35 protein-coding genes (2 of these 35 only partly in view) are annotated in these 57,671 nt (G+C 56.8%); 22 read left to right on the top strand and 13 right to left on the bottom strand.

Annotation, left to right across the window (positions count from 1 at the left end):
• The 3 genes from KQI65_04765 to KQI65_04755 all read left to right on the top strand — a co-directional run.
• Positions 1 to 360 carry the 3' portion of an NAD(P)-binding domain-containing protein gene (locus KQI65_04765; GenBank protein ID MCB2204039.1) on the top strand. The gene continues 984 nt to the left of window position 1, outside the view, so 360 of the gene's 1,344 nt are visible here — the last part of the coding sequence; the start codon falls outside the window, past its left edge; it ends in the stop codon at positions 358 to 360.
• A gap of 111 nt (positions 361 to 471) precedes the next feature.
• Entirely contained in the window at positions 472 to 2,316 is a 1,845-nt protein-coding gene (locus KQI65_04760) for a mechanosensitive ion channel family protein (protein MCB2204038.1), read from the top strand.
• A gap of 39 nt (positions 2,317 to 2,355) precedes the next feature.
• Positions 2,356 to 3,588 (top strand): hypothetical protein, encoded by a 1,233-nt coding sequence (locus tag KQI65_04755; protein MCB2204037.1) that lies wholly within the window; start codon positions 2,356 to 2,358, stop codon positions 3,586 to 3,588.
• 101 nt (positions 3,589 to 3,689) lie between these two features.
• Here KQI65_04755 and KQI65_04750 read toward each other — a convergent pair whose 3' ends face one another.
• Together KQI65_04750 and KQI65_04745 are read right to left on the bottom strand one after the other, a co-directional pair.
• Positions 3,690 to 6,785, bottom strand: coding sequence for a T9SS type A sorting domain-containing protein (locus KQI65_04750; GenBank protein MCB2204036.1), 3,096 nt, complete (start codon positions 6,783 to 6,785; stop codon positions 3,690 to 3,692).
• Positions 6,786 to 6,978: 193 nt separating this feature from the next.
• A complete protein-coding gene (locus tag KQI65_04745; protein ID MCB2204035.1) occupies positions 6,979 to 7,188 on the bottom strand; it encodes a DUF3800 domain-containing protein in 210 nt (69 codons plus the stop codon).
• Between the two features lie 191 nt (positions 7,189 to 7,379).
• Between KQI65_04745 and KQI65_04740 the strand changes: the two genes are divergently transcribed.
• The gene (locus tag KQI65_04740) at positions 7,380 to 8,264 is read left to right on the top strand and encodes a DUF72 domain-containing protein (protein MCB2204034.1); all 885 of its coding nucleotides are present in this window, start codon (positions 7,380 to 7,382) and stop codon (positions 8,262 to 8,264) included.
• A 208-nt stretch (positions 8,265 to 8,472) separates the two neighbouring features.
• On the opposite strand, the gene KQI65_04735 is transcribed toward KQI65_04740, so the two are convergent.
• Positions 8,473 to 9,165 (bottom strand): hypothetical protein, encoded by a 693-nt coding sequence (locus tag KQI65_04735; GenBank protein ID MCB2204033.1) that lies wholly within the window; start codon positions 9,163 to 9,165, stop codon positions 8,473 to 8,475.
• 256 nt (positions 9,166 to 9,421) lie between these two features.
• Between KQI65_04735 and KQI65_04730 the strand changes: the two genes are divergently transcribed.
• Positions 9,422 to 10,843, top strand: coding sequence for an IgA Peptidase M64 (locus tag KQI65_04730; GenBank protein MCB2204032.1), 1,422 nt, complete (start codon positions 9,422 to 9,424; stop codon positions 10,841 to 10,843).
• 295 nt (positions 10,844 to 11,138) lie between these two features.
• On the opposite strand, the gene KQI65_04725 is transcribed toward KQI65_04730, so the two are convergent.
• Entirely contained in the window at positions 11,139 to 12,818 is a 1,680-nt protein-coding gene (locus KQI65_04725; protein MCB2204031.1) for a peptidase, read from the bottom strand.
• Positions 12,819 to 13,093: 275 nt separating this feature from the next.
• Here KQI65_04725 and KQI65_04720 point away from each other — a divergent pair, with 275 nt between their 5' ends.
• The 5 genes from KQI65_04720 to KQI65_04700 all read left to right on the top strand — a co-directional run bounded on the left by KQI65_04720 (position 13,094) and on the right by KQI65_04700 (position 23,233).
• Positions 13,094 to 16,687, top strand: a complete 3,594-nt coding sequence (locus KQI65_04720; GenBank protein MCB2204030.1) for a multifunctional oxoglutarate decarboxylase/oxoglutarate dehydrogenase thiamine pyrophosphate-binding subunit/dihydrolipoyllysine-residue succinyltransferase subunit — start codon at positions 13,094 to 13,096, stop codon at positions 16,685 to 16,687.
• Between the two features lie 148 nt (positions 16,688 to 16,835).
• On the top strand, positions 16,836 to 18,665 hold the full coding sequence (gene typA, locus KQI65_04715) for a translational GTPase TypA (protein ID MCB2204029.1): 1,830 nt from the start codon (positions 16,836 to 16,838) through the stop codon (positions 18,663 to 18,665).
• Between the two features lie 109 nt (positions 18,666 to 18,774).
• Positions 18,775 to 21,090, top strand: coding sequence for an extracellular solute-binding protein (locus tag KQI65_04710; GenBank protein MCB2204028.1), 2,316 nt, complete (start codon positions 18,775 to 18,777; stop codon positions 21,088 to 21,090).
• 1 nt (position 21,091) lies between these two features.
• A complete protein-coding gene (locus KQI65_04705) occupies positions 21,092 to 21,928 on the top strand; it encodes a sugar ABC transporter permease (GenBank protein MCB2204027.1) in 837 nt (278 codons plus the stop codon).
• Positions 21,929 to 21,946: 18 nt separating this feature from the next.
• Complete coding sequence (locus KQI65_04700; protein ID MCB2204026.1) at positions 21,947 to 23,233, top strand: MFS transporter; 1,287 nt, start codon at positions 21,947 to 21,949, stop codon at positions 23,231 to 23,233.
• Positions 23,234 to 23,578: 345 nt separating this feature from the next.
• Here KQI65_04700 and KQI65_04695 read toward each other — a convergent pair whose 3' ends face one another.
• A complete protein-coding gene (locus KQI65_04695) occupies positions 23,579 to 24,844 on the bottom strand; it encodes an MFS transporter (GenBank protein ID MCB2204025.1) in 1,266 nt (421 codons plus the stop codon).
• A gap of 117 nt (positions 24,845 to 24,961) precedes the next feature.
• On the opposite strand from KQI65_04695, the gene KQI65_04690 reads away from it, so the two are divergent.
• The 5 genes from KQI65_04690 (at position 24,962) to KQI65_04670 (ending at position 33,454) form a co-directional block, all read left to right on the top strand.
• Positions 24,962 to 25,186 carry a hypothetical protein gene (locus KQI65_04690; GenBank protein MCB2204024.1) on the top strand — a complete coding sequence of 75 codons (225 nt, stop codon included), beginning with the start codon at positions 24,962 to 24,964 and terminating at the stop codon, positions 25,184 to 25,186.
• A complete protein-coding gene (ugpC, locus tag KQI65_04685; GenBank protein ID MCB2204023.1) occupies positions 25,179 to 26,303 on the top strand; it encodes a sn-glycerol-3-phosphate ABC transporter ATP-binding protein UgpC in 1,125 nt (374 codons plus the stop codon). The genes KQI65_04690 and ugpC overlap by 8 nt, the downstream gene beginning before the upstream one ends.
• 146 nt (positions 26,304 to 26,449) lie before the next feature.
• Positions 26,450 to 29,704 carry a C10 family peptidase gene (locus KQI65_04680; protein MCB2204022.1) on the top strand — a complete coding sequence of 1,085 codons (3,255 nt, stop codon included), beginning with the start codon at positions 26,450 to 26,452 and terminating at the stop codon, positions 29,702 to 29,704.
• A gap of 126 nt (positions 29,705 to 29,830) precedes the next feature.
• Positions 29,831 to 32,827, top strand: a complete 2,997-nt coding sequence (locus KQI65_04675) for a hypothetical protein (protein MCB2204021.1) — start codon at positions 29,831 to 29,833, stop codon at positions 32,825 to 32,827.
• Positions 32,828 to 32,989: 162 nt separating this feature from the next.
• Positions 32,990 to 33,454 carry a universal stress protein gene (locus KQI65_04670; GenBank protein ID MCB2204020.1) on the top strand — a complete coding sequence of 155 codons (465 nt, stop codon included), beginning with the start codon at positions 32,990 to 32,992 and terminating at the stop codon, positions 33,452 to 33,454.
• A gap of 18 nt (positions 33,455 to 33,472) precedes the next feature.
• Here the strand turns inward: KQI65_04670 and KQI65_04665 are convergent, their stop codons facing one another.
• A complete protein-coding gene (locus tag KQI65_04665; protein MCB2204019.1) occupies positions 33,473 to 33,838 on the bottom strand; it encodes a hypothetical protein in 366 nt (121 codons plus the stop codon).
• A gap of 133 nt (positions 33,839 to 33,971) precedes the next feature.
• Between KQI65_04665 and KQI65_04660 the strand changes: the two genes are divergently transcribed.
• From KQI65_04660 to KQI65_04650, 3 genes are all read left to right on the top strand, one after another.
• The gene (locus KQI65_04660; protein ID MCB2204018.1) at positions 33,972 to 34,535 is read left to right on the top strand and encodes a sigma-70 family RNA polymerase sigma factor; all 564 of its coding nucleotides are present in this window, start codon (positions 33,972 to 33,974) and stop codon (positions 34,533 to 34,535) included.
• Between the two features lie 5 nt (positions 34,536 to 34,540).
• Entirely contained in the window at positions 34,541 to 35,110 is a 570-nt protein-coding gene (locus tag KQI65_04655; GenBank protein ID MCB2204017.1) for a zf-HC2 domain-containing protein, read from the top strand.
• A 134-nt stretch (positions 35,111 to 35,244) separates the two neighbouring features.
• Positions 35,245 to 37,233 carry a tetratricopeptide repeat protein gene (locus KQI65_04650; protein MCB2204016.1) on the top strand — a complete coding sequence of 663 codons (1,989 nt, stop codon included), beginning with the start codon at positions 35,245 to 35,247 and terminating at the stop codon, positions 37,231 to 37,233.
• 10 nt (positions 37,234 to 37,243) lie between these two features.
• Here the strand turns inward: KQI65_04650 and pbpC are convergent, their stop codons facing one another.
• The 5 genes from pbpC to KQI65_04625 all read right to left on the bottom strand — a co-directional run bounded on the left by pbpC (position 37,244) and on the right by KQI65_04625 (position 50,785).
• Positions 37,244 to 39,565, bottom strand: coding sequence for a penicillin-binding protein 1C (gene pbpC / locus KQI65_04645; protein MCB2204015.1), 2,322 nt, complete (start codon positions 39,563 to 39,565; stop codon positions 37,244 to 37,246).
• Positions 39,562 to 44,994, bottom strand: a complete 5,433-nt coding sequence (locus KQI65_04640) for a hypothetical protein (GenBank protein ID MCB2204014.1) — start codon at positions 44,992 to 44,994, stop codon at positions 39,562 to 39,564. Before KQI65_04640 ends, pbpC begins: the two co-directional genes overlap by 4 nt.
• 92 nt (positions 44,995 to 45,086) lie before the next feature.
• Positions 45,087 to 46,964 (bottom strand): transglutaminase family protein, encoded by a 1,878-nt coding sequence (locus KQI65_04635; protein ID MCB2204013.1) that lies wholly within the window; start codon positions 46,962 to 46,964, stop codon positions 45,087 to 45,089.
• A gap of 198 nt (positions 46,965 to 47,162) precedes the next feature.
• Entirely contained in the window at positions 47,163 to 47,399 is a 237-nt protein-coding gene (locus tag KQI65_04630) for a hypothetical protein (GenBank protein ID MCB2204012.1), read from the bottom strand.
• Between the two features lie 122 nt (positions 47,400 to 47,521).
• On the bottom strand, positions 47,522 to 50,785 hold the full coding sequence (locus KQI65_04625) for a glycosyl hydrolase (GenBank protein MCB2204011.1): 3,264 nt from the start codon (positions 50,783 to 50,785) through the stop codon (positions 47,522 to 47,524).
• A 179-nt stretch (positions 50,786 to 50,964) separates the two neighbouring features.
• Here KQI65_04625 and KQI65_04620 point away from each other — a divergent pair, with 179 nt between their 5' ends.
• A complete protein-coding gene (locus KQI65_04620) occupies positions 50,965 to 51,669 on the top strand; it encodes a methyltransferase domain-containing protein (protein ID MCB2204010.1) in 705 nt (234 codons plus the stop codon).
• Here the strand turns inward: KQI65_04620 and KQI65_04615 are convergent.
• Together KQI65_04615 and KQI65_04610 are read right to left on the bottom strand one after the other, a co-directional pair.
• Positions 51,653 to 53,047, bottom strand: coding sequence for an AbgT family transporter (locus tag KQI65_04615; protein ID MCB2204009.1), 1,395 nt, complete (start codon positions 53,045 to 53,047; stop codon positions 51,653 to 51,655). The genes KQI65_04620 and KQI65_04615 overlap by 17 nt on opposite strands.
• 16 nt (positions 53,048 to 53,063) lie before the next feature.
• The gene (locus KQI65_04610; GenBank protein ID MCB2204008.1) at positions 53,064 to 54,494 is read right to left on the bottom strand and encodes a sigma-54 dependent transcriptional regulator; all 1,431 of its coding nucleotides are present in this window, start codon (positions 54,492 to 54,494) and stop codon (positions 53,064 to 53,066) included.
• Positions 54,495 to 54,910: 416 nt separating this feature from the next.
• Here KQI65_04610 and KQI65_04605 point away from each other — a divergent pair, with 416 nt between their 5' ends.
• The 3 genes in view from KQI65_04605 to hybB are tightly spaced (at most 50 nt apart) and all read left to right on the top strand, a layout consistent with a single transcriptional unit that may run on beyond the window.
• On the top strand, positions 54,911 to 55,585 hold the full coding sequence (locus KQI65_04605; protein MCB2204007.1) for a glycine cleavage system protein H: 675 nt from the start codon (positions 54,911 to 54,913) through the stop codon (positions 55,583 to 55,585).
• Positions 55,586 to 55,635: 50 nt separating this feature from the next.
• Positions 55,636 to 56,541: a 4Fe-4S dicluster domain-containing protein gene (locus KQI65_04600; GenBank protein MCB2204006.1), complete on the top strand. Its 906-nt coding sequence runs from the start codon at positions 55,636 to 55,638 to the stop codon at positions 56,539 to 56,541.
• A gap of 10 nt (positions 56,542 to 56,551) precedes the next feature.
• Positions 56,552 to 57,671 carry the 5' portion of a Ni/Fe-hydrogenase cytochrome b subunit gene (gene hybB / locus KQI65_04595; GenBank protein ID MCB2204005.1) on the top strand. It continues 98 nt past the right edge of the window, so the window shows 1,120 of its 1,218 coding nt (coding positions 1-1,120); the start codon lies at positions 56,552 to 56,554; its stop codon lies beyond the right edge, outside the window.

Here is a 57,671-nt window from a genome sequence, read left to right as displayed (position 1 = left end):
GGTGGCGATTCGGCCGTGGAGGCAGCGATGGGACTCGCACATCAGAAGGGAAATCACGTCACAATTTCCTACCGCAAGCCGGAGTTCTCGCGTATAAAGGAGCGCAACGCGCAGCGCGTGCAGGAATGCATCGACGCACGCATGCTCGATGTGCTCTACAGTTCCAATCCCATCGAAATCCGTGAAGACAGCGTGCTCATCGAAATAGACGGCGAGCAGCGCGAACTGAAGAATGATTTCGTGTGGGTATTCGCGGGTGGCATTCCTCCCAACGCCTTCCTCGAAAAAGCCGGCGTCGTACTCGGTCCCCGTGACCTCACGCGTGAAGCCTCCGACGAAGCCAGGTCAGCAGCGGCATAAGCGAAATTCGCAGCTCCGAAAACGCCCGCATCTGTCATTGCTGGACGTAATCCCGTATATTCCCCAGACCGTGAGCCGCGGTCCAAGATGTCGTACAAATGTGATTTTTCCATGCTACGTTTCGCCGGAAGCGTCCTTTCCCGTATCCACATCCCCCGTATCCGCCATTTCCATCCCGGACGTTCCGTCCCCGTGATTGCCATACTGCTCTTCCTTCTCCTCCTGCCGCAGGCGGGACGCGCGCAGGAACCCGATCTCACTTCCCCACGTGAGTCGTTCCGCACCTTTCTCGTCAACATGGTCGTCTACAGCAGTGACACCACCGAGTCGGTGAAGGAACACGCATTGCGCAACGCCGTGCGCACGCTGGATCTGTCGGACGTTCCTGTTTCACTGCGTGAAGAACAGGGTGTCAGGATTGCACGGGATTTGAAGAACTTCCTCGACCGCTTCGAGCTGGTGGACGTTGACGAGCTGCCGGAGCATTTCGATGGACCTGTGTATGTCTGGCGCAAACCGGCGGCAAACACGGAAATCGCGCTGGCGCGGGATGAGGACAGCCTCTGGCTGTTTTCGCGGAAGACCGTGGCGTCGCTTCCCGCCCTGCTGGATCTCGTCCGTGACCACGATGTTGTGGAAGGCGTCGAACAGACGGTGCGGCCGGATAACCTGGCGGACTGGCTGCGGCTGCGTATGCCGGAGTCGCTGCTGCAGAAAGCCGTGTACTTCGAGAACTGGCAGTGGATCGCACTGGTCATCATCATCCTGCTTGGCATCCTGGTCGAGCGCATCGTGATTTCATTCCTCAGCAAATGGATCATCCGCTTCGTGCAGCAGAGCAAGGCGCGGACCGAGTTCAAACTCAACACGCAGCTGATCAAACCCCTGGGCATTTTCTGCATGGCGCTGCTGTGGTCCCTCCTCCTGCCGAGTCTGGACCTGGCGCTGCAGGCGGAGACCGTGCTGTACTTCGCCACGCAGTTCGTCATCGCCGCGAGCGGTGTGTGGGCCGCATACCGCATGGTTGACCTGGCCGCAAGCTACTTCGAGGTACTGGCAGCGAGGACGGAATCGAAATTCGATGACCTGCTGGTGCCGATGATACGCCGCGCGCTGAAAATCATCGTCATCGCCTTCGGTCTGCTGTTCATTGCCGACAACCTGAACATCGACATTACCAGTCTGCTTGCGGGACTCGGTATTGGTGGTGTTGCCTTCGCTCTGGCAGCGAAGGACACGGTGGAGAATCTCTTCGGTTCACTCACCGTGATGTTCGACAAACCTTTTGAAATTGGAGACTGGATAAGGATCGGTGATGTGGACGGCACGGTCGAAGAGGTCGGTTTCCGGTCCTCACGCATCCGCACCTTTTACAATTCCCAGATCACCATGCCCAACTCGCGGCTCGTCAGTGCAGCCGTCGACAACATGGGCAGGCGCCGCTATCGCAGGCTCTCCGCCACGCTCGGTGTGCAGTACGACACGCCACCAGAGAAAATCGAAGCTTTCTGCGAAGGCATCCGCGAGATCATCCGTCAGCATCCCTACACGCGGAAAGATTTCTACATGGCATACTTCAACGAGTTCGCCGATTTCTCGCTGAACATCCTGCTGTATGTGTTCCATGAGACGCCCGACTGGGCGACGGAATTGCGTGAGCGGCATCGCCTGCTGCTGGACATTGTGCGCCTTGCGAAGCGACTGGGCGTGGAGTTTGCCTTCCCGACACAGACACTGCACATGTCGAGCATGCCGCAGCCCGTGCATTACACCACGGATCCCGTGCCCGAAAAGCCAGAGGTGAAGGCGATCAACGACGCCATCACGTTCGGACGCAGCGAGGCCGAAGCACTGTTGCGCGAGCAATGGCAGGGCGGCATCCAGCCCCCGGTCAGCTTCGACGATCCCACGAGTATGAAACCCGGAAACGGTCCTCCACAGGACGTGACAACGTAACCATCTGCCGTCCCCACAAAGGGACGAGGAGTGAAGCCCATGCGTTACACCAGTTCGATCAAACAGCTGCAGCAGGACAGGCGCTATGCAGCCGCAACCCGGCTGCTCGAAACACTTCTGCACAAGCAGGAGCCCGAGTATAACCTTCTCACCGAGCTCTACGGCATTCACCAGGCACCGGTGCTGCATGGCATTTTCTCACGTTTCCTTGAAGAGCACGGTGATGACCTCGGCGTGCCCCGCGCACATCAGCCGCATGCCTCGTATGAAATCTCTGACGCGCGCAGTCACGTTGAACAGTCGGCGGACTTCCAGGCCATACAGTCGAAAATCCTATTCAGTGAGCTTCCGGGCATCGAAGACTTCGAGCCGCAATACGGGAAATACGCCGGCGAAGTCCGGGAAGTCCTTCGCATGTTCCTCGACCATCATCTCGTGCGGAAATGCGGCCTCACCTCGGCAGCACACCTGAACCGCGTGGGCGCCGTGGTCGAGAAAATCGGTATGGATGAGCCGGGCGAAAAAATGTACGCCGCCATCGGCTTCATGCATGATGCGCTCGAGGATCTGCTCGATGTCGTGCGTGACGACCATGAGAACCTGTACACCGTCAACGACTATCAATCTTTTCTCTCCCGCTTCACCTCTCCCGAACTGCACACGCATATCAAACTCGTCACCAACTTCTACGACCTCATCCTCTCGGAAATCCGCGACGTCCTTCGCCAGAAAGACCGCTATCCGGGCAAGGAAAACCTGCTGCGCGCCATGGAAGACATGTACACCCATGACAGGCTGGAAATCCACCCCTACCTCGAGAAAATGCATTATGCTATTGAAGACGCCGACCTGGGAGAGGATGCCTACGGCGCGGCGAAATGGATATGCTACAGCGAACTGTACATCCGGGAGATGGCCATTTACACGCATTCACGCGGCGACTACCGCACCTTTGAAATCAAGGCCATCGATCTGTCGGATAACGGACACGGCAGGGACGCCCTCGCGCTCAATTCCCGCATCAAGAACCTTATCAAGCAGCAGATTTATGCCACCTACGGATCGCAGCTGAACTCGACCTGGCATGGCGTCAACAATCGTGTTGCTGAACTGCAGGAAGATGCGCTCGTGCACGCCAAGCACATCATCATCCGTGATTTCCTTCAGCAGCAGTCCTATCTCGACTTCGCGGTGTCCACGCTGCTGAAACTGCTTTCCCTGAAATCCATTCTCTTCGTCAAACCTCCGCGGCACGACGCATATCACGTCTGACCCTGCCGCAACGCAGGTTCCCAACCTCCATCAACGCTGATTTGTGCATCAGCGCGGGATGAGACCTTAGCGCCGGATCAGACCTTGCACGGGATGAGACCTTAGCGCCGGATAATCCGTCGCGTCATCATGTGCGTTCCTGCCTGCACGCGCAGGAGGTACATCCCGGCCGGTACGGAAGACAAATCCACATGCTGCACGCTTCCGGGCTGTGCGCGGTCGCTTGCGAAATGCGCGACCTGCTGTCCCAGCAGGTTCACAACCGTGATGCGCAGTGCCGAGGGAGCAGGCATGTCGACGCGCACCTGCAGCAATCCCTTATTCGGATCGGGCCAGGCAGCAACGGCAAAGCCATCGGGCAGCGACTCGACACCGGTGCTGAGCTGCACATCGATTGGATCCGATTCCCTGCTGCAGCCATTGGCATTGGTGACAACCACGGTATACACGCCCGACGTCGCGACGCCGAGATTGCGTTCCGTGCCGTCCTTCACCGCGATTCCATTGTAGTACCACTGATACGATTCCGCCAGCGAGCAGCTGAGCAGATTATTCAAGCGCGTGATCACGGGCTTGTCCGGAAGCGGAAGCACGGTGACGACGACGTCCTCGGAGAATCCCTGGCAGCCATCCTGCGTGAACACCTCAACATTGTACGTCCCTGCATCCCGCACGACGAGAATGCGATGCGTCTCGCCCGTATTCCAGCGATAGCTGGTGAAACCGGCGGGCACTTCGAGACGCACACTGTCTCCCTCGCAGAAACGCAAATCGCCGTGAACGATCACATCCGGCTGCACTTCGGGACGGAAATAGAGTTCGGTGCTGTCGCTGCGCAGCAGGCAGCCTCCGGCATCCAGCACATCCACCCAGAACACGCCGCTGGTATCGACGGTGATGTTCTGTGTCGTTTCCCCGGTACTCCACATGTACTGCACATATCCCGCCGGTGCCTCGATTGTCAGATCCTCGCCGTAGCAGAAGGCATAGGTGCCCGAGGGATTGATGGAAGGGCGCCGGGTGTAGCCGATATTGATGACGTCGGGCAGGGAAAGGCAGCCATTGTCGCCGGTGACGCGCAGCCAGTAGCTGCCGGTATCCGTCACCGCGATGCGGCGCGTATCGGCTCCGGTCGACCATTCATACGCGGCAAAATCCGCCCCGCCATCCAACCAGAGCGTGTCCCCTGGACAGATGGTCAGGGGTCCTACCGCGGTAATGTCGGCCACGGGACTCTGTGCCGTGACAACGATCACAGTGTCGGATTGCGCGGTACAGCCCGCGGCATTGGTGACCATGACCGAATACATGCCGGGCTGCGTGACTTCGAGCTGCTGTCCGGTTCTGCCGTTGGACCAGCGGTACTGTGCGAATCCCGCAGCCGCGGTGAGTGTCGTACTTCCGCCCGAGCACAGCAGCGCTGTATCGGCAGGTTGAATCGTCACGACCGGGTCATCGAGGACGACATACAGCGTATCCGAAATGCCCGTGCAGCCGTTCGCATCCACCACCTCGACAGTGTACATCCCCGCATCCGTCACGGTAATCGAGGATGTGGTGTCGCCGGTGGACCAGTTGTAACTGACATACGGCTGCTTGGTTGTCACATTCAGTGAGCGGCCCGCACAGAGCGAGAACAATCCTTCATTGCTCAACTCCGGATCCGCACCGGGATACACCTCCACGTGGAAGAGCGATGAGAGTGCCGTCCTTCCCGCATGATCCATGACCGTGACGGCATAATTCCCGCTGTCGCTGGCCACGATACTGCGCGTGGTGTCGCCTGTTGTCCACACATAGGAGTCATATTCCTCGACTGTGCGAAGGATGACCGAGTCGCCCGGACAGAAGGACGTGGCGCCGAGGGCTTCGATTTCCGGGTCCGGCGGCACGGCGATATTGACCGTACCCTGATGGAAGACCGGGCGTACGCAGCCCTTGCGCATGACAGACCTGATCGGATCGATGGTGATGCTGATCGAATCCGCCCGCTCCTTCACATAAAACTCGAGATTGAAAAACGGTCCGCCCAGCCCCGTCTGCACCGCCTGCCGCGTCCCGATGAGGTAGTTGCCGGCATAGGGAATGATATCGACACCCGTGCCATTGAGGGGCGAGAGCGACGGAATGGAAACCGACATCAGCTGCAGCACATGTTCCGGGAAGGAAATAATGATATCCGATGGATGCAGCACCCCGGGCTGCAGCATCAGATAGGTAACATGCACGGTCAACTGTTGTCCCTCGAATCCTTCCGACACCCCCGGGAAGAGATCAATAATCTGTGTCTGCGTGGGCAGCTGCGGCTTGTTGAATTTCAGCGTTTTCGAATCCGTTCCGCTGCACACCCCACTAACATCCACCCGCAGCTCGTGTTCGGCTCCGTCGGGACAGTCGGACGTGTACGTCATGCGGCATTCGCGGAATTCATCGGAGATGAACTCGAACACCTCGCGGAACGCCTTCGAAATATTGAGCGTGTCGAGTACGGGGAAATACGCCCCGCCGGTGGAATCCGCAATACGCTGCAGCGACGCGGCGTCCACCGCCGAACTCATTCCCACCGTAATCACGTGCACATCGCTGGCGCGCGCATGTGCAATCACATCCGCTTCCGTGTATGAGCTTTGCATATCCTGACCCACCGCCGCCAGCACGACAGCGCGGCAGCCATTGACACCGGCGCTGGCCGTATGCGTGATACCCGAATACGCGCCGTCGAAAAGCAGGCGGTCGCCGACCGGGAAGAGCGCGAGCAGCGCAGAGCGCAGCGGCGCCTTCTGCGTGGTCATTCCCTGCTGCAGCGATACCGCGGAATTGAAATACATGATCGCCGCTTCATCCACCGCTCCATCCATTTTATCCACGAAGGCATTTCCCGCCTTCACCACACCCGCATGCCATTTCCCCACCATGTCCGCACTCGCATCGAGGACCAAGGTCACCGACGGCGGGCAGTGCACGGTGGTATCGGGACAGTACATCGAGGAAAGCGCCACCGGAATGCCGTCCTCAAACAGCGCGAGATTCCCGCTGCCGTGCGAGAAATCCAGCAATCCCCCGCAGCGGATGTCATAATGCACCGTGAGATCCGGCCACTGCATTTCAGCACGTTTGAGATTGAGCACCGGCTGCGCGGCGGCAGTGGCGGTGAATATCAGCAGGAGGAGAACGGAATGCAGCGGTGACATGCGCATGACAAAACCTGTATCGGCATGAATGGAAGTGGTAGTAGTTGCCGCAGGCGATACGGCAAAAGCGATATGGATTCAACACGTACCCCAAATCTGCCACAAAATGCCATCGGAAGCAACCACGGGCCTCAGTCCTCTCCCTCGAATATCTCTGGGCTCAATTCCCCTATCTCGCCCTGCCGACCTGCAATGCGATTCATTTCATTATTCTCCGGGATTGACAGGCGATACATGGGCACGGGAAGTTGTCTCGATGTTGCTGCTGGTCAATCTCTGCAGCTAGCGCATTCAGTTGTTCTGTGACCCAATGAATCTGGCTTTCATGCAGACAAACTCCACCGAGGACGAAATAGTCTTCATTCCGGTTCGGAATTGAACCGGAATCATCGAGATACAACACATACATTGGCGCCTCCCATTCTCCCTATAAGTAAAATGCGGCCGTGTGGCAAGCGCCATCGGACCGACTGGGCCCTCACAACCGCATGACAAATATATCATGAGGAATCTCAGCTGTCAAGGGGAAATCACTGCTCAAGCGTCTTTCCATTTTTCTCTTGACAATGGAATCTGTGGAATGTATAATTGGTTAGACATTTGACTAACTATCGTGTTCCGATGTACCAGGAAAGCCTTTTCGCCGAAAAAGAAACCCGCATTCTGCCCCCTCGCAGCCTCTGGAAGCTGCGTCAGAAGGGCATATTTCTCGGAACCAGCGGGTATTCGTACGAGGACTGGGTGGGGCCGTTTTACCACTGGGGCACGAAAAAACCGCGCATGCTCGAGTATTACCAGCATTTCTTCCCCGCAACCGAGCTGAATTACACGTATTACAGCATGCCGCGTCCCAGCACCCTCTTCCAGATCCGCAACAAGGCGCCGCACATGATGTTCAGCGTCAAGGCGCATCAGAGCATCACGCATCAGCGCCGCGTGCTGCAGCAGAACTGGCAGGATTTCGCCGACGCCATGATGGTGCTCGCCGACGCCGGACAGCTCGCCTGCCTGCTCTTCCAGTTCCCCTACAGCTTCAAGTGCACGAACGACAACTTCGCCTACCTCGACGAGTTGACTGAATACTTCAACACCTTTCGCATAGTACTTGAACTGCGGCACGCAAGCTGGCACCACGAAACAACTTACGAATACTCCCGAAAGCGCGGCATCACCCTCTGTTCCGTCGATGCCCCCCGTCTTCCCGGACTGACCAGCAACGTGATTTACCCGGGAAAAGACCTGGCATACTACCGCCTGCACGGCCGCAACGCGCCGAACTGGTTCGACGGCGACAACATCACCCGCTACGACTACAGCTACGCCCAGCGCGAGCTGGAAGAAATCGTCAGAAACATCATATCACTGATAAAGGCCTCCCAGCATGTTTTTCTCTTTGCCAACAATCATCCACGCGCTCAGGCAGTGGAAACCGTCACCAAAATCGCCACGGCATTGGATGCAAGTCCTGCGCTGGCGGCACTTTAACCGCACCCGCATGCTCCGCCTCAAGGGCGCATTGTAGGGAATACGAGTTCGATGGCGAGAGCGCCTGTCGCGGCGTAGTTGAGCGAAGCGAAACGAAGCCGGAAGTGCCCTCTCGATTTCGCTCTCGATTTCGCTCTCGATTTCGCTCTCGATTTCGCTCTCGATTTCGCCCTCCCTCTCGATTTCGCCCTCGCTCTCCCTCTCGTACTTACCTGTGTGCGTGTCGGCGGGGACGTGCGTCGTGGACGATCATGTCACCCAGGAGATATCCACTTTCCTGTGCGGTGTAGATGACAGCGTCCTGCACTTCCTCGTCTTCCATAGCCAGAAGCTGGACACCGCTGACGACGCTTTCGACGGACATCACAGTGGGATGCCAGATGCCGGAGCCGTGGAAGCGGAGCGGGACGGACTGCGTGAGATCCTCTTCCCAGACCAGCGCGCTGTCGTAGGCGCTGTACATTTCCTCGGTCACTTTGACGTTGAGGAAGACGCCGTCGGCGTTTGAGTGGAGGCTGAGACGGCGAAGCCGCGTGGTGAGTACGAAATCGGCGAGTCCTGATGCGGGATCAACGGGTTCGACGCCAAGACGGTCGATGAGGCTGCGTTCTATTCCCTCCGACAGTGTGGATGCCACTCCGTGCGGATCCACGGTTGCATCGAAACTTTCGTCCGCTGCAATCGTGCCGAAAATGGAGAGAAGCGCGGCGACGATGCCGGTCCACGGTGTATCGGGATCGGGGTCATCAATCCACATCGAACTCGAAAGCTCATCAACCTCCGAACGATAGAGGAAGGCGATGCGCTTGCCGTCGATGGGATACTCACGCAGTTTCGATGTCGATGAGCAGGCGGTGAGGACGATGACAATGAGGATGGAAAAAGTAACGCTGGTTTTCATGGTTTCTCCTGATCGATAGGCTGCAAGCTCACATGGCACATGAATGCAAATGCAATGCCAGATTGCAATCCCGCAATAGCTCCTGAATAATACCGATTTCTCCCGGATACTGCCTCCTCCTGCCCCCTGCAGTGTGCAGTGCTGTCTCAAAAAGGCGACAGATGGCCGGGACCGTGACCGCAGAGTGAAGGACAACTTCCCCGGTATTTTGTATATTTTTCGTCTCGAACATGTCTGTCATCAACAGGTACTTTTCATGCGCTTCCGTTATATCCTCCTCCTTCTCGTCCTTCCCCTGCTCACGGCGCAGGCGCAGGTCGATTTCAACCGCTTTTTCTATGACAAGACCATGCGTGTCGACTACCATCACGTCGGCACCAAGGGCGAAGAACGCATTACGCTCGACCGTGTGCGGCAGGAAGGTCCCTGGCCGGGCAGCATGGTGAATCTTGTGGACACGCTGAACCTCGGACAGTACCTCGTGCGGGTCTACGATGTCAAAAGCGGAATGTTGCTGTACTCCCGTGGCTACTCCACGGTGTTCAACGAGTGGCAGACCACGGGCGAGGCGGGACGCGGTGTGTGGAAGACCTTTCATGAATCCGTGCGCTTCCCCTTCCCCCGCCGCACCGTGCAGGTGACCATCAGCAGAAGGGACAAGTACCTGGTCTTCCAGGAGAAATTCTCGACGGTCATCGATCCGGCCGATCCCACCGTCGTCGCGGCCGAATCGCAGTATCCCCCGTATGAGGTCATCGATCTGATGGACAATGGGGACATCCACAAGAAAGTCGATATCCTCATACTCGGCGACGGCTATGCGAAGGCGGATATGGAGAAATTCAGGAAGGATGCAAAGCATTTCAACGATGTGATGTTCGGGACGAGTCCTTTCAAGGAAAGAAAATCGGATTTCAACGTCCGTGCCGTCGCTGCCATCTCGCCGGAAAGCGGTATTGACATTCCCGATCGCAACGTATGGAAGAACACAGCACTTGGCACCATGTACAACACTTTCGGCTCAGCCCGCTACGTGCTGACCGAGGCCAACCGCGAATTGCGCGACATCGCCGCTGCTGCGCCGTACGACTTCATCTGCATCCTCATCAACGACAACCGCTACGGTGGCGGCGGTATCTATCAGCTGTACACCACCACTTATGCCAACGAAACGCATGAGGGAATGGAATGGCAGCACGATTACGTGTATGTGCATGAGTTCGGTCACTCGTTCGGCGGACTCGGTGACGAATACTACAGCTCCTCCACCGGCTATGACGAGTTCTACCCCGAGGGCGTCGAACCCTGGGAGCCCAATGTCACCCGCCTCATGCATGCGCCGGACGTAAAATGGCGCGCGTATGTAACGCCCGGCATCGACATTCCAACGGAATGGGGAAAGCAGGAATACGATAACTTGCGCGCCAAACTCGGAACGCTCGACCGCCTGGCCGACGATTACTACGAGAAGCGCAAGCCCATCTTCGATCGCATGAGCGAAATCACCGCCAATCCCGAACTCCTGGGCAAAGTCGGCGCCTTCGAAGGAGCCGGCTACATTTCCGAAGGCATGTATCGTCCTTCTCTCGACTGCCGCATGTTCTCCCTCTCCCTCACCGACTTCTGTCCCGTCTGCCGCGCCGCCATCGAGCGCCAGATCGACTTTTACGCACACTAATAGCTCGCTTTCAGCGTACTTATAAAGTTTTAGGGCATGTTAAAATTTGTTTTTAACATGCCCTAAATCATATTTACCGCTTACACTTAGCGATGGGAACGCCCGTCTTCGTCCTCGCTCCGCTCGGACTACGCCGCGGCAGGCCGGATTTACGCTGATTCTACTGATTTTCGCGGAGACTGTGAGAAATCCGGAGCTGCAGACTACCGTGATAGTCAATTTTGACCCTCAGACCCTAGACTTCCTCCGTGAAAATCCGTGATACCCGTGAAAATCTGTGTTCCCGTTGATATTACTACATCTGGCTCACATAGCTGGTGTTGAGATCACGCGGGATGTCTTTGAGTTTTTCGATGTTGGCGTCGATTTCGGGCGTCATTTTGCCGTAGTGCTCGAGGAGCTTGCCGGCGGCTTCGTAGTCACCTTCGATTTCAATGGTGAGCACTTCGCGGGCGAGTCCTTCAGCGGCGGTCATGAAGATACCGAAGTCGATGCTGTAGGTACCGTCTTCGTTCTGCGAGATGGCGTTCGCTTCACGCAGCCAGTTGAGCTGCACGAGGTTGGCCTGTCCGTGTGCTTCCTCGGCGCCGAAGCGCAGCGAGCGGAAGAGTCCGGCCACATAGGTGACGATGGTTTTCTTGAGCTGGACATCACTGACCACGCCCTCTTCGTGCAGAAGCTTGTTGTTGTAGAGTCCGAGAATGTCGGCCTTGCACTCTTCGATGGAAGAATAGCGTTCCTTCATGGCGCGGCGCACGCTGAGCTCATCGTTGCCGTACACGTAGCCGCGTCCCAGTGTATGGGACACTTCGTGCAGCGTCACGAAGCTGGTGAAGGCCTTGCGGTCGACATATTCCTGCAGTGCGGGAGAAAGGATGCGTCCCGCGATAGGCAGCACGATCTGGTCGAACTTGGCTTCCATCATGTTCTTGTACATCTGCTTTTTCCCGCCCTTTTCCTGCGTGACGCGGGGGTCGTTCGGCAGCGAGGCAGCGATGGTTTTGACGCCGGCCTGGAAATCGCCACCGAAGTACACGATGTTGACGACTTCGAGCACGTTGCCTGAGCCGGCAGTTTCACGGCGGTATTCTTCCTTGATGGGCAGTGTGTGCTCAAACGCGTCGATGTGCCGGGTGAACATCTGCAATTCGGCAGTGCCCTCGGGATCCTTGACCATCACGGCGCATTCGTGCGCGGTCTTGTAGTTGAAGAGTCCGTCTTCATAATTCTCGATGGGACCAATAACGACATCGATATCATTGTCCTTGAGATCCATCCAGGCCTTGTCGCTCTCGTAGTAGTCGTCCGTCGCCAGGGCGATGGCGCGCAGTTCGAGATACTTCTTGAGGGAAGGATTGTCCGCCAGCGCGGCCGCTTCCTCAAGCTTTGTGACGATATCACCGGTCTCAGTGTAGTAGTGGAAGAACGGCACCGCTTTCAGATTTTCGCCGTCGCGCACGACTACGGTGTACTGACTTTCCAGTGCGTCTTTCTGATCCGGATGCGCCTTGATGTAGGCTTCGAATTCCTCCTGTGTGAGGTCCGGCGGATAATACCCCGCTCCTGCCGGTTTTGTCAGGGGACCATTCCCCACGAAGCGTTCGCCTTCAAAAATGCGGTCGTAGGGACCGTAGTTGATGTTGACGTACGCGAGATAATCTTTCGCTTTTTCATCGCTGGATGCGGCGAGGGAATCGCGGATCGCGACGGCATCAAACGAAGACTGCTGCCAGAACACCTGATCAACGAGTTTGCCGGCTTCCACGAGCTTTGCAATCAGCGCACGCTGGCGCTCGGTGAGCTGCGAAAGATCGACCGCGATATCGGTGTCGGCATACATCGCCCGCCTTTCCTTCACCTCTTCGTATGTCGGTATGTCACCCATCTGCTCTCCTTTCTTTTCCTCCTGCTGCCCACATCCCACGAGAAGGACAGTGGCTGTGATAAGTAGTGTCAGTGATGAAATCTTACGCATGACGTCCTCTTGTTCGTTGCATGGGAATCATAAAATGTAGCATGAAGCACGGAAGCGGACAACTCTTTCTTTTCACCCTCAGTGAAAACGCATACCATGAAAACCAAAACACGGCAAAAGGTGTTTCCTATTATTCCGGGACGACTGCTTTCCGTCCCGCTATCGCGCTTTTGCTGTTTACCGCGCTTTTTCGGAATTTTACTGTTCTTGCGTCATTTCAACTACGCACCACACAATGGAAGCAATACTGTTTCTCCTTATAGATTACTGGAACCATGTCCGATAACAGCATAGACCAATCGCTCGTCTACGGTCCCAACACCTGGCTGATCGACGAAATGTACCGGCAGTTCAAGGAAGATCCCTCCTCCGTCAGCGAGCACTGGCGGGAGTTCTTCACTGACTACCATCCCACCAGCGTCCCCATGCAGCAGCCGAAAGCGGCGGAGCAGGCAACGACGCCTGCGGCAGCGCCTGCAAAGGAAGAGGCACAGGAGCCCGCGCTTCCGCCCGGTGCGGAGAAGCTGCGCGGACCCGCAGAAATCATCGTCACCAACATGGAGAAAAGCCTCGACGTCCCCACCGCGACGTCCTCGCGCGTCATCCCCGTCAAGGTGCTGGAAGAAAATCGGCGTCTGATCAACCGCTATCTCGAAGACACGGTCAGCGGCAAAGTGAGCTTCACCCATCTCATCGCCTGGGCCCTGCTCAAAGCGATCAAAGCCATGCCCGCGATGATGCACAGCTACGTCCATCACGAAGGCGAGCATTACCGCATCACGCCCGAGCATTTGAATCTCGGACTCGCTATCGACGTGCAGAAAAAGGATGGAAGCCGTGGACTGCTGGTGCCGAATATCAAGAAGGCGGAACAGTACGACTTCGGTGGTTTTTTCGCCGCATACAATGATATGCTGCGCCGCGTCAACAGCGGGAACATCACGCCGGATGATTTCCAGGGAACGACGGCTACAATCACCAATCCCGGCATGATCGGCACTGTATTTTCCATTCCCCGGCTGATGCAGGGACAAAGCGTCATCCTCGGAATCGGCAACATCGCGTATCCCCCGGAATACCAGGACGCCGATCCGCGTACGCTGGCGACGCTGGGTATCAGCAAAACGATGACGGTAACCAGCACGTACGATCACCGCGTCATCCAGGGCGCCGAGAGCGGTCTCTTCCTCGATACGCTGCATAAGCTGCTGACAGGGTCGGACGGCTTCTACGAGGAGATTTTCGAGAACCTCAAGATTCCCTATCCCCATATCAAGCTCACGCGGGATATCAACCCGCAGTTCGATGGTCCTGGTGGCTCTCACGGACTCGTTGAAAAACAGGCACGGGTGCTGCAGCTGATCAACATGTACCGCGTGCGGGGACACCTGCAGGCCTACCTCAATCCCCTGCAGACGGAAGTTGAATTGCACAGCGAACTCGATCCCGAACAGTATGACGTTTCACTGTGGGATTATGATCGTGAATTTCTCACGCTCGGACTCGCGGGACGCGAACGCATGAAGCTGCGCGACATCCTGGAAATTCTTCGCGAAACCTATTGCCGCACGATCGGCGTGGAGTACATGCACATCCAGGATCCCACGCAGAAACGATGGATTCAGGAACGCATGGAAGGGAAAAGCCGCAGCACATGGATGGACAATGCGCGCAAGCATCGCATCCTCGGTATGCTCAATGTCGCCGAAGCTTTCGAGCGCTTCCTTCACACGAAGTACATCGGACACAAACGCTTCAGCCTGGAAGGTTCCGAAACGCTGATCCCCGTGCTCGATGCCCTGCTCAATGAAGCCGTGAATCACGGGATAGAGGATGTTGTCATGGGTATGGCGCACAGGGGACGACTGAACGTGCTCGCCAATATCCTCGGCAAGAGCTATGAAAAGATCTTCACGGAATTCGAGGGCGATCTCGATCCCGACTCGATGCAGGGTTCGGGTGATGTGAAGTATCACCTCGGCGCCAGTGGGAAATACAACAGTCCCGACGGCAAGCAGCTTAAAGTCACACTCGCCTCCAATCCCTCGCATCTCGAAGCGGTGGATCCGGTGGTGGAAGGCATCACGCGCGCACTGCAGGACATCAAGGATGATGCCGACCGCAATCTCGTCATGCCTGTGCTCGTGCACGGCGACGCGGCGTTTGCCGGTCAGGGTGTCGTGGCCGAGACGCTGAACTTCAGCATGCTGAAAGGCTACCGCACAGGTGGTACGATTCACATTGTCGTGAACAACGGCATCGGCTTTACCACCTCGCCGCAGGATGCGCGCTCGAGCCAGTATGCGACGGACGTTGCAAAAATGGTGCAGGCGCCGATTTTCCATGTCAACGGTGAGGATCCCGAGGCAGCTGTGCGCGTTATCGAACTGGCCTTCGCATTCCGCGCCGCCTTCAAGAAAGATGTTGTGGTGGATCTGATTTCCTATCGCAAGCACGGACACAACGAGGGCGACGATCCCAGTTACACGCAGCCGCTGATGTACTCCAAGATCAAGGAGAAACGTTCGGTGCGGAAGCTCTACACCGAAGCGCTCGTCAATCGCGGCGATATCACCATCAAGGATGCTGAGGATGCACTGGAGTATTTCCACCAGTCCATCGAACGCGCCTTCGACAGCACGAAGGAAGCGGGTCCCCCGGAAGTGGACATGGACCATGTGTTCCGCGAAATCGAAGAAACCGTCGGCAAGCGCGTCGACACGGGCGTCGAACGCGGCGTGCTCGACGAAATCATGCGCGCGCTGACGACCTTCCCCGACAGTTTTACTCCGCATCCCAAGCTCAAGCGTTTGATTGAAGGAAGAATCGGGGTGCTCGATGGCGGGATGGTGGACTGGGCGACGGGCGAAGCCCTGGCCTTCGGTTCGCTGCTGCTGGAAAATATCTCCGTACGTCTTTCGGGTCAGGACAGCAGGCGCGGCACCTTCAGTCATCGCCACTCCGTTCTCGTTGATTACGAAACCGGCAAGGAATACATACCGCTCAACAACATTCGCGAATCGCAGAAGCAATACACACCGTACGATTCCCTGCTCTCGGAATACGCCGTGCTCGGATTCGAATACGGCTACAGCGTCTCACGTCCCGATTCTCTCGTGATCTGGGAAGCGCAGTTCGGGGACTTCGTCAACGGTGCACAGATCATCATTGACCAGTTCATCGCAGCTGCGGAGGACAAGTGGGGTCAGCAGAACGGACTCGTCATGCTGCTGCCGCATGGGTATGAAGGACAGGGTCCCGAACACTCGAGTGCGCGTCTTGAGCGCTTTTTGACGCTGTGCGCGGAGAACAACCTGCGTATTACCGCACCGTCGACGACCGCGCAGTATTTCCACCTGCTCCGCCGCCAGGCGTTGCTGAAGGACCGCAAGCCGCTCGTCGTCCTCACCCCGAAGAGCATGCTGCGTGCACCGGTGGCCAAGAGTCCTGCCGAGGAATTCGAGAACGGACGCTTCAACTTCATTCTCGACGACCCGACAGCACCCGCGGATCCACATCGCATCCTGCTCTGCACGGGCAAGGTCTATTACGATCTCGCGAAATACCGCGATGAGAATGAAATCGAAGACACCGCCATCGTACGTCTCGAGCAGCTCTATCCCTTCCCGCACGAGGATCTCGAGGAGATCTTCAAGAAATACCCGCACGCACGCGACATCCGCTGGGTGCAGGAAGAACCGCGCAACATGGGATCATGGAATTTCGTCTATGCCGAGCTCGGCGACGCTCTGCAGACGCCCTATCACTTCCGCTTCGTGGGACGCGTCAACAGCGGATCCCCCGCAGCCGGCAGCGGCACCCTCCACGACATCGAACAGAAAAAACTCGTGAAGGAAGCATTCAGTTAATATTAAGAGGAACGCAGATTTTCGCTGATGAAACGCAGATTTTCGCAGGTATAAACTGAAAAAAATACGCCTGCGATAATCTGCGACAACTCTGTGATAATCTGCGTTCCTCTTCACTCCAAAAATGTCAGCAAATAAAGGACTCATTATGCACAATTCCACTATTCGCAATATTGCTATTATCGCGCATGTGGATCATGGCAAGACCACGCTGGTGGATCATATGTTCCGGCAGAGCGGGTTGTTTCGCGAAAATCAGGATGTGGAAGATCGCGTGATGGACAGTATGGATCTCGAGCGCGAGCGCGGGATCACCATCTCGGCGAAGAACTGCTCGGTGCACTGGAAAGACGCAAAGATCAATATACTCGATACACCTGGTCACGCCGATTTCGGCGGCGAGGTTGAACGTGCGCTGGTCATGGTCGATGGCGCCATCCTTCTGGTGGACAGCTCCGAGGGTCCCCTGCCCCAGACGCGTTTCGTTCTCAAGAAGGCACTGGAAGCGCGCAAGCGCATTATCGTGGTCGTCAACAAGATCGATCGCAAGGATGCACGTCCCGACGAGGTGCTGCAGGAGGTTTACGATCTCTTCATTGAACTCGACGCATCGGACGAACAAATTGATTTCCCCGTGCTTTATGCAGTGGGAAAAGAAGGACGCGCCTCGCGCAGTCTCGACGATCCGGGCACAAACCTCACACCGCTGTTCGAGACCATCATGGAAGTCATTCCGGGTCCTGACTACGACGCGGATGCCCCGTTCCAGATGCTGGTATCCGATCTCGATTATTCCGATTACGTCGGCCGGCTGGCTATCGGCCGCGTGTTCAACGGCAGCACCCGGCAGAACGACGCACTCGTGTGTATCGGTCCCGACGGACAGGCGCGTCCCCTGCGCATTTCCAAGATTCAGACCTACGACGGCATCGGCATCAGTGAAACCGAGGAAGTGTCCGCTGGCGACATCGCCATACTTGCAGGCATCGAGGACGTACACATTGGCGACACCATCTGTACCGCTGACCGTCCCGTTGCCCTTCCACGCCTGACGGTCGACGAACCGACGATTTCCATGCTCTTCGCCATCAATTCCTCTCCCTTCTCCGGCAAGGAAGGAAAGTTCGTGCAATCGGGAAAACTGCGCGAACGCCTGATAAGGGAAACGCTCTCGAATGTCGCACTGCAGGTGGAGGACGGTGACACGGCGGACTCTTTCATCGTCAAGGGACGCGGGGAGTTCCAGATGGCCATCCTCGTCGAGACCATGCGCCGCGAAGGCTATGAGATGAGTGTGGGGCGTCCCCACGTGATTTACCACGAGGAAAACGGCAAGCTGCTCGAACCCATCGAGCACCTGATCATTAACTGCGAAGAAACTTTCACCGGCATTGTGACCGAAAAGCTGTCGCAGCGCAAAGGACGCATGATGAATCTCGTGAATCACGGGAATGGACGCGTACGCATCGAGTTTTCCATTCCCTCCCGTGGACTCATCGGCTATCGCAGTGAATTCCTCACTGATACGAAAGGCACGGGGATCATGAGCTCGTATCTGGATGGATACGAACCGTACCGCGGCGATTTTCCCACGCGTATGAGCGGCTCGATAGTGGCTGATCGCGCGGGTGATGCCACGGGCTATGCGCTTTACAATCTCGAGCCGCGCGGTACAATTTTCATCGAACCGACCACGCCGGTGTATGAAGGAATGATTGTCGGCGAACACAACCGTGAAGGCGATATCGATGTGAACGCGTGCAAGCCCAAGAAGCTCACCAATATGCGCTCGTCTACGAAAGAGGATGCCATTTCCCTCACTCCCGTCGTTCCCATGACGCTGGAACATGCCATCGAATTCATCCGTGATGACGAAATGGTGGAAGTGACGCCGAAGAACATCCGGCTGCGCAAATCCACACTCTCCTCACTCGACCGGCATCGTCAGCGTGGGGATAAAATTGTGGCCGACAGCTGATCGCAGCAATGCGAAAGTTCCATGGAAGGCAGCGGCGAAAACCGCTGCCTTTCTTGTCTTTTGGCCCGGTTTGGACTAGATTTTTGTGTTTTCAAACCGGCACAATTTCATGCGCAATTTTTCCCTCTTCTTCATAGTTCTTGCGTTCTGCGTGCAACCCGCGCGGGCCCAGGTGGAGATACACCTGTGGGACCAGATGCGTCCCGACGCCCGTCGCGTCCTTGCCGCACGCATCGCGGAATTCGAACAGCTGCATCCCGGCATCCGTGTGCTCGAGCTGTTCAAGGAAACCGAGGAACTGCGCTCTTCCTTCCAGGCTGCAGCGGCGTTTACCGGAGGGGGACCCGAACTGGTATATGGTCCGAGCGACTATGTCGGCGCCTTCGAATCGATGCACATCATTCGTCCCCTCAACGACCTCTTCCCCGAGAGCTTCCTGGCAGGCTTCGATCAGAAAGCCCTCACACGCTACAACGGAAAACTCTACCAGCTTGGCGATGAGATCGGCAATCATCTCGCGCTGGGTTGGAACCGCAAACTCTTCGCTGAGGCGGGGCTTGATCGCGCTCCCCGGACGCTGGACGAACTCATCGAGTACGGACGACGGCTGACCGTGGATACTGATGGAGATGGTGTGATCGATCAGTATGGACTCGTGTGGAATTACACCGAGCCGTTTTTCTTCATGCCGTTCTATACCTCCTTCGGTGGCTGGGTGCTCGATGAAAACGAGCAACCGACACTCGACAATCCCGCCGCCGTAAAGGCATTTGAATTCGTCCGCGATCTTCGCGACCGCTATCGCATCATTCCCCGCGAGAGCGATTATGAGATCGCGGAAAGCATGTTCCTCGAGGGACGCGCGGCGATGATCATCAATGGTCCATGGTCCTGGGGACGCTACGTCGACCAGCTCGGTAACGACTTCGCGCTGGCCCTGCTGCCGGTAAATACGGAGACCGGACTGCGCTGCGCTCCGCTGGTCACCACGAAGGGCTATTTTCTCAACGCCTCACTCGAAGGTGAAAAGCTCGAAGCGGTCCGCACCTTCCTGCGTTTCATGCTATCGAAAGAGACGCAGGTGCAGTTCTCGCACGAACTCAAGACCATACCTTCCCTGCTCGCGGCGCAGGCGGACCCTTCGGTCACGGGTGATCCCTTCATTCGCGTCTCCGTCGAAATGGTGCGCGTGGGCAAAGCCTCACCGCTCATCCCCGAGATGCGCGCGGTATGGGATGCCATGCGTCCCCCGTATCAGAACGTCCTCGGCGGCAACATCACCGCACCTGCAGCCGCGAAGGAAATGCAGCGGCTTGCGCTGCAGAAAATCCGCGAGATGAATGAAGGCGCCGACGAGCATCCTTCCGCCCTGCCGCAATTTCTTTTCAACGTCACGGTCGTACTGCTCGTCCTGCTCGCCCTCTTCCTGCTCATCCGCAACGGCGTGCTTCCCCTGCTGCGCAATCCTGGCAGCACGGCGACCACGGATGCGCGCTTCGGACTGCTGATGATACTGCCCGCCGCCGTACTGATGTTCGGTGTCGTGGTGTATCCGTTCTTCTACAACCTCGTTATTTCCCTCTCCAACATGAGCATGCGTACGGTCAATGACTGGAGCATTGTTGGCTTCGAGCAATACGGACGCGTGTTCGGCATCGATCGCTTTGTTGCAACACTCAACGGCGAGGGTGGCAGCACTTCCGCCGCTGCCGGCGCGATGTTCGATGCGGAGTTTTACGGCGTGTTCATCAAGACGCTAATCTGGACTTTCGTCAACGTCTTCTTTCACGTCGTGATCGGCGTATTCCTCGCCGTGCTTCTCAACCGCCGGCTCCCGGGAAAATCCCTGTTCCGCATATTGCTCATCCTCCCCTGGGCCGTACCGCAGTACATCACCGCACTCACCTGGCGCGGCATGTTCAACACCGACAGTGGTGCCATCAATGCACTGCTCGGAGCGGTATTCGGAACGGCGCCGCTGCCCTGGCTGACGGATGAGACGCTGGCCTTCGCTGCGGCTATCATCACGAATATCTGGCTGGGCTTCCCCTTCATGATGGTGATCGCGCTTGGAGCAATGCAGTCCATTCCCCGCGAGCTGTACGAAGCTGCCGAAATTGACGGTGCCTCGCCGTGGAAGCAGTTCTGGAATGTCACGGTGCCCCTGCTCAAACCCGTGATGATTCCGGCAATTACGCTGGGCATCGTGTGGACATTCAACAACATCAACATTGTGTGGCTGGTGACGAATGGCGGACAACCGGCGGACTCCACGCACATCCTTGTCAGCTACGTGTACCGCGCGGCGTTCAATCTCTATCGCTACGGATACGCTGCCGCATTCAGTTTCGTGATATTCCTGCTGCTTGCGGGATGGAGCCTGCTGTTCATGCGTCGCACTTCGGCAACGGAAACGGTGTATTGATATGCAGAAAAAAGATTCTCCCCTCTTCCTGGCCTTTGTCTACATCGTGGTGATTTTCTTCGTCGCCATCGCTGTCTTCCCCATTCTTCAGGTGCTGAGTATCAGCCTGCGTCCTGAATCCACCTTGTTGAGCAGCAGCCTGGCCATCATACCCGACAACGCGACATTGGATAATTACATCGAACTGCTGACGGAACGGCCGTTCCTGACCTGGGTGTGGAACAGCTTTTTCGTCACCGTGGTGGTTGTGCTCACCGGTGTCACACTTGCGTCGACGGCGGGATATGCGTTCTCGCGATTTCGCTTTCCGGGCCGACGGGCGGGAATGCTGAGCCTGCTTATCACGCAGATGTTTCCCGCGACCATGCTGCTGCTGCCGCTGTATATCATGATGGCGAAGCTGCAGCTGATCAACAGTTTTGTGGGACTCATCATCATTTACTCTTCCACCGCACTCCCATTTTGCGTCTGGCAGATGAAAGGGTATTACGACACCATACCCTTCAGCCTGGAAGAAGCAGCGCGTATTGACGGACTCGGACGCTTTGGTTCGTTCTACCGCGTGGTACTGCCGCTGGCGGCGCCGGCGCTGGTGATTACGGCGCTCTTTTCCTTCATGGCTGCGTGGACCGAATACGTCGTCGCGGCACAGGTACTGTATTACGAAGACATGTTCACACTGCCGATCGGACTCAAGATGTTTCAGTCCAACATGAGCACGGAATGGGGACTGTACTCCGCCGGCGCATTGCTCGTCAGCATTCCCGCCGTGCTGCTGTTTCTGTTTCTCAGCCGATGGCTGGTGAGCGGACTCACACTCGGCAGCGTCAAGGGTTAATCACTTCGCGAGGAGCGCATGCTCGACATTCAGAAACGGCTCAGCAATTCCTTCTACGCCCTGCTCAGTCTCCCTGCGACGGCAATGGGCTTCGCGCTTTCGATACAGATTGCAGCGCTGAGCTGGATACTGAGTACGCAATACGGACTCGACATTCATGAGATCGGTATTGTCTGGGCAGCGGGTCCCCTCGCCGGCATCTTCGGTCAGGTAATTATCGGACTCATCAGCGACAGGGTCTGGTTCTGGGGCGGTCGCCGGAGGCCGTTCATCCTCATTGGCGGTGTTCTTGCTGCGCTCATGCTCATCGCACTGCCGAACATCCATCACATCAGTTCGGCACTCGGTTTCGACGGCATACTCGGCGTGGCCATCACCGTCGCGCTCACGCTTGATCTCGCCATCAACATCAGTTTCAATCCCACCCGCTCGATCATTGCCGACGTCACTCCCGACGGCAATCCCCGCACCCGCGGATACACCTGGATGCAGACCATCTCCGGATTCTTTGGCGTCGCCGCATACGCCGTCGGTGCAACACTCGGTAACTACGTGCTGATATACGCCGGAGCTGTTGTCGTGCTGCTGTTCTCCATCCTTCCCCCACTGTTTATTGAGGAAGAAGAAACGCAGGAAGTCGAAGACGAGTCGAGTGATGAAACTGCAGCGACTGGTCCGCAGTCCACCAACTGGGGACAGCTGCTGCGTATCTACTTTGCACACGCGTTTTCCTGGCTGGGCATACAGACCATGTTTGTGTACATCATCGCCTACATCCAGCAGAAACTCGCGCCGGGGACGGATTTCGAAACAGGCCAGATCATCAGCATCTCCTTCCTCATCCTCAACACCGTAGGCTTCGTGCTTCCCGTTCTCGTACTCGAGCCCCTCGCAGAACGCATGGGACGCGTCCGCGTGCACATGATTGCCGTCGCCATTATGGCAGTCGGCTACCTGGGCATTGTGCTCATCGGCAAGACCGTACTCGCCCTCTACGTACTTATGGCCGTTGCCGGTGTGGGCTGGGCTGCCGTTGTCAGCCTGCCCTTCGCCATCATGTCCGAGAACGTCCGCCGCGAGCGCATGGGCTTCTTCATGGGCATTTTCAACCTCTCCGTCGTCCTCCCTCAGCTCGTCGTTTCCCTCGGCCTCGGCATCGTCATCAAAAACGCCGCAGACAAGAACATCATCTTCATCATCGCCGCCATCTCGCTCGCCATCTCCGCAGTACTGTGGCTATTCGTCGCCGATAAGCGGCCTGCCGCGCATGATGCAGAGCCCGCCAGCGATGGAAAGATGGAATGATTGAAAGATGGAAATATCGCCGCGCACGGTCATATTTCCATCTTTCCATTTTTCAATCTTTCCATGCTGAATCTGCAATCAGGGATTGCTTCCGCAATGGCAACACGCCCCCGGGAACACGGCAGGGGAAGCAATCCCTGCTCCAGCAAGATTTGCTATCTGCAATCTGCAATCTGCAATTTGCAATCTGAAATCTGCAATCAGGGATTGCTTCCGCAATGGCAACACGCCCCCGGGAACACGGCAGGGGAAGCAATCCCTGCTCCAGCAAGATTTGCTATCTGCAATCTGCAATCTGCAATTTGCAATCTGAAATCTGCAATTTGCAATCTGCAATCTGTCTTGCTATCGGGGCTCGGGATCGTGGACGAAGATGACGAGGAGGGCGGCGAGCATCATGGAGAGTCCACCCGTGAGGAGAGCGTAAATGGCTTCACCGGCGAAGAGGTGCTTGACCATGAAGCCGAGGATGGAGGCGGCGACGATCTGGGGAAGAACGATGAAGAAATTGAAGATGCCCATGTACACGCCCATTTTTTCCGGCGGCAGTGAACCGGCGAGTATGGCGTATGGCATTGATAGAATGGAAGCCCACGCGAGTCCGATAGCGAGTTCGGAGACGAGGAGCAGCATGGGATCGGTGACGATGTAGAAGGAGGCGAGTCCCACTCCCCCGACCAGCAGACACACGGCATGAATCGTCTTCCGGCTCATGTGTTTTCCCAGCCAGATGATAACGAATGCCATGATCGCGGCGAAGCCGTTGTAGACGGCCATGAGTACACCTACCCAGTCGGCCCCTTCATTATAGAGCAGCGAGGTGGTGTCGCTCGTGCCGTACACATGCTGTGTCACTGCGGCGGTGGTGTAAATCCACATGGCGAAAAGTGCGAACCAGCTGAAGAACTGTACGACGGCGAGCTGCAGCATGGTACGTGGCATGCCGGTGATGGACAGCGCGATCTCGCGCACGGCTGTCCACACTCCCCTGCTTTCACCGCGCTGCCTTTCAAATGCTTCGATGTCCGCAGGCGGATACTCCTTTGTTCTGAATACCGTCCATCCCACGGCGAGGATAAATGCCGCCGCCCCGGTATAAAAAGCGAAGCGCACGGAATCGGGGATTTCCCCCGCACCGGCGGTATTGCTGATGCCCAGCCAGTTGGTGAACACCCACGGCAGGGCCGACGCGATGATGGCGCCGGTGCCGATAAAGAAGCTTTGCACGGCAAATCCCGTGGTACGCTGCTCGGAGGGAAGCAGATCAGCCACCAGCGCACGGAAGGGCTCCATTGAAATATTGATGGAAGCGTCCATCACCCACAGCATACCAGCCGCCACCCAGAGTAACGGCGCATTGGGCATGAAGATTAGCGCGATGGAAGCCAGGATGGCCCCGGTGAGAAAGTACGGTCTTCTCCGTCCGAGTTTCCCCCAGGTCCGATCACTCATGTATCCGATGATGGGCTGTACGAGGAGTCCCGTCGCCGGTGCGGCAATCCACAATATCGGAATGTCGTCGACGCTTGCGCCGAGCGTTTCGAAGATGCGACTGACGTTTGCATTCTGCAGAGCAAAACCGAACTGAATGCCCAGAAAACCGAAACTCATATTCCAGATCTGCCAGAACGAAAGCCGGGGTTTTTCCTGTACGTGCATCGGTAACTGTTTCAAATGGGAAGAACGGGCAGTAAATTACCCTATTTCCACCGGAAAAGCACATCCGCCATGAATGATCGCATGCTCTTCTTCCTCCTCTATCTCGCGACTCCGGTCACGCTGCTGTTCGGATTGCTGGTCATGTACCTGCTGATCGGGGATCATGAATGGTTCGGCTACATGGCAGGCGGCTATACCGTCCTTCTGGCCGTGCTGTACGTGGTGAAGATCTCCATCTTCAAGAAAATGATGCGTGGGAAATCAGCTACCCGGCCGGAGAACGAAAATGGCTGAGGTGCGATTACGCGCGGTACAGAAAGTCTACGGGAAAAATCCCCCGACCATTCCGGATCTCGATCTGGACATACCTGACGGGGAATTCATGGTGCTGGTGGGTCCTTCTGGCTGCGGAAAGTCCACCACGCTGCGCATGGTCGCCGGACTCGAGGACGCAACCGACGGGGACATCTACATCGGTGACCGGCGTGTGAACGACGTTGCACCGAAGGATCGCGATATCGCCATGGTCTTCCAGAATTACGCGCTGTATCCGCATATGAATGTGCGGGAGAATATGGCGTTCGGACTCAAACTACGGAAGTTTGCACGCAGCGAAATCAATGCACGTGTGGAGGAAGCCGCGGAACTTCTGGAAATAACCTCCCTGCTTGAGCGCAAACCGAAGGAGTTGTCTGGGGGACAGCGGCAGCGTGTGGCACTGGGACGCGCCATTGTGCGCAAGCCTACCGTCTTCCTGTTTGATGAACCTCTGTCAAACCTCGATGCCAAACTGCGTGTCCAAATGCGGACCGAGATCAAGAAGCTGCATCAGCGGCTCAAGACGACGATGATTTACGTGACGCACGACCAGGTGGAAGCCATGACCATGGGCGACCGCATCACCGTCATGAAGGAAGGCGTCATTCACCAGATCGACACTCCCGTGACGTTGTATCGTAAACCTGCCGATACTTTCGTGGCCGGTTTTATCGGGAGTCCAGGCATGAACTTCATTACCATGTCCGTTTCCAAAACCACTCCACTGCTGCTTGAAGAAGGCAGTTTCAGTTTCCCCTTCCCGATGGAGGAAGACACACGTGGTGATCGCATCGCCGAGGCGCGTGAAGCGCTGGAGAGCTGCCGTGGAAAGCAAATCGTACTCGGTATTCGTCCTGAACACATGCACACGTCGCCGGAGGAGTGTGCGTTTCCCGTCAAGCTTACTCTGCAGCATGAAGTATCCGAAATGCTCGGCAGCGAAATGTATCTCTACCTGCAAAGTGCGCAGCACCGCGTCGTCGTCCGCTCGACACAACTGCAGCAACATGAACTCGGCGCAGACGTGTCGGTGTACCTCGATCTCGCTCAGGCCCATTATTTTGACAGCGCAAACGGACTCCGACTTGCCTGACCGAATCTTACACCAAAATTACAACTTCATTAAAACGCGATACATGGCTTGTCCTGTCCACCATGGGCAAGTAGATTGGTCAGCAAGGAATACCGCAGTCTCCGTATTCGCCTGATCCCGACTGTATCACATCTCCCCATCCCGACATGAAACGACTTCTCCTCGTCAGTCTCCTTTCCCTCCTTGTTCTTTCCCCCATGTTCGCTGCACCGGTTGATCGCGAAACTGCGGAAACCGCTGCGGTGCACTTCATGCTGCGCCACAACGACGGCACCGCGGTCGACTACCGCGTAGACGATGTGCACTTATACATGCATGAAGGATTCACAGCCTGTTACATCGTTAATCTCCAGCCTGCGGGCGTGGTAATCGTCAGCGGTGACGATCTCGCCGTTCCTGTCCTCATGTACAGCGGCAATGGCCACTATGACGGCAGCGCTCTGCCTCCCGCCCTGGAAAACATGCTCATCACCGTAGCGAAGGATTTGCGTGCGGCTATCGAAGCACAGCTCGAGCAACCTGCAAAGACCGCCGAGCTGTGGGAAGATCTGCTCGAGGACGATACGCAGCGCTCGGCGTATTTCGGAGGCGGCAACAGCATCATGTCCGTTTCCCCGATGCTGTCAACGACATGGAATCAGACCTTTCCTTACAATAAGGATTGTCCCACCACCGCCACGGGCGGCAGCGGGGGACATGTGTACACGGGCTGCGTCGCAACAGCGATGGCGCAGGTCATGAAATTCTGGAATTTCCCGACAACAGGTGTGGGATCACACAGCTACACGCATGCGACGTATGGACTGCAGTCCGCCAACTTCGGCAACACCACCTATGCCTGGTCTTCGATGCCGAACAGCGTCAGCGGATCGAGCAGCACCACCGCGAAGAATGCAATCGGTACGCTGATGTATCATTGCGGCGTGAGCGTGGAAATGGACTACGGTCCTTCTGGCTCCGCTTCCTCGATATTCTATTCCTACCAGGTCATGCCGGTGTTCTTCCGCTACAAGAGCAGCATCTCGTATCGCAGCCGCAGCAACTATTCGAATTCCAGCTGGCTTGGCATGCTCACGGCAGAGCTCAATGGCGGACGTCCCGTGCTCTACCGCGGATCGCAGCTCAACGGATCGGGCGGACACGCATTTGTGGTCGACGGCTTTACCGGCAGTGATTATTTCCACATGAATTTCGGCTGGGGCGGATATCTCGACGGATATTTCTATCTCGACAACATCACGCCCGGTTCCAATTCCTTCAACTATCACCAGGCCATGGTGATCGGCATCGAACCCGACGCGAGTCCCCCTCCTTCGCCCGTTTCCCCCACAAACCTGAGCAGCAATCTCTGCACTTCTCCCACATTCACATGGTCGGCCGCAAGCGGCGCCAACAGCTATCGCCTGCAGGTTGCGACGGATCAGAACTTCAACAGTACCGTCTATGACAACGCCTCGCTCACGGGTACGAGCGCACAGGTTTCGGGACTCTCTCCAGCCACGACGTATTACTGGCGTATGAACGCCACGGGATCGTCAGGTACCTCAGTGTGGACCAGCACATGGAATTTCACAACGGTCAATGCGTCGATCAGCGCTTCGGGCCCCACCAGCTTCTGTGATGGTGGCAGTGTGCAGCTGAGCACCACGACGGTGAGCGGAGCGGCGTATATGTGGACGCTGGACGGCGTTCCCGTGCAGGGCGCGAATCTGCCGGTGCTCACGGCGATGCAGGATGGCGACTACCGTGTGCAGATTTCCATCGGCGGTTGCAACACGCTTTCCGCTCCGCAGACGGTGAACGTCTATCCCATGCCCACCGCGGAAATCCTGCCCCTGCAGAATACCGCCATCTGCGCAGGCGGCAGCATGCTGCTGTTCGCCCAGCAGGGCACGGGCTACAGCTATCAGTGGAGCAAGGATGGACAGGATATCCCCGGCGCGACGACATCTTCATTCGCGGCTACCGAATCCGGTACCTACGCCGTCACGACGAGCGCGAACGGCTGCAGCAGCAGTTCGACCTCCATCGCCATCACCGTGTATCCTATCGATCCGGTGGACCTGGTATGGACGGGAGCGGTGGATGACGACTGGCAGACCTCAGGAAACTGGGACAATCCCTGTGCCATTCCAACCGCCGGCGACAATGTCACCATCCCCGCCAGCTGCACGCCGCCGGCTTCAATTCCCGCAAGCACGCTGCAGAACCTAACGATTGAAAACGCAGCAGGCGTCGATCTCAGCGGAAACCTGCTCATTGCGGGTACACTGACGCTGACGGACGGCAGCATCACTCTCGGTGACAATGACCTCACCATCGGCGTGAGCGGTGAAATCGTCGGTGGCTCGGCAGGAAGCAATATCATTACCGATGGAACCGGCGTGCTGCGCCAGCTGGATATCGGCAGTACAGGACGCTTCCGCCAGATACTCTATCCCGTCGCAAATGCCGCGGGAGACTACATCCCCTGTTATATCCTGAATACCGCGTCGCTCAACGACTTCGCCGTACGCGTGACGGATGAAGTGCTCGACGGTGGCGTTCTGGGTAGTCCCCTGACGCAGGGTGTGGTGCAGTCGACCTGGCTCATCACCGGCGGCAGCGGTTCGACGAACTGCAACCTTTCCTTCGCCTGGCCATCCACCGCCGAAGCCAGCGGCTTCGACCGCAGCAGCTGTTTCATTTCCACCAACGACAACGGACAAAACTGGAACGCCCTGCATACACCGACTACGGCGCAAGGTGGTGATCCCTACACTATGGGAATCAACGGTGTACAGTCACTCTCCGCGCTCGGTACACCTTTCGCCATTGGCAGCACGCCCGTGCTGTATCCGGTCGAGTTGCTCTCCTTCAATGCGGATGTGCATGACGGGACGGTGCTGCTGCACTGGGCAACGGCGTCTGAAACGAACAATCATGGCTTCATGATCGAGCGCTCCAAGGGCAATGAATGGCAGACGCTCGGCTTCGTGCCCAGTCGTTCGCTGGATGGTGAAGGACGAAAGTACTCGTGGACGGACACACAGGCCGGAAGCGGCATGCTGCGCTATCGTCTCCGTCAGATAGACCTCGATGGCAGCGCGAACTACTCTCCCGTGATTACGGTGCAGTCCGCCCGTACACTGCCGACAACACTTTCCCCCGTCGCACCTCAGCCCGCGCGCAGCGGTGATGTACTTCGTATTCAGCTGCAGAGCGGCAGCGATGCACATTACCGTCTTGTGCTCTTCGATCTGCTCGGTCGTCCCGTCGCCACTGTGCTCGACGACAATCTCAACGCAGGTGCCGTGCGACAGCTGAGTATCAACACCACGGCAATGCATCCCGGAACATACTTCCTGCAGCTGCAGGGTGGCGGCACAACGCTGCTGCGCCGCATCAGCCTGACACGCTGACGCAACGCGCTTCGCGCTTCCCGCGCAAGCGCGATGGAAGAATCGAACGATGGAATAATGGAAACATGCTGTTCCGGCGGCATGTTTCCATTTTTCTATGTTTCAATCTTTCCATATTCTGCGCACATGAAATTCCTTCGCCATTTCCTCGCATTCGCCGTTCTCCTTACCACTGCCGGAGCACTGACCGCACAGACTTCAGCGCAGCGCAGTGTGGTGGATATACCACAGTACCGCATCGCGCCAGGGAAGGATGCCCGGCTGTTCGCCTATACAAACCGTATGAGTGCGTTTTACTGCGGCGTGCTGAATGGTCCGCCCAGCAGCGGGTTTCATGGCATCACGCAGGCGAAACGGAAAATCTTCGAGAACTACTGGATCAGGCTCGGAGACAGTCTCCTCGATCCCTCGACAGCAGATATAGAAATCACTCCCGCAGGTTTTGTGCGGAGATATCCGCTGCACAATACCGAGGAGCATGTATCCTTCGCTGATTCCCTCACCCTGCTGGCCGTGGCGGTGAAAACCGATTATCGCGGAGATGTGACGGTGTACCCTGGTTGGTCAGCGGATTGGAATCAGGCCGTTGAAGCCGTCAGCGCCGGTATGTATGGCCTGCGCGACAGTGTGCTTGCCACTGCGGCATTTGTGCAGGGCATGCAGGGCAGCTGGGAGGTGGTCCGTTCGCGCGAGGTTGCCGCACTGCGCAATCCCGCCCCCATGTACTTGAATGCATGTTATATGGGACGCTGCACAGGCGTGTGGCATTTCACGGTCGAGTTCGCTCCAGCCGCGACCATGCTCAAGCCACGCACACCGCCTGAACTGTTCAATATCATGAAGCGCAAGGAAGTCGCCATTTCCGATTACCTCGCCTCGCTGGGATTCACCTGCAGCGATTCAGCAACGATGGAAGCCTTTGCGTGGATCGCCGCTTCCATGCGGGCGCTGGTCATGCAGCAGCATGGACGGGGGATTTATGCCGGACTCCCCTGGTTCGACGATTACTGGGGACGCGATACCTTCATTGCGCTTCCGGGCGCGCTGCTGGTGACGGGACGATTCGAGGAAGCCCGCGAGGTGCTCGCTTCTTTCTACGAGCGCATGGACAGCGACAGCAGCAGTGCCACCTATGGCCGCATCCCCAACCGCGTGCAGCCGGGCGATGTGATTTACAATACCGTCGACGGGACGCCACGACTCGTCATACAGACGATGGAGTATGTACGTGTCAGCAACGACACCGCTTTCCTTCGCCGGGTCTACCCTGATATCCGTCGCACCGTGAAAGGCGCTCTGCGGCATACCGACAGCCACGGCTTCCTTACGCATGCCGATGCGGAAACATGGATGGATGCCGTGGGTCCCGAAGGACCCTGGTCTCCCCGCGGGAATCGTGCGATCGATATCCAGGCGCTCTGGCATGGACAGCTGCTTGCCGCAGCCGAGGCTGCCGATGTTCTCGGACTGCCGGGAGATGCTGCAATGTACCGTGAGCGCGCCGATGCGCTGAAGGTAGCATTCCAGGAATATTTCTTCGACCAGTCGCGGCACAAACTGCTGTCACCCGAGGATCAGCGCCAGCCCATGTTTTTCGGAGGAAATATTCATGATCATCTGAACGTTTCAGGTGAAGCGGACAACAGTCTGCGTCCGAATGTCCTGTTTACCCTGACCGAAGGCGCGTTGCTCGATGGAATGGATGATAGCAGGAAGCAGCAAATATTTGGCGAACTGCTTTCCCGCCTCACGTATCCCTGGGGTGTCGCCTCACTGGATCAGCACGATGAAAACTTCCATCCCTACCATGAAGCGGCGCGGTTCTATCCAAAGGATGCCGCCTATCATAACGGCACGGTGTGGACCTGGCTGAGCGGTGCTGCCATCGATGTGCTCACCCGCTACGGGGCCGCGGACTCCGCCTGGGTGCTGACACGTTCACTGCAACACTACGCCATGGAGAGTGGCGCTATCGGCACCATCCCGGAGAACACGGATGCGCTTCCACGTGCTGGGAATGCGTGGCCCCGCTGGTCGGGAACATTTTCCCAGGCGTGGAGCGACGCAGAGTATCTGCGCAGTATGTATCGTGATTATCTCGGACTCCGACCCCGTTATTCTTCCACTGGCTGTGAACTGATACTTGATCCTCACCTGCCTTCGGCGCTGACTGATATTGGAGCCACAACCAGGTTCGGGGACAACCGGGTTCGCGTTCGCTACGTACGAGAGCCCGATGCTTCCATTACCGCAACACTCAGTCACATCGACGGAAATGATATTATCAGCCTCCACGTCGACAATCCGTCCCCTGCCCTCCTCAAACCAGGCGAATCCCTGTCACTGCAGTTCCATGAAAACGCAGGAGCGAGCGGCGAGATCTTCAGGTCAGAATTTCATTTCGCCAGTCCCCGCGATACCGAGGGCATTGCCACACTGCAGCCGCCGCCCTGGCCCCGCATTCCCCCGGCCGTCGCGACCGCACGCGGCGACAAGGTACAGCTTCTGTGTAAAACCGTAGATCCTCCCGGTGACGACACCGGCATGAACCAGCAGTATCGCTATCCCCTCAGCAGCGTCTTTCGCCCTGGAAGTTTCGATTTGCGGGATTTTTCTGTCACCGCTGATGCAGACAATGTCTACTTCACCATCCGCATGCAGGCGCTTTCACAGCCTGGCTGGCACCCGGAATACGGTTTCCAGCTGACCATGCTTGCCATCGCGATCGATCAATCACATGACAGCAGCGTGCAATCGATGCAGATTGGTCATAATTCAGGCTACTTCTTGAAAAATGGCGGATACGACAGGCTCATACTCGTGGGCGGAGGCGTTCGCATGCTGGATGCGAAGGGAAAAATCATCACCGAGTTCGTGCCGGAAACCACGGCGGATGCCTTCGGTGATGCTGCGACGGGCGTCATCCATTTCGCCATTCCACGGGTTTACCTGGGAGGTGCCTTCGATCACTGGCGATATACGGTGGTCGCTGGAGCGCAGGATGATCATGGCGGTGCAGGCATCGGAGAATTTCGTGACGTCGGCCCCGACGCGACGGAATGGTCCGGTGGTGGCGCCACGCAGGAGGGTGTCAACTGGTACGACGACCTGCATTGCCCCTGATCCGGCATACCCGCATCGACACAGCATACCCGCATCGACACAACATACCCGCATCGACACAGCATACCCGCATCGACACAGCGGGGCCTCATTCTGCAATTGACTCTGCCCGTACGGATGCTATATTTCATATATACATTCATCATCACGGAAGGAGGTCATATGCCACAGATCACGCGCATTGTCGTCCCCATCGACTTTTCCGAGTACTCCAAACGTGCGTTTCGTTACGCCGTGGATTTCGCGCAGACCTTCCACGCTGAACTCGTGCTGGTCTATGTTGTCGAACCGGTGATTTATCCGGCGGACTTCAGTTTCGGACAGGTCGCTTTGCCTTCTGTCGAGCGCGAGCTGCATGAGAAGGGAAAGGAGCAATTGGAAGCCCTGCAGAAAAGGGAAATACCGGAAGGGATCGCTTCGCGAAGCGTCATCCGATCCGGTAAACCTTTTGTGGAGATCATTCAGCTGGCGAAAGAAGAAAATGCTGAGTTGATCATCATTGCGACGCACGGACACTCGGGAATCGAACATGCATTGTTCGGAAGCACCGCGGAGAAAGTCGTGCGCAAGGCTCCCTGTCCCGTTCTTTCCATCCGCAGTCCCGAGCGCGAATTCGTGATGCCCTGAGCTGCATGCCGCACAGCGTCAGGCTTCCATCTCGCTTTCACGTTTGGATACGATGAAATAGTAGACGAGGAAGGCGAGTCCGCCAGCCATGAAAATGATGCCGGTTATCAGCTCCCCTTCATGATGCTCGGCCCAGGCGAATTGCTGCAGCGGTATCACCACGAGCAGCGCGATGCCAATGAACAGCGCCATCAGTCCGTACTTCAACGTAGAATAACGGTTCGGTCGAGCCGTGACATGACGAAACAGATGGCGAAGATTTTCATTCACCTGTTCGCGCTCGACAATGGCCATGCGCAGTTTATGCCGTGTGTCGAAAAATTTCCACAGGATGGCAGCGACCGCGGCAAAAAAGGAAAGTGGAATAAGAACTTCTGCAAACATGACAACTCCGGAAAAGGTGTGTTTCGCGTCTTTACCGGTTTTGACCCGCTCTCCCGCATCAGGGTTTCAGGTTTTTTTCTGAAACCCGCAGCTCCACTTCCCTGTCCAAAGGCATGTACGCAGTCAGGAGCGCATGAAGAAATCGGACAACGACATTATCGATGGCATTCTGCGCGGTGAAGAGCATGGACATGCCATTCTTCTTCAGCGCTATCGCACACGCGTGTATTCCCTCGCCCTGCGCATTCTGCGCGCACCCGAGGAAGCAGAGGAAGCGGCGCAGGATGCATTTATCCGTGCATTTCGCTCACTCGACAGGTTTGAGCGACGCTCACGTTTCTCCACCTGGCTGTATCGTATCGCTTACAACACGGCTCTCAATCGCGCCGCAAAGCTGAAGAGACAGCCAAAGACCACAGAGACCGAAAACGACAGCTTTATCGATGCGACGTTGTCCGTAGATGCACGTATTGAACAGAAAGAATTGAAAAGCCTGGTTGAACAGGCAATAGAAAGATTGCGCCCGGAGTATGCCGCGATTCTCACCCTGTTCTATCTTGAGGAGCAGAGTTATGACGAGATTGCCGACATCACCGGTCTGCCTGAAGGCACAGTGAAAAATCGTCTGCACCGAGCGCGCGCCGAGCTCCGAAAGCACGTGCTCCGCAAGTATTCGTATATTGAAACAACGCCATAAAGATCATGCAGCATCCAGCACCTGACATATTGCAGCAGTTCGCTGATGGAATGCTCGACAGCGAGCATCGAAGCAACGTTGAAGCCCATCTTCACGATTGTGCCGAGTGCCGCAGTGTTGTCGAACTCGAGCGTGGGATCTCCGGCGTGCTGCAAGACCTTCCACTGCATGAACCATCCACGTATTTCGATGCCTCCGTTCTCAACGCAGTGCACGCGCCTGCTTCGCACCGCGGCCCCGATCGCATCCGCATCTTCCGCTACACTGCCGCTGCCGCGTTGATACTCGTCACCCTTGTCGTTGTCATCGTCGCCGGTGCGAGCGGTGAGGAACAGTCGCGCAGCATGCTCACCCCTGTCTTCGAACGCGTCACCCCGCTATTTGAACAGGTCACGGATTTTATTGCACCCGCTACAGAACTTCTCAACAACAAGAGTACGCGGGTAGCACCGGATCTGGACGCACAGTCGGAGAGCGTCGTCCGTGTCTTTTTCATTGCCGTACTCGCTCTGCTGATCTTCGGTGGGCTTGAACGGGTCCTCCTTCCCCGTTTCAGACACGGTCACAGGCACTGAACCCCGTCTGATTTCCGTTTCCATTCGACAGAATCCCCTTTACGGACCATCATCGCAAGGCATCGGCTTCTTGGGAAACTCTTCCGCCTTCGCTATGTTGCATGTCCGTCAATCAGCAACGCAGTAACGAGGTCATGGCCAAGGAAATCCGTCAACTTGCAGCGATCATGTTTGCCGATATGGTCGGATACACCGCCATGATGCAGAGCGATGAGCAGCGCGCGAAGAAACTGCGTGACCGCTATCGCGCGACACTGGATGAACACATCCTGGAGTTTCACGGAATCATCCTGCAGCATTACGGGGACGGCACCCTTGTCATGTTCGGCAGCGCAGTTGATGCCGTGCGATCGGCGCAGCGCATCCAGTCCAGGCTCAGGAAAGAACCCGAAGTGCCGTTGCGCGTGGGGATTCATGTGGGTGATATCGCCTATGATGAGGACGGGATTTACGGAGACAGCGTCAATATCGCGTCCCGCATCGAGTCACTATCCATCCCCGGAGCCGTGCTGTTCAGCGACAGGGTGCAGGATGAACTGCATAACCATCCCGAATTCACGCTGCGCAGCATGGGACAGTACCACCTGAAAAACGTCACGCGTCCGGTCGAAATCTTTGCGTTGGCAACTGAAGGACTCGCGGTCCCGCGACCCGAGGAACTCAGTTCCCCGAAGGCTGTTTCGCTGCGCAGCGTCGCCGTTCTTCCTTTCGTCAATATGAGCACAGACCCGGAGAACGAGTATTTCAGTGACGGCATCACCGAAGAGATTATCAACGCGCTGGTCAAGGTCGACGGACTGCGCGTCACTTCCCGTACCTCTTCGTTTGCGTTCAAAGGACGCAACGAAGACATCCGCAGCATCGGCGAGCAGCTCGGGGTGAATTCGATTCTGGAAGGCAGCGTACGCAAGGCAGGCAACCGCGTTCGCGTCACCGCGCAGCTGATCAACAGCAGCGATGGGTATCATGTGTTTTCCGAGGTGTATGACAGGCGGCTCGAGGACATCTTTGAAGTACAGGACGAGCTGTCGCGTCGCATAGCCAACCTCCTCCGCGAACGCTTCCTCGGCGAGGACAAACCCCTGGTGCGGAAGCACACAGACAACATGGAGGCGTACAATACTTACCTCCGAGGCGTACATAGCTGGAATCAGTGGTCGCATGCCGCCGTACGAGAAGCCATACGCCTCTTTGAGCACGCCATTGAACTGGAGCCAGAATTCTCGCTGGCATACAGCGGACTCGCGTCGTGCAATATTTTTCTCGGAACGATCGGACAGATGGAACCGTCTACTGCGTATCAGCGAGCTCGCGTGGCCGCCCACAGGGCAATCGAACTCGACGACGAGCTCGCCGAATCGCATCTCGCCATCGCAGAGGTTCGGATGTTCAATGACTGGGACTGGAAAGGTGCGCGCGAGGCATTCGACCGCGCGCTGGAAATCAGTCCCGGCAGCGCACATGTGCATCACAGCAATTCCCTCTACCACATCGCCATGCGCAATGCAGAGACGACGCTGCAGGAACTTAAACTCGCCGCATCACTTGATCCGCTCTCCCCTTCCATCAAGCAGGCACTGGGTTTCGCCTATCTCATCAATCACGAGCCCGACCTCGCGGAACAGCATTTCCGCATCCTGCTCGAACTGCATCCCGAGTACCGCGGCGCCTGGGAGAGCCTTGGATGGACCGCACTCACACGGGGCGACACGGAACAGGCGATCACCTTTTTCCGAAAATTCCAATCCCTTACCAGTGATCGCACGCATGGACGCTCAGGACTCGGCTACGCGCTCGCGGTGGCCGGGCACCGTGAGGAAGCTGAAGAATGCCTCGCACTGATGTATGAACGGGAAAAGAAAGAGCCACAGGTATCGCTGGAGATGGACTTCATGATACTGCATGCCGGACTCGGCGATTTCGACGCAGCATTTGCGTGTATGGAACGGGCGTACGAAAAACGTCTCGGCAGCCTGCTCTTCATCCTGGCCAATCCAGGCTGGGGTGCCATTCATGCAGATCCACGCATTGACGGATTGCTCGATCGCATGGGACTCCCGCCGATGTCCCTCGAGGAAAAACAGCGACGCCTCAACAGCCGCGCTGCACCACAGCGGAAGTGATACTCCCAATTCAATAATACACAATTGTCACCGTCACACTGCTTTCCCTGCCGGCATCGTCCATGCATGTAATGCGATGCTTTTTTCTCACGGGCTGGAAAAACACCCTTCCCCCGGCCTCTACTTCAGACAAAAGATCTCCATCCACATACCAGTATTGCCTGCGCACGCCCGGAGGCGAAACTGCCTGCAGCAGCAGCTGCTGTTCCGCTCCCCGCTCGATATAATACGTGTAGTCCGTTGTCGGACTCAGAATCTCGGGGCCTTCTCCACCGTGGCGCGCCGTACAACCGGGGAAGTGCGGCGGGGGACGATCAATGCCGATGTTGTTCTGATCGAACCACAACGCGAGTCCAGGATCGTACGCGGGATACCAGACCTCCTCTGCTCCGCTGTCGGGCAGACAGTCCATGCAGTAATGCACGGTCCGTTCCATGTCGACATGATACGGCTGCATCAACGCACAGCGCTGCTGCGTCGAACATGCGGATATGGCCCAGTCATCTACCAATTCCCCACAATGCGGGGATGGGAGTAAACCCGTTCTGGCGCAGACCTTACGGCGCTGCAATCCATCGGGCTGCGTAAACCAATCCCCTCCTTCACGGTCGATGGCATGAAACAGATCTACGAGCAATGGCACAGCCATCACGGCGCCGGAGAGATGCGGCGCTCCTTCTCCGCTGAAATTTCCCATCCACACACCGATGGTATATCGTGCATTCCACCCGATTGCCCAGGCGTCACGCTTGCCATAACTCGTCCCTGTTTTCCACGCAATGCGCGGCAAACCGGATCTCGCTATCAACTCCGGTGATATGTCCGGGCGATTATGTTTCGAGAGCATATCCGATATCATATAAGCCGCCGGTGCGGAAATCCCCTGTTGTCCCTCGTCCATCGGATCGTCCGTGAAAAACCGGAGCGGTGCCGCACGTCCCTCCCTCGCGAACATACTGTACGCCCGGGTCAGCTCTTCAAGCGTGCTGCCACAACCTCCAAGTATCATGGAAAGTCCGAGGTCTTTTTTCCCTGCTGCAATTTCCGAGAAACCCAGCGCTTCCATCCAGTTCGTGAACTCACCCGTACCCTGCCGTGCAAGCTCACGAACAGCTGGAATATTCAGAGACTGCAGCAATGCATGTTCCAGTGTCACATCGCCTTGAAAGACAGCATCGTAGTTCTCCGGCGCATACCCACCGAAGTCCGAGGGGATATCCAGCAGATGCATCAGTGGCGTCAGGCTCCCTTCATTCAAAGCGCGTGCATAGAGAAATGGTTTGAGCGTCGAGCCTGGAGAGCGAATGGCGCTCGCTCCATTCACCTGTCCCTCATTGTACACGTCCGCATAGTCCGCCGACCCGACCCAGGCCGATACATCCATGCTGTCGTTGCGTATCACCAGCACGGCACCATTGCTCACACCCTGCGCCATGACGCGCTGTACATGATGAAACAGCAGTCGCTCAGCAGCATCCTGAACCGCAGCGTCGATGGTTGTTTGCAGCATGTCCCTGTGGCTGCGGCTGCGCAGCATTTGTGAAAGATGCGGCGCACGCATGGGAGGCGCGTTGCGGGCGACGGTAAATTCTTCATCCAGGGCTTCATCTATCAACTGCGGTGAAAACACGCCATCATGTACGAAGCGACGAAGCCAGCGATGGACGGCCTTGCGCAACGGTGAGGTGTGACGGTCGAGCCGAAATGTGTTCGGGTCATTGGGAAGCACAGCCAGGGAGATCGACTGCGCCAGGCTGAGCTTTCCGGGGGGACGATTGAAATAAATCCATGATGCGGAGGCCACACCCTCGATATTCCCTCCCATCGGGAGCAGACTCAGATAGCGCTCGAGGATTTCCCGCTTCGAGTAATGCAGTTCGAGCTGCACGGCACGCAGCATTTCCCGGAACTTGACGACGTAGCTGCGCCGGTCTGGCTCCTGCATGCGCACAACCTGCATGGTGATCGTCGAGGCCCCTGATACCCGTTTCCCGGATATGATGTTTGAATATGCAGCGCGCAGAATGGCAAGAGGATTCACCCCATGATGCAGAAGGAAGTACCTGTCCTCCTTCCTCACGATCGCGAGAACGAGATCAGGTGTCACATCTTTCACGCGCGTACGGAGACGCCACTTGTCATCAGAGGTCAGGAACGCGCTGAGAAGATTTCCGTCGCGGTCATGAATCTGCGTGCTGTAAGCGGGCAACGCCAGTGGAGGAAACAGGCGGTCTGCTACGAGCAGCACGGTAACGAGAAGAACGAAGGCGATGAGCATGCGCCGTGCGCCCTTCTCCAGTTGCCAAGAACCTCTGTCCCTCTTGTCTGTCATTGCTCCCGGAATCGCATCGGCGCAGCGGACACACGATCCGCTCCGTGATAGGAGTGAATGCCCGGATCATACATGGCCTCCGCCCCGATGGGTGGCAGCGCGAAACGTCCCGCGTTGACAACGCGCACGAGGTATGCATACCTGCGGGTTCGCTCACCGTCCAGCGAAGTGAAAAGGATCAGTCTGTCATCGCGAATATCGAGATATTCCACCTTCAGCGCATCCTTCACATCCCATTTGAGAGAAGTCGATGCACGGAGGCGCGTATTTTCGATTTCGCAACCTGCAGGAAGCATATCCGTCACGGCAACATTGTCCACCGATCTTCCCTCTCCGCTCAATGCGATTTCACAGACCAGCAGCTGTCCCTGCCGGAACTGTGATGGCGCAACGCGCTGCCGCGTCTGATAATCATAGTAGTTGCGGCGGACCTGCATATTCGCATCCTCTTCGACGATGTCACCACGGAGTTTGACGCCTTCGGCGCTCCAGAAATAGTAAACCTCTCCGCTGCCGCTCGCCTTCAGCACCACGCTGCCCTTTCCGAGCTCATCATCACCGAGTGCAATACTGCGGCCATCGTAACTTGCACGCTTTTTGCCGTCCACATACACACCCACCGAGATATCAGTCGAAGCGGAACGACGCGCTGCTTTGCCCAGTGCGAGCATGACAAATGCCGTTTCCTGCGTCGAGTACATGCGATCCGCCCGATTGGCTATCCATCGCAGGATATCCGGAATCTGCTTATTGGCGGGATCCACCTCGAGCAGCACGTTCAGCATGATGGCATTTGCGCGCAGTTCTGAATCGAAGCTCCCTCCCGTCTGCCGTACGGGGAGTTCCGCGCGGAAGAGTTCCGGTACGGTCTTGTGATAGGAACTCCATTTGCCCGCGAGGCCATAAGACCCTGCCAGCAGATAGCGAGTGTCGCGTGTCAGCAGATGCGGACGACCGCGATAGTAATTCATGGTCGAAAGATCTGCTTTCCCTGCCGCGGCGAGGACATACAGCGAGTACAGGATTTCCTTTCGCGCCTTGAGTTCGACCGTTCTTCCGGTCCCGCGATAATGCACGTAATCGTACGTCTCGCGTTTCTTCGCTTCACGTCCGATGTACCGGAGCAGTCGGCTGAGTGTTTTGTCGTTCACGCGGTACTTCGCCTTTTTCGCCTCGATGAGAAAATGCGCCGCATACACGCTTCCCCACCAGCTGCGCGTCTGTCCCCCCGGCCAGTATGCGAGCGAACCATCGTACAGCTGCATCGCCTGAACCTTGCGTATCGCCTCGTTGACGAAATACACCGGGTTGTGTCGGCGGTACTTGTCAGGCGCCGCGAGCTTGAGCACTTCTTCCAGGTACAGTTGCGGGAAGGCCTTTGATACGGTCTGCTCGATGCAGCCATGCGGATAGCCCACCAGGTTGCGCAACTGTTTCGCGAAGCGGATCGCCGGGAAGGGACTGACGGTCAGACTCACGCTGCGGGTGTCACGCACGTAATTTTCGGCGGTCGGCAGTGTGACGCGACTCCCGTTTTTCAACGTACCGTTGCGTGTGTCAACGGAAAACGGGACACGGGGACGCACGGCAAGTGAATATTTCTCCGTCGCGCTTCCCGCACCACCGGCTTTCAGCGTCAATTTCGCCGTGCCCGGCACGTCGGATGCACGCACGTTGAACTGTACCTGCGCTGTGCCATTCGCAGGGACGACAACGCTGCTGCTTTCTGACGATACCACTGACAGGTTTCCTTCCGTATGCAGCTGCACACGCACCTTGCCCCGTTTGTCCGTCGTGTTGATCACGGTGACGGGCATCAGCAGCGAATCACCGGCTGTGAGCAATCGCGGAAGCTGCGGTTCGAGGATGAAATCATCAGCGATTTTCATCCGGTGCTCGGCAGAACCGAAACGCTGTCCGGAATACGCGACGGCCATCAGACGCGCTTCGCCATTGAACTGTGGCAGCTTCAGCGTCACGCGTACACGGCCGTTTCCATCGGATTTTCTGATACCGCTCCAGAACGAGAACAGGTTGAAACGCTTTGTGGTGATGGGATTTGTGCGCTTCCGCGCCGCCTCCTCCATCATGTCGGCACCACCGCCGACCGAGGAGGCCATTTTCACGATTTCAGGGAGCAGAAACTGGTAGAGGTCGTGCGAAGTCACCTGCAGGGCCCTGCGTGCATACATTACCGCGTAGGGATCCGGCGTCTTGTAATCGGTGATCTGCAGTATGCCTTCGTCCACTGCCGCAAGGGTCACATGGATGTTCCTGCGCGGTGCTGTTTTGATCGTGATGGTCTGTGTCGTTCCGGGCTTCACTTTCCCGGCCGCTTCAATGCTGACCGGCAGATGATTCTCTTTTTCGACGACCGACATGGAGGCGAATCCGTGTCCAACGAGGAACGGCGTTTCCTTACTGCCGTCATGGGGACGAAAGAGCGTCGCGGTGATATACGCGTTCGGCAGGTATTCCGCGCGGACTGGCAGTTTGAGCTCGACCGAGCGCTTTTCTACATCGAGGTACTCATGGTGGAAGACGCCGTTGCGCTCAACGGTAATGAGAAGGCGTCCCGCGAAAGGACACATGAAGAGCACTTTCGCTGTCTCGCCAGGACGATATTCCTTCTTGTCAAATACGATATCGACACGTCCTTCTTTATCTACCTCGAAGGACGAGGCGGTGGAGCTTGCCCAGCCGTACGCATAGAATGTCGTCTTCTGATAGCTGTCGCTTCCGGCACGTGACAGGCGCAGTTCATATTTGCCGGAACGGGTGACCCGAACATCATATGGTGTTTCACCGTTGAGGGTGATCCGCTTCTCCCATTCAAGCACTTCCTTTTCTTCCGATGCGTAATAATACCGGTTGCCATGATCCTTCTTGAGCACCGTCTGCCATTCGAGACGTACCAGTTTGACATCAGCTTTCAGATTGCGTTTGGCGCGGTCCTCTTTATCTACCGCGATGAAACGGAAATCGATGGGCTTGTCCACACCGAAATAGCTGCCCTTCGACTGAATGCCCAGGTATACGTCGTTGGCGTGGACGGTGAAGGGCTGCATGCGATTGACCGTCCGCCCCGTCAGGTCGAAGACGCTCACATACATCGCACCTTCCAGGATTCCGCCTGCGTTAATGTCGGTGGGAATGGTGTAGCGCAGATCGCTCTCCCCTTTCTCGTCAAGCGTGCCATCCATCACCGTATTGTCGATGCGCGTGTTGCGCACCGAACTCTGGTCGAAACGATATTTCGGGTAGGCCTCGCTGCGATAGGGACGATGCCGCAGCTGCACATCCGCCTCGTAGCGGAGATTGGATGCGTCGGCACCGAAAAGATATTCTGCATCCACGTGTACGGATACTTCCTGACCGGGACGATAGCTGTCGCGTTTTGAGCTGAGCTGCACACGGATCTTGTCGGGAGCGAACTCTTCGACGCGCAATGAGGACGTACCGATCAGCTTGTCGCCGCCGGTATACAGCTCGAGCCGGTAGAGTCCGGTAAGCGCGTAATCGGGAAAATCGATTTCCTGTTCGAACGAACCTTCACTGTTGAGCACCAGCTTGTACTCCTGGAAACTGCGACCCCGGGGAGAAAGCACTTTCATGATCACCGGGATGTCACTGAGCGTGTTCATATCCTCGGCACGCACGATCGCGGAAACATGCGCCGTTTCGCCGGGACGATACAGCTCACGCTCCCCATAGAAAAACGTGATGACATCCTTGGAGGGCTGTGTGAGTCCGCCGACGTCAAAACGCGATGTCTCCACCCAGGTGTCCTCGAGATCCAGGAAATTGAAATCATCTCCCTTCACGGCGGTGACCATACTCGGTGTGAAACCTTCGGTCCTCTCACGCACATCGCTGAAGACCACGGTTCCTTCCTGGTCAGTGCGTCCCTCGAGCAGGGTCTGGTTGTTCGAAGAGATGATCGTTACGTCCACACCCTCGACCGGCATCCCGCTGCGGATGGAATTAACGAAAACAACAATCTGATCTTCAGCAACGCGCGCAATGGCCGCAAGATCACTGAGTGCGATGATTTTCGAATCCTGAATCCAACGGCTTTCGCTGCTGCTGACCCGAAGCACGTAGATGCCGTGGTGACGGGATTCGAGCACACGGTCGAGGTTGATGACATGGCTGCCCAGCCAGTTCTGACCGCTGCTCATCTCTACCGTTTCCGTGTACAGCTCCTTGCCGAAATTGCCGACGTAGAAATTGGGATTGTAGCCGTATTCGTAATCGAACCAGCGATGCTGGTTGAGGAAATGCAGAACGTTATTGGCGAAGACCTCCTCGACCGCGATCTCGATCTCATCGACGTTCACGGCACGTACTTCGACGTTGTGTTCGCCGCTTCGCATCAGGTACTGTCCCCGCCGATCCGTAAAGTTGATGGCGGGTTCCACGTCGACGAAGGACACCTGCTGACGGTATTCCTGCTCGAGAACGCCGCCGTACATGCCCGGCAATCCCTTTTCGACGATCAATTCCACGGTCTGCGCGTTCTCGAACGCGCCTTCGATACGGAAAATATTGTCGCTGACAAAATACTCGAGTGACTGCGAGGGTTCGACGCGGACGTATTTCCGGAGCGCCTCCTCGTCGACCATCTGTGTGGTCGCAACTTCGATCCATCCGCTGCTGCCGTCGTATCCCGATGCCACACCGGTCACGGCGAGCTGAGTGATGGGCGGAAGCTTTGTTTCGAATTTCCGCGTCTCTGCCAGCGGCTTGCGTCCGATGACAGACTGCAATCCCTCACGCACGATGAGCGTCACACGCTGTTCGGCATCTTCCTGCTGCACCTCGCCAATGGAAATCGCAATGACCTCGGATGGCTGCTCAGACATGATGCGAACGTCGGCGATGCGTTCGCCGTCACGCTCCACCTCGAGGAATTCGCGCAATTGATCCGGCTGGACCGGATAGTTGAAATGCAGGTTGGCCTGTATGGTGACCGTGTAGTATTCATGCGGCACATGCGTCCAGAATACATCGGCTTTCACCGCGTCAAAATCAGGTGTGCGGAATGTCAGATCGTCGAAGTCCGAACTGAGTCCACTGTTGTACAGCACCAGATCAGTAATCTCCGCCTCGTATTCCTGCATCGGCTGCAGCGGCACATCGGGTGAGAACAGCAGCCGCCTGGCGGACGTCCACTTGTACTTTCCACTGATTTCCGGAGAAAAACGAATGAGCTGATCGTTCAGCCACACGTTCTGCTTGTCCGGAGGAGCGAGATCGTGGGAAAACTCAATCTCGAGTGTACTAAGCAGCGGGACCTCGCCCTCTGGCGAAAAGTGCACGACTTCAACGGAATTGGATGAACTGCATCCGCCGATAAGCATGAGGGTACACAGTGCTGCGGCGATCGCTGCGTGACGAAATGTGAAGGGATGTTGGGAAAGCGGCATCCTCGCTCCATGACAATGACAGGAATGCCAAAAACTAGCGAAATTGGAGGAGACTTGGTAGGTATGCGTGAGGGATGTTCAGTCCGCTCCTGTCAGGGAGAAGCGAACAGTTTCATGCTCTGAAGGATGTTCTGCAGCTGATCCGCATAGCGGGAAAACTGCGCTGCGGGAGCGGTGAAGCGCAGCAGATATCCACGTTGAAGAATCGAGAACATGCAGTCCGCCGTGCGAATGCGGTCAGCCCCCGAGTCTTCACGCGAATCATTGTAGCTGTAGATTACGTATGGTGCGCGACGATCACCAAAACGGATTTCTCCCTTTTCTTCCACTTCCGCATCCGCGAGCACGGCCGAGAGCGCACGCACGCGGGTTTCAAATAACGCGTCCGTCGGCTGCAGGAAGGGATTGGCGAAGAGATGCAGTTCGAAGTGGACTTCCGATCCCAGCTCGGGCACCGCAGTGAGAACGATTTCCTTGCCCACGGTACGTTCTTCGAGCAGCCATCCCGAGGGAGCCGTGATCTCGCAACGATATTCCCTGTTACTGTAGACGTTGTTGACGATGGCCGTGGGGAGTTCAGCGGCAGCGCTTTCGTCGATGCGCTCTACTTCATCCACAAGCAGCTGCACATTGTTCCGCAGCTGCCCGGCCAGTGTGAGCAGCTCCTGGAAGGTGGCGGAATGCACAAGTTTCACATGCTGGGCATCCTCGATGATGCGTCCTGCGATCGGATCGACGCACACCCAGTCACCGGTCCACGCCTCCACCCATACCGTACTCTGCCAGTGTCCATCCTGCGGATGCATGCCCAGGACGAAACGGGCCGGCACGCCGGCTTTCCGTGCAAGAGCCACGAAGAGCAGGGCCGCGTGTGCAGCATTGCCGCGCGGCGCCTGTACGATTTTGTCCGCTGTGACGATGGGCATGAATTCGTCCTGCACGAAATTCTCACCGCACCAGCGCATGATCGCCTCGGCAACGATGCCACCGTTGCGTTCCCAGTTTCGGAGTTCCGCCGCCCGTTTGCGTATGTTCTCATTGTCGAGTGCGAGATAGTGCGACGGTTTGAGATATTGCTTCAGTGCGGCATCACGATAGGGAAGTTCCTCATCCTCGAAGCGCTGATAACTGCGTTCAATGCTCAGTTGCACGGTATCAAGGGAACTGCCCGAGACCCCGGGCAGACTCTGGCGTGAATCTTCCGGAAACAGCCGTACGTTGCTGCCCGCCTTGAGGATGACACGCAACTCCATGCTGCGGATGTTTTCGGGTCGTGTCGGAAGCTGCAGTCGTTCACCCTGCCAGAGCAGTCCGCAGCCGAGATCACAGGGACGAAGTACGGGATTGACTTCGGACCGGCGCACGACGACACCGTACTCGGGACGCGACCACTGTTGGAGGAGTCCTGCCGATTCGACAAGCATCTCCATCTGTCCGTCAGCAGTGATGACATATTCATTCTGTGGCGTCCTCGCTATTTCGAGAACGACGGGGGCCGCTTCAAAACTGCGGGTGGAAAGCATCTGTTCGGGCAGCGGGGCATCCAGTCTGTGCAGCAGTTCCGGAAGCAGGATATCCGCAACAGCGCTGCGGTCTTCCCTCCAGCGCTGCGTCTCTCCATCAGGAAACTGCCGGGAAAAGTACAGTACATCGCCGACCGCACTTCCCTTCACCTTCCATTCGGTATCCCCGCGTTTCTCCATGGCGTCGAGAGAAACAATGCGAAGGGCGGTATCCGCCAGCAGATGCACGGTGTGCAGCCAGGTTTCCTCCCTGCCTGCGAGCGTCCGCACGCTGCGCTCCTCCCGGAGGTCGTATTCCATATAGCCGTTCGCCAGATGCTGCGCATCCAAGGTCATCCGGCCGCACGGGAGCGAGCCGACCTCGATCACGTAGTTGCGCGTCTGCCCGAAGACGATCAACGGGAAGGCGAGAAAGAATAGAACGAGTGTCGTACGATGTATGATCATTTCCGCCAGTTGCAGAGAGTCACAAAAGCAAAAAATACGGAAATTGACGGATTTCTTGAAGTAAAACACTGTCCCTATATACGCAACCCGGCTGTCCCTCTCCCGGCCCCTTGTGCACACTCCGGGATCATTATCCCCGGTCCCAGGTTACCAGTTGGCTGTCCTGCGCACCCACACCCGAAATGTCATCCACGCATATCAGTGTGTCACAGCCGAGTGCCACGATCCGCTAGCGTCCGGCTGCTGCTCATCTTCTGAAGCATGGTCTGCGTCATCATCCATGCGCATGCGATCGAGCCTGCGCTGATGCATATAGTTGCGGTACCGCGGAATACCCCATGAAATCAGGGCGGAGAGCGCAAAGAGTATCGCGAGTCCGATAAGAGTGATTTCCAGATCCCCTGCTTCACCGGTGCCAGCAAGATAGATATCCATCGTTGCTCCAGAGATTGTGTGCGATACGGGATTATAGAAATCGCGGCGACCAGTGTCAAGCATATAAAATGCATCCCGGTTCGCCACATGACGAACCGGGATGCATTCTACTGAAGCTGAATTTATCGCAGTTCGGGAAGCCGTCCCGGCGTCCAGGGCGCACCCAACTGCTCCAGCTCGGTTTCGAGCTGCGGCAGTTCCACTTCTCCGATTTTCTTGAGTTCAGCCGTGATTGCACGGATCAGCGATGCTGCATCGTCAGCCTGTTTGATATGCTGCGGTGCGGGAGCCGAGGTCGAACGATAGATGAAGTACATCAGGTATTCGATGCGTTCGACCACCGAGCGCGCATAACTGCCGTTGCGTGAACGGATGGTCTGATCGCCGTTGAGACGCCGATTGATGTCGAGCATGCTGTCACGCATGTCCTTCCAGCGCTTCACCAGCTCAGGACCCGCCTCGGGTGTTATCTGCAGGGCCTTGTCTGTAGCGTCGAGCCGTTCCTGCACCTCCGCGGCATATTTCTGCACACCACGCGTCACACGCTGGATTTCACCCAGGCGCTGCTGGAACTGCACGAGTGCGGCACGATCCGCTGCAGGAAGCGTGGTGTTGTTGAGTACACGGGCAGTGAACTGTACGGGACCCGCAAGCTTTTTCTGCACGCCGCCGACGACGGATGCAAGCTCCACGCTGTATGTGCCCGGGAGCACGAGCAGTGCATCGGCTTCATTCACCTTGCTCTTCTTGCTCACTGGTGTGCGTCCCGCATACCGCAAGTCCCATGTAATGCGCTGCACGCCTTTCTTTGCCGGAGCGCGCAGTTTGCGCACAACATTTCCATCGGACGAGCGGATGGTGAACAGCAAATAGGCCTCTATCTCATTGTCTTCCGCGCGCAGTGTTTCCCAGTCCGGATACGGCGGCGTCTTGCCTTCCTTTTCCAGCTTTTTCGCTTCGGCCTGCCGCTTGGCTTTTGCCGATTTGATGCCCTCCTTCACGTAGTAGGTGAAGGTGGCGCCGAAGTCCGGATTCGGGGCAGTGAAGAAGGTCTCTCCCTGCGAATGCACGCCGCGATGCGTGGCTTCGATGAACATGAGCGCATCCTTGACAGGGAAAATGTGGGCGTCACCTTCGAGAAGCCCGGCATCGATACTGCGCAGCGGCGTATAATCATCGAGGATATAGAAGCCGCGCCCGAAGGTACCGAGCACGAGGTCGTTCTCACGCTGCTGTATGGTCAGGTCTTTTACCGCAATGGTGGGCAGACCGGACTTCAGCTGCGTCCAGCTGCCGCCTGCATCGGTGGAAACGTGCACGCCGAATTCCGTGCCGACAAAAAGCAGGTCTGCGTCGACATGATCCTGTGCGATGGCGTAGACGGGACCATTGTCGGGCAGCGTGCCGCCGATCGCGGTCCAGCTGCGTCCCCTGTCCGTACTGCGATAGACGTACGGTTTGAAATCGGCCATCTTGTGATTGTCGAAGGCAGCGTACACGGTATTCGCATCATGCCGTGAAGCATGAAGGAAACTCACATACGTGCGCTCAGGCACGCCTTTGATGGACGACACTTCCCTCCAGTTTGCGCCGCCGTCTTCACTGACCTGAATCAATCCATCATCGGTGCCGACGTAAAGCAGACCTTCAACTTTCGGTGACTCGTCGAGCGCCACGATGGTACCATACAGCGAAGTGGATGCATTTTTCGCGACAGCTTCAGGACCCCAGACCTTGCCCATGACGGGCAGCGTGTTACGGTCGATCTGACGGGTGAGGTCGGGACTGATGGTGGTCCAGCTCTCGCCCCGATCATCACTGCGGAAAAGCTTGTTGGCAGCGAAGTACAGGCGCGTGGCTTTGTGGGGACTGATGAGCAGCGGAGAATCCCAGTTCCAGCGATAGGGCTGTTCACCCGGCGCGGGCTGCGGCTGAATGCCGAGCTTCTCACCACTCCGCTTGTCGAAGCGTGTCAGGAAGCCGTACTGCGACTGTGCATACACGATGTCAGGATTCACGGGATCGATCTGCGTTTCAAAGCCATCACCCCCGTTGGTATAAATCCAGTCCTCGTTGAAAATGCCATCCTTGTTGACCGTGCGTGAAGGCCCCCCGAGACTCTGATTGTCCTGCGTCCCGCCATAGACATTGTAAAACGGTTCGGCATTGTCAACGGAAACGCGGTAGAACTGCGTGACAGGGAGATTGGACTTGTATCGCCACTGCTTTCCGCCATCATAACTGTCATACACACCGCCGTCGCAACCGATGAGCAGGTGGTCCGTATTGTCTGGATCAATCCACAGTGCGTGGTCGTCAACATGCCGGTGCCGGTTGCCGAGATGACGCTCGGTCTTGAAGCCGTCTTCGGTTACACGGGAGTAGGTGTCGAGGGAATAGACTTTATCGGGATCGAGAGGGTCGCACACCAGTTCGCTGTAGTACTGGGCACTGTTGGACTGATAGCTGCCGCGCTTTTCCCAGCTTCCGCCGCGGTTGGTGCTGCGGAAAATGCCACCCTTTTCGCCTTCGATTATGGCATAGATATAGTCAGGGTTTGCCGGTGAAACGGCGAGTCCGATGCGTCCCACATCTCCGCCGGGCAGTCCGGTTTTCAGCGTGTCCCAGTCTGCACCGCCATTGGTGGATTTGAAAATCATGTTCTCCGGTCCCCCATTGATCAGCGTCCACACATGCCTGCGACGCTGATAGGACGCCGCATACAGCACCTGGCTGTCGCGCGGATCCATGACCACATCGGTCACGCCCGTATTCTCGGATATCTGCAGCACCGGCGTCCAGCTCTCACCTGCGTCGATGCTTTTGTAAAGACCGCGGTCGCCACCCGGACCCCAGAGCGGTCCCTGTGCGGCCACGTAGACCACGCGTGAGTCCGTCGGGTCGATGACAATCTTTCCGATATGCTCGGATTTCTTGAGTCCCATATTCTTCCAGCTCTTGCCGCCGTCGGTGGAGCGATAGACCCCGTCGCCATACGAGACGCTGCGCTGGCTGTTGTTCTCACCGCTTCCGACCCAGACGGTGTGGGGATTATTCGGATCGATGGTGACGCAGCCGATGGAATACGACGCTTCCGCGTCGAACACCGGCGCATAGGAAATCCCGTCATTCACGGTTTTCCATACGCCGCCCGAGGCAACGGCCACATAATACTCGGCGTGATTGTCCGGCCGCACCGCAAAGTCGATGATGCGTCCCGAAGGCAGCGCGGGACCAATGCCCCGGAATTTCAAACCGGAAAGCGTGGAGGAAGAAAGCTTCGCGGCGCTTTCATCAGCCTCCTCTTCCTGCGCAGTTGCGGAAAATGTCGTCATGACCAGCAGCAGTGCTGTCATCAGAAAGTGTAGTGCAGTTCTCATAGTCATACTTTGGAAGGTGTACGGGAATGAAGAGGTCCCGGTGGGACTTTCAGAAAGATACAATTTTCATTGGGATACCAAGACGTGAAGGTCCGCTATATGAAATATGCAGAAAGTGCATAATTGCTGGAAGGCCGGTTGAGCCTCCTGCGCGTCGCAGTGTGTCAGCAATTCCGGAATTGCGTATGTTGCCGACAATGGAACAGACACAACAGGAAATCACCGCTTACTACGACAGCTTTTACAGCGAAGGGGATTTCACGTACTACTCCCCCGCTGTTTCCCGCGCAGCGCTGTCAGCAATTATGCAGAAAGCGGGTATTGCGACCGGAGCGAGGGTGCTTGACGTTGGCTGCGGTACGGGTTTTTACAGCGGACTGCTACAAGAGCTGGGCTACGAGGTCACGGGGGTGGATGTCAGCACAGCGGCAATAGAAAAAGCCCGGGCGCTGCATCCCGGCATCCGCTTTGAACAGGCCGACATACTTGAGGCGAGTGAGGATTTCAGGGGATACGATGTGGTGTTTGCCATTGGTTTCAGTCCGCTCAACACGGCAAATATGCAGAATCTGCATAATGTGATGAACGCGCTGCTTAGGCTCGTGAACGACAACGGCATCCTTCTTTTCCTCGGGGGAAGCACACTGAGCGGAGATGCGACTGCGCCGTCGAACTGGCATAATCACGTTTGGAAAGATATCCTCTCCATCGCGCCGGAAGGATCAGAGGTGATATCGGGTCCCTGGCTGACGCATTTCCAATTGCTGCGCATGCTCCCTTCTGCCATCGCGCTGAGCACGCCTCTCACCTTGCTGCTGCGCTTCCTGCCATTGCGTTTCGTGCGTAGAATCGTGCTTGCTATTCGTCCCTCGCCTACTGCCAGTGCGTAAGCACGGGCCAGACGAGAAGAAGCAGCGAGAGTACGAAAAAGAATACCTGCATGGGGAGATGCCATTTGAACCAGCGGTCGTAGGGAATTTTCGCCATGGTGAGCGTCCCAATGGTGACACCGGAGGTGGGAATAATCATGTTCGTGAATCCATCCCCCAGTTGATAGGCGAGCACAGCGGTCTGGCGGGTCAGTCCCGACAGATCTGCGAGGGGACCCATGATGGGCATGGTGAGCGCCGCCTTGGTGGAGCCCGAAGGGATGAAGAAGTTCAGCGCCATCTGCATGCCATACATGGCGTCGGCAGAGAGCATGCGCGGCATGTTTGAAGTCACACGCGACATCCCGTAGAGAATGGTATCCATGACATGTCCGTCTTCGAGAAGCACGATAATCCCACCGGCAAAACCGACGATCATGGCCGCGCTGGTCATGTCCTTCACCCCCATGATGAAATGCTTCGCGAGGTCGTTGGGCGACTGCCGCGACACCACACCGGCAAGCACGCCCATGGCAAGAAACAGCGCCGACAGCTCCGTGATATACCAGCCATACATGGTCACGCCGAAAATCATCCCAATGACGCCACCGAGGAGAATGAGGAGCGTGGCAACATGCCTGCCGGAGAAGTCCCCCTGCTCCATCTGCTTCTGCTGGATTTCCTTCCGCCGCTCATTGTCCAGTTCATACATCAGCGAGCGGGTCGGATCTTTTTTAATTCGTGCCGCATAGACCATCACCCAGGCGATACTGCCCCCGGTAATCAGCACCCAGACGATCACGCGGTATTCCCAGCCCGAGACGAGAGGTACGCCTGCGAGTCCCTGTGCAATCTGCAGCGTGAATGGGTTAATGAAGGCGCCGGCAAAACCGACTCCCGCCGCCAGGAAGGTCAGACTCACGCCAACGAAAGAATCGTAGCCGAGCGAGAGAGCAAGAGGGACGAAGATGAGGACGAAGGGCATCGCCTCTTCGCACATGCCGAACACCGCGCCGAACAGCGAGAAGAAGGTCATCACGATGGGAATGATGAGGAATTCCCTGCCTTCGAGCTTGCGCACTAGCTGCCTGGTTCCTGCCGCGATGGCACCGGTTTCATTGAGTATGGAAAACGCACCGCCGACGAGGAAAATGAAGGCGATAATTTCGGCAAGACGCAGGAAGCCGTCCATCGGCGCCGTGAATACCTCCCAGGTCTGCGGCACGGCATCCACTGCGTGATAGGAGCCCTCGACCAGCACCTCACGCGAGACGCCGCCCACATCTTCGGACGTACGATCAAATGCACCGCCGGGCAGCACCCATGTTGCCACGGCCGCGAGAATAATGAGGGAAAAGACGATGACAAATACGTTGGGGACTTTCTTGACCAGCGACATTGACGCAGCTCAGCTCCTAGGCCTGGGGATCCTGCAATTTGTATTCCTTGACCTTGGTCTGCATGGTCTTGTAATCGATCTGCAGGATGCGAGCCGCCTTGGCCTTGTTCCAGCCCGTACGCTTGAGCGTCTCGAGCAGAATCTGCCGTTCGACGTGGGCGGTGTGCTTGCGCACGTGATCCTTGAGTGAGATTCCCTGGTCGAGATCGCTTTCATCGATTTCAGCCGCGGTCAGCGCGGCCCGTGCCCGGCGCTCGGCATCCATTTCCAGGTCGAGCTGTTCAGCGGTCACGAACTCCTCAGCGAACATCACGGCGCGTCGCACGACGGATTTCAGCTGCGCGACGTTACCAGGCCAGTTGTAGGCCAGCATTTTTTCGATGGCTTTCGGTGTAAAGCCGGAAATAGCCTTGTTCAGTTCCTGATTGTTAAGATGCAGGAAGCGGCTTGAAAGGTAGGGAATATCTGTTTTCCTCTCGCGAAGGGAGGGAACGAAAAGACTGAATTCACTGAGACGGTAGAAAAGATCCGCACGGAAACGTTTTTCTTCTACTAATATATTGAGGTCTTTGCTGGTGGAGACCACGAGCCGCACATCGACCGGGATACCCGCGTCGCTGCCCATACGCACCACGCTCTTATTCTGCAGGCAGCGCAGCAGCTTGCCCTGCAGTCGCGGCGGGAAGGCGGAAATTTCGTCCAGGAACAGCGTCCCGCCGTGAGCCGCTTCGAATTTCCCCGACTGGCCATCTTCCGCTTCCGGGAAGGCGCCACGCTCGTATCCGAACAGCTCACGTTCAAGCACTTCTTCGGATGGCGCGTCGCAGGCTATGGAAACAAAAGGCTTTGACGCACGCTCGCTGTTGTCGTGCAGAGCACGGGCAACCAGCGATTTTCCCGTCCCTGCCTCACCCTGGATGAGGATGTCGAATTGGGACTGTGCGATATGCTTCGTCGTCGCGGTCAATTCCACCACCACATCGCTGGTCCCCATGTTCTGGAGCAGACTGTCCTGCTTTTTCGGCGCGCTGCTCTGATTTCCCTGATACTTCCTGCGAAGCAGACGTTCATCGAGCGCACGATCAATGACTTCAAGAATCTCCGTCGTCTCGAAAGGCTTGGCGACATAGTCGAAGGCCCCCGCCTTCATCGCATCGACGGCACCCGGGACGCCAGCAAGCGCCGTCATGAAGATGACCGGCACTTCCGGATTCATACGGCGCATGCGGAGCATGACCTCGCGTCCATCCATCCGCGGCATGAGAATGTCGAGGACCACCGCATCAGGTTCATCCTTGCGAAACAACTCGAGCGCCGAATCCCCATCCATCGCCATCATGGACATCAGTCCATGACGCTCGAACAGCCGCTTGAGCAGGATGCACATATCCTCCTCATCGTCCACAATGAGAATTTTCATCCCACGATACTTGTCGAGGCCTTCCATATAAACAGACTCCTGAAAATTTGGGCGCCGTAAATTACGGGAGAAAAGTGTCTGTTTCAATATATCAGGGAAAAAATTCCATAGTTGCCAATCCTGCCACCCTCAGATCGCCTCGAATTCCCTGTTGAATTGCTCCTCACTCGCTGTTGAATATTTAAACAGCACATTAGTCCATTGTTTTTTCATGATTTAATGCACCATTTCTTCATGGGGAGCAATTTCCCCTGCTGATTTTTTCTACAGTGCTCAATTTTCCGGATTTCCGTGCATGAAGGAATTGTCATCTATCTATATGATATTACTGCACATGCGCAAGTTCGTGCATTTGTTCTCAATTTGGTACGGGAATTGCAGTAAAATTCAACAGAAGATTGTTGAAAGTCGCAACACCCATCCACCAAGTACTGGAGTTCATCATGGTTGCCTTATTCGTCATCTTGTTCGTGGCCGTTCTACTGGCTATCGATCTCATCATTCAGGCTCGCAGCCGCCGTTATCCCATCATGGGCGCTGTTCCTGAAGGAGGCAGCAACGTGCATGGTAAAGAAACCGTGCGCATTCCTAAAAGTGTATTCTTCCACCCCGGCCACACCTGGGCGCGTCTGCAGGACGGTGATCAGCTCGAGGTCGGCGTCGACGATTTCGTACAGAAAGCGCTCGGCGGCATAGACAGCATGCAGCTGCCGATGGTCGGGGAATTCGTGCGTCAGGGCGATCCTGTAATCACGCTGCATCACGGAAGCCGCAGGGTTTCGCTCGTGGCTCCCGCCAGCGGATACGTGCGCGCCATCAACCGCGATGCGGTAGAAAATCCGAGCGTTGTGGCCGAGAATCCCTATCGCGAGGGTTGGCTCATGATGGTGGAACCGGCGGAACTCGCCGCAAACCTGAGCCTGCTGCGCGTGGCCGAAAGCGCCGTGAGCTGGATTAAAAGTGAAATCAAGCGTTTCCGTGAATTCCTCGGCAGCAGCATTGCACAGCCGGCCACGGTCGGAGAGTCGATGCTCGACGGCGGTGTGCCTGTTTCCGGAGCCCTGGAACATCTCGATGAAGAGCATCTGCAGACCTTTGAAGAGCAGTTTCTGCGCTGAGAACCGGTCACCTTCAATCGAATTGTTCCACTTTCATCCAGGAGACAACAATGTCGCACGCTATACTCGTGGATTTGACGGCATGTGTCGGTTGCGGTGCCTGCCGCGACGCCTGCCAGCAAATTCATAAATTTCCCGAAAACGAAGAAGCCTGCCTCGGCGCGAAGTGTTTTACCACGTTGAAAACCGTCGAGAACGAAGATGTCGGCGAAGTGTACATCCGCCAGATGTGCCGGCACTGCCAGGATCCCGCCTGCGCGTCGGTGTGCCTCGTCGGCGCGCTGGAGAAAACAAAAGACGGTGCGGTAACCTGGGATGCCAACAAGTGCATCGGCTGCCGTTACTGCATGCTCGCCTGTCCGTTTGACATCCCGAAGTATGAATGGGACAGCCTCTCCCCCAAGGTCCGCAAATGCACGATGTGCTACCAGGAACGCCACATCACGGCCGATATGGCGGTGGACAAGGAAGGTTATGTCGTCAACAAGCGTGGCGAACGCGTCACGGTCGATGGACGCGAGATTACGGCCGAAGAGCGCGATACCATCGTGGAAATGACCACGAACTATGATGACAAACGTGCTTCCGCATGTTCGGTGGCATGTCCCGCCGAAGCCACGATCTTCGGTGACCGCGACGAGCTGCTGGCCGAAGCACGCCGCCGCATCGTCGACAATCCCGACGACTACGTTCCCCGCGTCTACGGACAGAAGGAAGTCGGCGGAACCTCGGTGTTTTATATCTCAGGTGTTTCTTTTGAAAGCCTCGGCTTCAGCACCAAGGTCGGGGACGAAGCGCTCCCCCAGAAGACCTGGAACGTGCTGGAGAAAATTCCTGATATTGTCGTGACAGCCGGCGTGGCGCTCGGTGCCGTGTACTGGATCACCAACCGCCGCGACGACGTCAAACGCTATGAGGACGAAGTAAAGAAAAACCGTTCCAAGAAATCATCCTGAGGAGAACATCATGAAACTCGCAATGCCGCGCATTACCTTCTGGAAAGTCACGGCAGCCGTGTTCCTCCTCGGGGGACTCACGGCGACCATTATCCGCTTCGGCTGGGGACTCGGAGCGGCGACAAACCTCTCCGACATCACCCCGTGGGGTCTGTGGATCGGCTTCGACGTCGTCACCGGAGTCGGACTCGCCGCAGGTGGATTCACACTTGCCGGAATCGTCTACATCTTTCATCTCAAACGTTTCAAACCCATCGTGCGTCCCGCCATCCTGACGGCCTTTCTCGGCTACAGTCTGGTCATCGTGGGACTGCTTTTCGATCTTGGTCGTCCCTGGGCCATCTGGCACGCCCTGATCTATCAGAATCCGCATTCGGTGCTGTTTGAAGTCGCCATGTGCGTGATGATTTACACGACGGTGCTCGCACTGGAATTCTCACCCGTGGTGCTCGAACGCTTCAAACTGCATCGCGCGCTGAAAGTCATGAAAGCGATCACCATCCCGCTCATCATCGCGGGTATCCTGCTCTCGATGCTGCATCAGTCCAGCCTCGGCTCTCTCTACCTGATCGTCCCGCAGAAAATGCATGCGTTCTGGTACTCCCCCATGCTGCCGGTGTTTTTCTTCATCAGCGCCGTGGGTGTCGGACTCGGCATGACCATCGTCGAATCCTATCTCAGTGCCCGTGCATTCGGCAAGACGCTGGAAACGCCGCTGCTGCGTGATCTCGCGCGCATCATGCTCGGCGTACTGCTGGTGTACTGGACCATGCGCGGCATCGACCTTTTCCGCCGCGACGCACTGCATTTCCTGGCCGAACCTTCGTTCGAAACCAGCATGCTGTATCTCGAAGTCACGCTCATGCTCATCGTCCCGCTGCTGCTTTTCAATATCCGTGGCTGGGGACAGTCGCGTGCAGGACTCTTCTTCACGGCCTTTTCGGTCGTCCTCGGCTTCATGACCAATCGCCTCAATGTGACGATGACGTCGCTGGAAGCCTACTATCGCGACAACTTCGGCGCCTCCTACTTCCCTTCCATCGGCGAACTCGCGGTCACGATTTCGATTGTCACCGCTGGATTCGTCCTCTTCGCCTATGCGGTGAAGTACCTGCCGATTTTTCCGGAAC

The sequence above is a fragment of the bacterium genome (assembly GCA_020444325.1).
Taxonomy (GTDB): Bacteria; Bacteroidota; Ignavibacteria; order SZUA-365; family SZUA-365; genus BM516.
The sequence above is the reverse complement of the archived record's forward strand: the minus strand, read 5'-3'. Positions and strand labels throughout refer to the sequence as shown.

Excerpts from the sequence above, each read along its gene's own strand:
- KQI65_04760 (MCB2204038.1), top strand. The coding sequence starts at position 472 with ATGCTACGTTTCGCCGGAAGCGTCCTTTCCCGTATCCACATCCCCCGT.
- KQI65_04755 (MCB2204037.1), top strand. The coding sequence starts at position 2,356 with ATGCGTTACACCAGTTCGATCAAACAGCTGCAGCAGGACAGGCGCTAT.
- KQI65_04750 (MCB2204036.1), bottom strand. The coding sequence starts at position 6,785 with ATGCGCATGTCACCGCTGCATTCCGTTCTCCTCCTGCTGATATTCACC.
- KQI65_04745 (MCB2204035.1), bottom strand. The coding sequence starts at position 7,188 with ATGTATGTGTTGTATCTCGATGATTCCGGTTCAATTCCGAACCGGAAT.
- KQI65_04735 (MCB2204033.1), bottom strand. The coding sequence starts at position 9,165 with ATGAAAACCAGCGTTACTTTTTCCATCCTCATTGTCATCGTCCTCACC.
- KQI65_04730 (MCB2204032.1), top strand. The coding sequence starts at position 9,422 with ATGCGCTTCCGTTATATCCTCCTCCTTCTCGTCCTTCCCCTGCTCACG.
- KQI65_04725 (MCB2204031.1), bottom strand. The coding sequence starts at position 12,818 with ATGCGTAAGATTTCATCACTGACACTACTTATCACAGCCACTGTCCTT.
- KQI65_04720 (MCB2204030.1), top strand. The coding sequence starts at position 13,094 with ATGTCCGATAACAGCATAGACCAATCGCTCGTCTACGGTCCCAACACC.
- typA (MCB2204029.1), top strand. The coding sequence starts at position 16,836 with ATGCACAATTCCACTATTCGCAATATTGCTATTATCGCGCATGTGGAT.
- KQI65_04710 (MCB2204028.1), top strand. The coding sequence starts at position 18,775 with ATGCGCAATTTTTCCCTCTTCTTCATAGTTCTTGCGTTCTGCGTGCAA.
- KQI65_04705 (MCB2204027.1), top strand. The coding sequence starts at position 21,092 with ATGCAGAAAAAAGATTCTCCCCTCTTCCTGGCCTTTGTCTACATCGTG.
- KQI65_04700 (MCB2204026.1), top strand. The coding sequence starts at position 21,947 with ATGCTCGACATTCAGAAACGGCTCAGCAATTCCTTCTACGCCCTGCTC.
- KQI65_04695 (MCB2204025.1), bottom strand. The coding sequence starts at position 24,844 with ATGAGTTTCGGTTTTCTGGGCATTCAGTTCGGTTTTGCTCTGCAGAAT.
- KQI65_04690 (MCB2204024.1), top strand. The coding sequence starts at position 24,962 with ATGAATGATCGCATGCTCTTCTTCCTCCTCTATCTCGCGACTCCGGTC.
- ugpC (MCB2204023.1), top strand. The coding sequence starts at position 25,179 with ATGGCTGAGGTGCGATTACGCGCGGTACAGAAAGTCTACGGGAAAAAT.
- KQI65_04680 (MCB2204022.1), top strand. The coding sequence starts at position 26,450 with ATGAAACGACTTCTCCTCGTCAGTCTCCTTTCCCTCCTTGTTCTTTCC.
- KQI65_04675 (MCB2204021.1), top strand. The coding sequence starts at position 29,831 with ATGAAATTCCTTCGCCATTTCCTCGCATTCGCCGTTCTCCTTACCACT.
- KQI65_04670 (MCB2204020.1), top strand. The coding sequence starts at position 32,990 with ATGCCACAGATCACGCGCATTGTCGTCCCCATCGACTTTTCCGAGTAC.
- KQI65_04665 (MCB2204019.1), bottom strand. The coding sequence starts at position 33,838 with ATGTTTGCAGAAGTTCTTATTCCACTTTCCTTTTTTGCCGCGGTCGCT.
- KQI65_04660 (MCB2204018.1), top strand. The coding sequence starts at position 33,972 with ATGAAGAAATCGGACAACGACATTATCGATGGCATTCTGCGCGGTGAA.
- KQI65_04655 (MCB2204017.1), top strand. The coding sequence starts at position 34,541 with ATGCAGCATCCAGCACCTGACATATTGCAGCAGTTCGCTGATGGAATG.
- KQI65_04650 (MCB2204016.1), top strand. The coding sequence starts at position 35,245 with ATGGCCAAGGAAATCCGTCAACTTGCAGCGATCATGTTTGCCGATATG.
- pbpC (MCB2204015.1), bottom strand. The coding sequence starts at position 39,565 with ATGACAGACAAGAGGGACAGAGGTTCTTGGCAACTGGAGAAGGGCGCA.
- KQI65_04640 (MCB2204014.1), bottom strand. The coding sequence starts at position 44,994 with ATGCCGCTTTCCCAACATCCCTTCACATTTCGTCACGCAGCGATCGCC.
- KQI65_04635 (MCB2204013.1), bottom strand. The coding sequence starts at position 46,964 with ATGATCATACATCGTACGACACTCGTTCTATTCTTTCTCGCCTTCCCG.
- KQI65_04630 (MCB2204012.1), bottom strand. The coding sequence starts at position 47,399 with ATGGATATCTATCTTGCTGGCACCGGTGAAGCAGGGGATCTGGAAATC.
- KQI65_04625 (MCB2204011.1), bottom strand. The coding sequence starts at position 50,785 with ATGACTATGAGAACTGCACTACACTTTCTGATGACAGCACTGCTGCTG.
- KQI65_04620 (MCB2204010.1), top strand. The coding sequence starts at position 50,965 with ATGTTGCCGACAATGGAACAGACACAACAGGAAATCACCGCTTACTAC.
- KQI65_04615 (MCB2204009.1), bottom strand. The coding sequence starts at position 53,047 with ATGTCGCTGGTCAAGAAAGTCCCCAACGTATTTGTCATCGTCTTTTCC.
- KQI65_04610 (MCB2204008.1), bottom strand. The coding sequence starts at position 54,494 with ATGGAAGGCCTCGACAAGTATCGTGGGATGAAAATTCTCATTGTGGAC.
- KQI65_04605 (MCB2204007.1), top strand. The coding sequence starts at position 54,911 with ATGGTTGCCTTATTCGTCATCTTGTTCGTGGCCGTTCTACTGGCTATC.
- KQI65_04600 (MCB2204006.1), top strand. The coding sequence starts at position 55,636 with ATGTCGCACGCTATACTCGTGGATTTGACGGCATGTGTCGGTTGCGGT.